Here is a 56,385-nt window from a genome sequence, read left to right on the forward strand (position 1 = left end):
CGTTTGATGTCCTCACCGACAGTTTCGATTGAGGGGCCGACCAGCACGACATCCGAGGGTTTTCTGGCAGCCGCGAAATCCGGTGGCTGCGCACCGTCCTCCTACGGTTCGTCGCCGACCAGCCCGGGCGATGTGGATCCGGCTATTTGGGACAAGATCAAGGATCACCCCTGCTTTTCGGAGGAAGCGCATCACTATTTCGCGCGTATGCATGTGGCGGTCGCGCCGGCTTGCAATGTCCAGTGCAACTACTGCAATCGCAAATACGATTGCGCCAACGAGAGCCGGCCTGGTGTTGTGTCTGAGAAGCTGACGCCCGACCAAGCGCTACGCAAGGTCATCGCGGTTGCCAACGAAGTTCCGCAGCTTTCGGTTCTTGGCATCGCTGGGCCGGGGGATGCCTGTTACGACTGGGAGAAAACGAAGGCAACGTTCGACCGCGTCATCAGGGAAATCCCCGACATAAAGCTGTGCGTCTCCACCAACGGGCTCGTGCTGCCGGACCATGTAGCTGAGCTTGCCGAAATGAATGTTGATCACGTGACGATCACCATCAACATGGTCGACCCGGAAGTCGGCGCAAAGATCTATCCTTGGATTTTTTATGAAAATCGCCGCTACTTCGGCATCGAAGCCGCTCGAATCTTGCACGCGCGGCAGATGCTGGGCCTGGAGATGCTGAGCGCGCGCGGCATCCTCACCAAAATCAACTCGGTGATGATTCCTGGAGTGAACGACCAGCACCTGTTTGAGGTGAACAAAATGGTCAAGGAGCGGGGCGCGTTCCTGCACAACGTGATGCCTCTGATTTCGGACCCGGCGCACGGCACCCACTACGGACTCATCGGGCAGCGCGGCCCAACGGCAATGGAGATGATGGCTCTTCAGGATCGACTTGAAGGTGGCGCCAAGTTGATGCGCCACTGCCGGCAGTGCCGGGCAGATGCTGTCGGCCTGCTCGGTGAAGATCGTGGCCAGGAATTCACGCTGGATGGGATTCCCGACGATGTCACCTACGATGCTGGCAAGCGTCAGGCCTATCGGCAGGTGGTCGCACACGAGCGCCGTGATCATGAGGCGGCGAGGAGCGAGGCCATCGGTATGGTCAAGGCAACAGACTCCGAAAAGTCGCTTCTGGTTGCGGTGGCCACAAAGGGAGGTGGACGCGTCAACGAACACTTCGGCCACGCGAAGGAATTCCAGGTTTATGAAGTCTCGCCTAGAGGGATCAGCTTGGTCGGGCATCGGAAGGTCGAGCGGTATTGCCTCGGAGGCGGGGGCGAAGACGCCACCCTCGAGGGCGTCTTCGCTGCGCTGGAAGGCATACACATAGTGCTATGCGCCAAGATCGGAAATCGCCCGAAGGAACAACTCTCGCGAGCTGGACTGCGCGTAACCGACGCCTATGGCCATGACTACATCGAGACCGCAGTCAGCGCACTTTACGCGGCAGAGTTTGGGATCAGACCACTAGCGGCGACGGCCTGAGCGGTCTCGTCCGATAACCAGGAGTTAGAATGGCTTTCAAGATCATCGCATCCCAATGTACCCAATGCGGGGCCTGCGAGTTCGAATGTCCCTCGGAAGCGATCAAGTTCAAGGGCGACGCCTATGTGATCGATCCAATCAAGTGCACCGAATGCAAGGAGGCCTTCGATAAGCAGCAATGCGTGTCGGTCTGTCCGGTACCGAAAACCTGCGTTCCCGCTTGATTCCTACCGAAACGGTCGGGTTCGCCGCGCGAGGACGCCTGCAACCCGCGACCACACCAAAAGCCTCGAGAAAGGAATGGACAGCATGTGGTCCAGACGCGAACAGGAGGTCGAAATCGGCAGACCGCCACGGTTCATGCAGGGTGAGCGGGTCCGTGCAACACGCCACATAAAAAACGACGGCACCTATCCCGGCAAGGAGATCGGCGAAAACCTCGTGCGGAAGGGCGACGAAGGCTACGTGCGCGACATTGGAACCTTTCTCCAGCAATTCTTCATCTATGCGGTCGAATGGATCGATCGTGGCACGGTCGTCGGCATGCGAGCGCGCGAACTCATTAGCCTCGACAAAGTCGAGGTTCCCTGCGGAGCTGAAGGCATTTCCAACGGAGGAACAGCCGGATGAAAGTAATGATTCGCAGGACCGCTACTGGCTTGTCGGCTTATGTCCCCAAGAAGGATCTCGAAGAGCCGATCACCGAGATTGAGAACGCAGACTTATGGGGCGGGACCGTGACGCTCAGGAACGGTTGGCGGCTCATGCTGCCCGACCTTCCGCGCGATACGCGTTTGCCGATCACCGTCGAGGCGATGAAGATTTCCGACGGGGCCTGATGCCGGTGGGTTCAGTGGCGGAGAGGAAACGCGTATGAACACGATGCTGAGCTGGGACCATCTCGTCGTCGTCCGGGGCAGTTTTGCCAAAAAGCTGATTGACCTGCTGAAGGGCGCTCTCAAGGCCGATCGAGTGATCCCCTATCTCGGTCCTGGTCTTCTGCAGCTTAACACGCCGGAATCACCTGCACCTTGCACCCCTGAAGATGTCGCCGCGGCGCTCAACAAGCGGGCGCCTGCCCCTTCCAGGATTCGCACCAATATGTGGTCGGTCGCGCAGTTTATCGAGCAGCGCCGACATCGTCGGACTCTTCAAGCGTGGATGGCGGAGATATTCGCAGCCCCCGCCGAGCCGACCGTTCTTCACGCCTGGCTCGCAACCCTTCAACTGTCTGTCATCATCGACAGCTGGTACGATGGCGCCATGCGGGCAGCCCTTGCAGAGGCCGGCCAAACAGACGTTGTCGAGATACAAGGAACCACGCGAGCGACCGGAATTGGTAACATCTGGACGAGAACTTACGATTTGTCAGGAACAGAACTCGACGCCGAACAAGTGGCAAGGACGGTGCTCTATGCGCCGCACGGCAGCGTCAGGCCGGCCGCAAACTTCCTCGTGGCTGATTCCGATTACGTCGAAGTCCTAACCGAAATTGATATCCAGACGCCGATCCCGGACGTGGTGAAGCAACGGCGCGTCAACCGGGGCTTTTTCTTCGTTGGCTGTCGCTTCAACGATCAGATGCTGCGCACATATGCCAGACAGATGATGAAGCGCTCCACTGGCCCACATTTTGCGGTGATCGATTCGGCTACGCTGACCAGAAACGAACGTCGTTTCCTTGCCGAAGGCGCAATCACGGTCATCGACATGCCGATCGGCAACGCCGCGGCTCGCCTCGTCGGGGTCGATGCTAGCCAGGATTAATGGCCGGCGATTGCTGGTGAGTCGCTTGCCTCCAAGGGCGAAAACTCAGTTGGGAATACATCTGAGCAGTAATGCTACTGGCAGCACAACGGAGGCTCTGAATTCGTTGGGCCATGTGAAAGGGCCCGCTGCTGCGGGACGTGAGCACGTTGCGGCGGCATTACGCACATGATTTTGTGACACCCGTGGCAAAAGAACTGAAGCGCCCGAGCCGAACCGCGACAAGATATGCAGCGCTCAATGGCTTCGGCAGAAATTTGGCACAGTTTCGACAGTTCGCATGCACCTCCAGGGTCAAGGAGGTTGATTATGCCTGTTTATGTGGGTTGGCGACGCGAGCAGGAATTCCCACTACCTTTGCCCCGGCGGGAACATCGCGTGTGACCACGCTGCCAGCGCCTACGACCGCATTATCGCCAATCGTGACGCCAGGCAGAATGATTGCTCCACCGCCGATCCAGACACGGCTGCCAATGCGAACAGGACGCCCGACCTGCAGGCCGGCCTGTCGCTGCTCGGCATCATGTGGATGATCGGCGGTATAAATCTGCACGGCAGGCCCAATTGCCGTTCCTTGCCCGATTTTGACCTCTACCACGTCAAGAATAACGCAGTTGAAGTTGATGTAGGCATTGGCGCCAATGCGGATATTGAATCCGTAGTCGCAAAAAAAGGGCGGACGGATGACCGTTCCGCGCCCAACCTCTCCCAGCCGCTCGGACAAAAGCTCATGCCAATGCTCCGTGGTCTGCCCCAGCGTATCATTGTACCGCTTGAGCCAAGCCCCGGTGGCCAACAGGTCAGCTTGGATCTCCGGATCCGCCGCATTGTAAAACTCGCCTGCGAGCATCTTTTCTTTCTGGCTACGCATCATAGTCTCCCGTCAGGTCGTGTCCCGTGCAGTGATGCAGGAACGCACATCAAACTGCCTCGGCAACTTTGTAACTCGGTCTGCCGGGCGCGTGGTCAAGCCGGGGCGACAGTTTCGTCTCGACCAACTTCTGCGAATTTTGGAAATATCGCAGATCAACCGGTCGCAGGGCCAATACCTGACGAAGTCGGCAACTGTCCAGCGGTCGAACTCACTTTCATGCCCATCTCAACGGGTGCCATGAGCGCGGCGCAACGCGCTCGAACGCCGAAATACTTAATTCCCAAACACCCTCTAAGATTGAGAAAGTGCATCGTTTTGTACGAAACTAACAATCCCATTAGCTGAAGAGTTTGCAACACATCCGTGTCAGATCCCCATCAGCTTGAACGCCGCCTGGCTGACTTCAGTGTCGGGGTCTTTCAGATGCTCGGGTTCCTGGAAGTGGTTGGCGTTGAAGGCTATCGTTCGACTGGCCAATCTCCCCATGCCGCGCAGCGCTTCACCGAACACATCGGACTGGCGCTTGAACTCCGGACTGTCCTGGTCGGCTGACACGACGGCAATCGGGCAGGTGATCCGGTCGAGATGGCGCATCGGGCTGAATTCCGCCTCTTCCCCCCTCCGTCAGATGCAGGTAGCTGCTGCGCGAGGAAAGCATCACCGGATAGAGATCATACATGCCGCTCATCAGCAAGCCGCCCTTGAGGGCATCCGCCGGTAGGCTGCGCTCCGTCCAGTCGGTGATGAGGACGCAGGCCGCCAGATGCGCGCCGGAAGAATGACCCGCCACATACACCCGGTTCGGGTCGCCGCCGAAACTGGCGGCATTCTTCATCGTCCACTCCACCGCCCGCCTGCAATTCTCGACCATCTGTCGCAGCGTCAGCGTTTTCACACTGCCGAAGTCAGGCGCGGCATAGGCCGCCCCGCGCGAAACGAAGGTCGGGGCCGGATAGGATGCATCCTCGCGAGTGTTTCGGGTCCAGGCACCGCCATGGATGAAGACCAGGACCGGGGCGGCCTTGGCATCCCAGGCGCGAACACATCGATGAGATCTCTGGCATCTGGACCGTATTTTGCCGGACGCGGCGGCATCGCGCGCCGGACCTCGGCGCTGGCGATGCCATCGCCTTCCTCCAGTTCCGCCATCCGCGGCGCCCAGAATGACTGGTCATACGCCGTATCCAGTTGCTCCTGTGTGTAGTCGAGGAATACCGACGCGGCTAAGGACTTGCCGACCGCTACGGCAGACAGGGACACGCCCGCCATGAGAAACGTTCTGCGCATCATTACTCTTCTCTCCCTCAGGACAGCCGCGATGATTGTAAAGGTGGGCGCGATCAATGCGGGGACAAAGTACGACGTAATCCCGGATGAGACCCTCCTCAAGGTCAGTGTACGGACGTTCGACGAGAATGTTCGTGCAAAGGTGAAGAAGGCGATCGAGCGGATCGCTGCCGCGGAGTCGGAAGCGTCGGGCGCCACTCGCCCGCCCGAGATCACTCAGGCCGAGACCGCGCGCTTCTCGCGCGTGGGGATTATCTGACCAAAATGTCGAAAAGCCGTAGTGGAACAAAGGAAAGTGACAACCGAGATCATCAGCCAGCCAGCCCCCAATCTAAGCCCCGAGCAGCACCTTCAACCTGTCCAGCGCCGCCGTCAAACCCTTCAATGAAACCGACAAGGGCACATCCTTCTGGTCGAGACTCTTAACCGTGACCTTGAGCGTTGTGCCCGTGCGCAGCGACGCGGCTGCTTTCGCGTCGAAGCTGAGGGGCACGAAGCAGCCGGCGGGCAGGCAGGTCGAGAAGGGCAGCGGCTTGCCCGCTTGCCCATCGTCGACCTGAAGCGTCGCGCCGACGGCGAGTTGCAGGCCGAAGGGCAGGACGAGATTGCCCGCAATGCCGTCCTCCTGCCCCTTGCCCAATTCGACCGCAAGCAGGCGCCGTCCGTTCTGCTGCGACTGCTGATAGGTAGCCGCGCATACCAGCGTCGGCGTGGCCTGGCAGGAGAGATCCCAGTCCTCATAGGTCTCCTTCAGCGAGGAAGCACCGCCCGGCAGCCCGGCTTCCTGAGCTGCCAACGACGCGGAAAGCGCCATGAGGGTGGCCGCGGCCACCGCACAAATCCTGGACGAATCCGACATCAGCAAAGCTCCGTTGCCCCCTTGTCGTGGAGCGCCGCGCGTGCCTTCGAGGCGAGAATGGCGCTCTATCCGATTGAAACGACGCGTCGGCCCGAAAATCGATGCCGATCTTCGGGCCGACGTATCTGCAACAATTACCCGACCGCGATGCCGCAGGCAAGCGTTCCGCTCCGGCGTGTCGTAAGCACATGATTTGTCCGGATTAGGTAGCACAGGAGTTGTCCGGTTTCATCGCCAGCGAATGGAAGCTGGGGATGAAGCGGGCAGCGTGGCTCCAGGACGGAGAATACAGAAGTTTCGGGACGTATTGAGCCGTTGGACTGGCGGCGATCTCTCGATGATGGAGGCAGGCGAGTTGCTGGGCATGTCGGAGCGGCAATTTCGGCGTTATCGCGACCGTTACGAAGAGGCCGGGGAGGCTGGGTTGCTGGACCGGCGTTTGGGCAAGCTTTCGACGCGCCGGGTGCCAGTGGAGGCGATCGAGGAGATGCTGGAGCTTTATCGCCATCGCTACCTTGGCTGGAACGTGAAGCATTTCCACGAGCACCTGCTGCGCGATCACGATTTCAGCTGGGGCTACACCTTCATCAAGACGCAGCTTCACGCGGCGGGCCTGGTGGAACGGGCCAAGCGGCGCGGTGCTCACCGGCGCAAGCGGGAAAGGAAGCCGTGCGAAGGGATGATGCTACACCAGGACGGCAGCCGTCATCAGTGGCTGGCGAGTGGGCCGATGCTGGATCTGATCGTGACTATGGACGATGCGACGAGCACGATCTATTCGGCCTTTCTGATCGAGGAGGAAGGCACGGCGTCGAGCTTCCAGGGACTTCTGGAGACCTTTGTCGCCAAGGGATTGCCGTCAAGCCTCTACAGCGATCGTGGCAGACACTATTTCGTGACGCTCAAGGCGGGCGGGGCTGTCGACAAGATTCGCATGACCCAGGTCGGTCGGGCGCTCGAGCGGCTCGGCATCGAACATATTCCAGCCTATTCGCCTGGAGCCAGGGGCCGCTCCGAGCGGATGTTCTCAACCTTGCAGGACCGACTGCCGAGGGAACTGGCACTGGCCGGCATGGCTGATATCGAGGCCGCCAACCGCTTCGTCGCACAGACCTATCTGCCGGCTCACAATGCCCGCTTCGCCAGGCCCGCCGCGGTTGAAGACAGTGCCTTTGTCGCCGCCGACCCGCAGCAATTGGCCCAGATCCTGTGCATCGAGGAGGAGCGCGTCGTTGCTCGTGACAACACGGTCGCCTTCGCGCGGCTGCGATTGCAGCTCCCGCACAGTCCGATCCGGGATGATGATCGTTGTGGAGCTGCCGTGCACGACGATTTCGAACCATAGTTGGCGATGTAGAATTCTATTTTAATCGTATAGAACAATTGAGAAACGTCGCCAATCTGAACACCTCGCCTCGGATCATGGCGTTCGGACGATGACTGCCGTAAGATTCCACCCGTGTGGGGCAAGGCTGCTACCGGCCTGCGACGGAGGGGAACATGGCAATTGATACTCTTGATAAGGTGCCGCTGCTCTATCACTTCACCGACCGGAGGAACCTGCCGGTGATTAAAGAAATGGGAGGACTCTATCCACTCGCGCAGCTTGACCAGAAGAAGGTCAAGGTTCCGGCACCGGGCGGCAATGAATGGAGTCGTGACGCCGACGCGTTGAAGGGAATGGGCAACTACGTCCACCTTTGCTTTCGTAGCACCCATCCGATGGAGTACGTTGCCCGGCAGGATGGGAGGATTACGGACACGATCTTTCTGCAAATACACCCCTCGGTAATGCAGTTCACGGGTGTTCGTTTTACCAACGATGTCGCGAACAAAGCTGGCGTCGAATCGATTCCTATCGGAGAGGCTGAACCGCTAATCGATTTTGAGATACTTTACACCCGAACGGACTGGAAGGATTCGGCGATTAAGGCGCGTCTCACTCAGGCGGAGAAATACGAGGTGTTGGTTCCCCATGTCATTCTGCTGGGCTTAATAAGGAACATTTAGAATGGCTGAGAGACCAGTCTTTATCCCTGCAACCGAGGACGAAGGTTACGTCAGGCGATTGGATTTCGAAATTCCGTGGGCCGGTGGCTTCGCTGAGGTTCAGAAGAAGAAGAATATACGGTCGCTGCATGAGGCCGCCAAGAAAGCCGGATATGCGCCGCTGCTAGAAGTGTCTAGCAAGTCTGATGAAGTCGCCGGCCAGCATCTTAGCGCGTTTCACCTGCGCGTGAGGACCAGCATCGGCGAGATACCGCTGGAGAACGCCTTTCAGGGAAGTAAGGTATTCGAGCGTGGCGGGCCGTACACCGATCTGTACGAGGTTGAACCGCGCGATGCGAAGCGCGAGCCACGACTCCGCGAATCCGGCGCACTGGTGGGCTTCAAATTCGACGGCTTCGAGTTCCCGCTAGAACCCACGACCGTGTTCTACGATTGGCTTTATCTCAATGCCATCTTTCCTCACCGTGTATGGCTCAAAAATCGAGTGGACGGCGAAATGCGGTATGCCGGTTTCACTGACATAGAGTTCAACCCTACCAAGTCGGTCAATTGTCAGGCGAAAACGTGCGCTCTGTTCGTAGTGCTCATGAGGGAGAACAAGCTGGAGCGCTACCTAAAAACGCCCGAGGTTTTCATTGCCGCGATGGCTGCTCATTCGCTTCGGCCGACCGAGCATCAACCTCATTTGAAGCAGGCCAGACTTAGGGTCGGCTAGCAGGCAGTAGCGCAATTTATTCGCTAGAGCAGCAAGGTCACTGCCGAGACCGCACGCCGGGTAACCGGTATCAGTACACCTGTCTTCGGCGTGTCATGGTCGGACCCCAGCCCCTCAGAGACAGAAATCGTACGCCGCTTCCTCGTTTCTCGAAGATCGACGCGTCCTTTACAATCCCTTCGATAGCGGCGGAAGCCCATGAGTTGCCTGTCAGGATTGAGTGTAGCCGCGGGCTCTCATGCAATCCTTGACGAGATTGCCTTGTTCCATACCCTTGACGATACGATCCCCGACACCGTCCCCGATTGCATCTGTCATCGTTTTCGGGCGGCTATTCGTTCCGATCGTCGCCGTCGCCATTTCCGACTGATACTTGCATTCAGTGTAGTCCTGCTGGGCAGCACTGCGCGGCGTCTCGTCCTTCACCCAGTTGCCGCCGTCGGACGTACTGCACCCGGCAGCGAAAGAAAGGCACCCTGCCAAATCGCAATTAGAATTACTTTGTTCACGAAACACTCCTTCCGGAAAGCAAAAGCAGCAATGGCCGAAGGATGGTCGGCCATTGCAAGGCGATAAGATCTTTCAATAGAGATGGCTGTCAGTTCGCTGCTGGAATCGGGCATGACATATCGCCCTCCCTTGCGGCGATTAAAACCGAACACTGAGTTTGGCGTTGAAGCCATGCTCCTGCGCGTCCGAGGCAAGCTGACCTTTATAGGTAAGCCCGATGGTTGCCTTGTCGGTAAGGTTGACATCGATACCAGCTTCGAAGACGGCAGCGTTCTTTGCGATTGGCGTTCCCTCCACGGCGAAGGATGAGCCGCCTGTGAAGGCAAGCGCCGTTTCAGGCACCACATCGCCGAACGCATGACGCCAGCCGATACCGCCACGGGCGGTTGTATTGACGGAACCAAGCGGGAAAGCGGTCGAGGCGCGCAGCCCTATCGTGGTGAATGTCGTGTCGCTCGACCGGTCTTTTCCGGAAAGCGCAGCGGCACCGCCATGCTCTGTGAAGCCATCCGCGTTGAAGTTCACATAGGCTAGGTTCGCATAGGGCTCGAAAGATACGGAAGCTGTATCCAGTCGAGAGCCGAGTTCGCCGAAAGCCTGGAACGTGCCGGCATGGTAATCGGCCGAAAGGCTGTCGGAGAAGCCCGGAAACGCCACCGACCTGCCGGTCTCGATGCGGTTCCACGTATAGGCAAGGCCGGAACGGAAGCTGTGAGGGCCACGCTGCGTGCCAGCGTAGATCCCGAGGTGATAATTGTTGCCTGAGCCGGAGGAGGCGCGATCATCCACATGGATGGACGTATGGCTATAACCGGCAAGAAGCCCGAGCCGCCAGCTTTCGCCGATGGCCGCATCGCCGCCTGCAATAAAGCCTCCCGTCGAGCGGTCGAGGCGAGCAGCGTTGCCGTCTCCGTCCAAATGTCCCCAGGCGCCGAAACCGCTGCCCCAGACGGCGAAGTTTTCGCTGGTCGCGGGAGCCAGTTCCGGGCCTTCCGGTCCATATGCCATGACCGGCACGGTTGATGCGCCCACGCCTGCGAACGCTGCGCGAATGCGATCGCCGGCGGCGTCACGGACGAAATGGCTGTCTTCGACAAAGGCGCTGTGAACGGAAGCATGGATCTCGCCCGAAAGCTGATCGAATGCGTTGCGGGATCCCTGTCCCGTCAGGAAGAGGATGTTGTCGTGGATCGTGTTGCCGGAACCAAGGGCTTCCGCAGCCGCGCCCACGGATCGCTGATTGAAGGTATTGCCGACATCGGCAAAGGTGACAGAATTGCGATCGACGTCGAGATAGACGTTGGTCGGGTCATAAGCGAGTTCGAAATCGACGAAGGGCGAGTCTGTAAAGAGGCCTCCTGTCAGCCCGCCGTAGGTCCCGATCACGCCGCCAGCGGCGGTCAGAAGCGTGTAGCGGGTATCGACTGAGAAATGCCCGGCACCTTCACGCACCAGGTTGACGCTCGCTCCCTTGTTGATGGCGGCACTGCCGGCAACGTCGATGAGATCTGAAGCCTTGCTCGGTGCGATACCCGCCAAATAGGTCGACCCGGCCTGCTGCACGAAGTCACCGTTGACGGTGAGCACTGCAACCCCCTTGCTTGGATCGAGCACGCTGCCAGGAGCGACGGTGCCGCCTGCGCCAACCGTAAGAGAGCCGACTGCACCGATACCCGTAAGGGTACCAGTAGCCGAGACGCCTACCTTCGAAACAATGCGGCCATCGACGGCGAGTATGCCTCCAAGCACCTTGGTCGGCCCGCTGTAGCTGTTTTCGCCGGACAGGATCAGCGCTCCTTCGCCGCGCTTCGTCAGGTCTCCGGCGCCCGAGATTGAATTCGACCAGATCGAGGAGTAGCCTTTGGTGTCGACGTCGAAGACGCCGGCGTAGCGGAACTCGCCCGGACCCTCGATCGCAACGCCGAGATTGAGCAGACCCTGGCCGAAGACTTGTTCATCCTCGAACCCTTTGGTGGTCGTCGTTGTCAGGAGGGTTTCAATGGTCTGGCGGGCGTTCATGTAAGGGAATGCCGACCGGATCACTGCCGCCGCGCCAGCAACATGCGGCGTTGCCATGGAAGTACCTTCCTCGTACTTATACGGGTTGTTCTTGTTCGCCCGATCCCCTTGTGGCCAGGTAGAATAAATGCCGTTCTCATCAATCGGATTATCGGGATCGGCATTAATATCGCCACCCGGAGCCGCGAGGCACCACTCTGCTGTGGCTCCGCATCTATTGCTATAGCTGGCAATCTTGCCATCCTTGCCGACAGCAACGACTGTTATCAGCGAGCCTGCCAGATCCGAGAAGTCGAGCTTCGAGACATCAGACCCGCTCACTATCTTGTATGTATTTGGGTTATTGAAATCGAAACCTTTGTTTGTTTGATCGTTTGTGTCGATGAACTTATAAAGATTTCCATCTTTGGTATTTTCTGGCGTTATTAACGGCAACGTGCCGATGCCGCTGGGAATCGCCGAAGCAGCGCCGGGTTGGTCGTCGGTACTGGCATCATTACCGGCGGCGAAGACGAGCACGATGTCCGCCTTAGCCGCCTTCTTCAACGTATTGTAGGTATCGACGAGATTGCTCGGATCATCATAGATGGCCTGATAGTCGAGAATCTCATAGTTTTTATTATCGATGGCATATCCCTTGCCATCGAGTTTCAGTTGGCCGTTCTCGTCCTTGAGATACCGCCCCAGCAACAGGCCTGGCCCGTAGCTCCCATTGAGCACGCCAGCTCCCGCACCAATCGCGTATTCGATCGCTTCATTGGTCGGGTCCATCTCGGGATCATCTGGGTCGCCGATATCCACTGCTCGAAGGGGCAATACTGTCGATTCATAGGCCACGCCCTGCATGCCCGTGCCGTCGCGCGCGGCGCCGATTATCCCCGCCACATGGGTCCCGTGTCCGTCAGGCACACCGTCTTTGTCGACAGAATGGCTGACGTCAGCCAAGCGTTTATCCGTCCCGAAGTTGTGCAGCGCCTTCGAAATGCGCGCCACGAATTCGGGATGGTTGATATCCAGTCCTGTATCCACAATCGCAACGACGACGCCCTTGCCCGTATAGCCTTTAAGGTAGGCGGGCAGGGCGTTGATCATACTCAGGCCCCAATTTCTGGAATATTCGGCATCTGCCACCGGCGCAGGCGACGCGACTGATTCCTGGGCCAAGGACAGATTTGGTGCGAAGAGCGCCGTTGTTGCTAAAAACAATTTGATCGTTCTGAAGCGCGTTGGCATGCTTAATCCCTATTCCCAAAACTACTTATTTCTTTCAGATCAGATTGGCGCGATATCGAGCGGCAAGCGATCAGCTTATGTATCGACCAGGTCCCGCCAGCGGAGATCTGCGCGTCGCCTCTACGCATGCTGGCGTGTCACCAATGATACATCGATTATTTCTGGATTTCAGGCACGTCGGATTGGATTTGCCCTTGCGGTGTAGAGCGAAGTTACTAGCCATAGGATTCCTCCTTCTTAGTTTTGTCAGCCGCAGAGCCCCAGTACGACTGGTGGTAGAAAGCACACGGCCGGAATCTTGGCAGCGCTGTTCACACCCACGTTCGTAAGGTGGCCGATGGGCTCGGCGCCAGAGCACCAATGCTTGACCTGCTCCAGCTCTTGCTCGGCGGGTTGTTTCAGAGACGCTTGATCTCGATGCCGTGTTTTCTCAGCACGTAGCCGATCTGGCGCGGGGTCAAACCGAGCAGGCGCGCCGCCTTTGCCTGCACCCAGCCACACTTTTCCATGGCGGCAATGACCGTATCGGCATCGGGCACCCTACCACGAGTCGTGGCAGGGCCTATCGGCGCTTGCCCGTCGCCGACGGGCGGGGCGGCACGGGCGGCGGAAGGCTCGATCGTAGTCGAGTTCTCTGACGTCGGCGGTCCGTTCTTCCACAGCGCCGCGGCCAAGCACTCACCCACGCAACAGGCAAAGTCAGTTCTGAGGATTGATGGACCCGTCGCCAGAACTGCCGTCCGTTGAACGCAGTTTTCGAGCTCTCGGATGTTGCCTGGAAATTCGCAATTCATTAGCACCTCAATCGCTTCGGGAGCGAAGGTCAGCGTGTGATCATTCTCAGTATTGAAATTCTTGAGAAACTGAGCGGCCAAGAGCGGAATATCACCTCGCCTTTCGCGCAATGCCGGCACGCGTAAAGTGACGACGCTGATGCGGTAATAGAGGTCTTGCCGGAACTCCTTGCGTTGAACTGCCTTTTCCAAGTCCCTGTTGGTTGCGGCAATCACGCGAACATCGACTTTAATGGTGTGGTTGCTGCCGACACGCTCAAACTCCTGCTCCTGCAGGACACGCAGCAGCTTAGCCTGGAACGAGCCCGATATTTCGCCAATCTCGTCCAGAAACAATGTGCCTTTGTCGGCAGCCTCAAAGCGCCCCTTGCGCAAATTGATCGCGTCGGTGAAGGAACCCTTCTCATGACCGAACAAGTCAGATTCCAGAAGCGTCTCGGTGAGCGCCGCGCAATTGACCTTGATGAAGGGCTGCTTGGCGCGAGGCGAGAGTTCGTGAATGGCTTTGGCAACCAGCTCCTTGCCGGTTCCGGATTCACCTCGCAACATGACCGTAGTCTTCGCCTTGGCCACCTTGACAAGGTGCTCACGCAGCTTGCGCAGCGCCAGACTATCGCCAAGCATCTCCTTGCTGATCTTTTTACGCTCCATTTGGCAGCCCATCCCACTCCGCCACCCGCCGGTGGAACTGCACTTGACGGTGAGCTGTGTTGTTTTTCGTCATTATCATTCTCGATCTCACCTTTGTGCCTCGAAATTTCCGGCGCGCGGACGCCCTCGGCAAATGGCAATGGCGCCTGAGCATCGTTGTCTTTCACCAGGACGAGCGTCTTCTCCTCCGTGCGGGCGCCCGCAATATGCGCGCTTGTTTGCGCAGGCCTTTACTCGACCGGTCGCCGTTCTGTCCGGCTTCTGCCGCACCGCAGCCTGCAAACCCATCCTTGACAAGAAAGGAGGGGAGTCAATCGAGCTCTCCTTGCATTCGTGCAAGGAAAATTGTCAGTTTGATAGAATTCTATCAAAACGGCAGAAACGCTCCGCCCCCAATTTGGCTGTACCTGCGGCGTTCAGCGTACGTGACGACATGTGCGGACTTGTCCCAATTGCCATCCGAGTTGTGCGGGAAACAGTAGCCGCTGCGCTGTTCGCTTCAACCGCGTGATGCCGCTGACAGTAGAGGCGGCGGCTCGTCGAGCGAGGCTTCATTGTTCGGCTACTAAAGCGGCTGTGCTTTGGTGGGAGTTGGTTTCGCCCAAGTTCTGGGCCTGAGGGCGTCGGCCCGTTTCGCCGCACAGGCTCCTTCCACATCGTCGAGCCGAGAAAGAGGGGCCACACAGCTCCCCCTGTTTCACAATGCCCCGCCCCTCAGCAGCTAGATACGACAGGTGACCTCAAATGATGCGTCTTGCATGGCTTCTACACCTGCCTGAATGCCAGAACTGCGTTCGTACCGCCCATGGCGAAGGCGTTGCTCATGGCGACGCGCACCTTGCGCTCGCGCGGCACATTGGGCGTGATGTCGAGGTCGCAAGCGGGATCTGGCTCGCGATAGTTGGCGGTCGGCGGCACGACGTCCTCTTGGATTGCCATCACGCAGGCGATCATTTCAAGCGCGCTCGCTGCGCCGAGGCAATGCGCGTGCGTGGACTTGGTGGAAGAGATGGACATCGAATAAGCGTGGTTTCCAAACACACGCTTGATCGCCGCCGTTTCAGTCTGATCATTGCTCTTGGTACCGGTGCCGTGCGCGTTGAGGTAGTCGACGTCCTCGGCATTCAGCCCGGCATCGGCAAGGCAGGCGCGCATCGCCGACGCTGGCCCCTCGACAGATGGCGCGGCGATGTGGAAGGCATCGGCGGAAAGGCCGACGCCGGCGATCTCGGCAAGAATTGTGGCACCACGCCTCGTGGCATGCTCGTAGCTTTCCAGCACGGCCATGCCCGCACCCTCGCCCAGCACCAGGCCCTTCCTATCGGCGGAGAAGGGCCGGCATGTATCGGGTGAAAGCACGCGCATTGCTTCCCATGCTTTCAGCACGCCCCATGCGAACGGCGCGTCGCTGCCGCCGGAAACCATTACGTCGGCCCGGCCCAGCTTGATCTGATCCACCGCCGAGGCGATCGCATGGTTGGCCGAGGCACATGCGGAGTTCACCCCGAACACCGGCCCGCGCAAGCCGAGGCGCAAGCTCACCTGGCCGGCGGCGGCGCTTGGCATCGTTTTGGGTACAGCGAGGATGCCAACTCGCCTCGCGCCGTCCAAAAGGAGGGCCCGGTAAGTTTCCTCCATTACATCCCAGCCCAAGCCGCCGACGCCCACTGTAGCGCCGAAGCGATGGGCATTCCCTTCGTCGCAGGAAAGTCCGGCCTGCCGCATGGCTTCGCGCGCTGCAAGCACGGCGAGCAAGCTGAAGCGGGCCATGGAGACGAGCTGCTTGCGATCGATGTCGTGCTCGGGCAGCGCCTTGATCTCAGCGCCGGTCATGCCCTCCAGGTCATGAAGCTCGGAATTGGCGAGCGGGCCGATGGCGGAGCGGCCTTCGCGGATCTCTTTCCACATAGAGGCGGCGTCGGTGCCCAGTCCGCACAGGCCGCCCACTCCGGTGATGACGACGCGCCTGTCCATTCAAGCCTCCTTCGCAAGCAAGCCGCGGACGGCTTCCACGACGTCGCCGACATTCTTGAGATTGGACCAGGCATCGGCCGTGTTCATATCGATCTTGATGCCGTAGGCCTGTTCCACATCCCAGAGGACGTCCGCCAAACCCAGCGAATCGAACCCGAGCGCGTCCAGTTCCGTGGCGATTGTTATCTCGCCGACGAATGACGCAGGCATTCCCTCACCGCTCTCCGACTCGGCGCGTTTCTTGATCAGGGCAATGACGTCCGTTGCGAATTGATCGGCCATTCTGTTTCCTGTCTTTCTTTCCCGCGTTTCGACCCGGACCCGCGACTCAGTTCCTGAGGCGCGCCGCGTCGCGAAAGCCATCACGCTTGGGCAACTGACAAAGCCCAATGCTCATAAAGCCGGATCAGGTCCGGCCGGTGTGTGGCGTAGGTGCAGTATGACGATGTGAGCCGCTACACCGTGCGCGTCTCCCAGTCTGTCCATAGGCTCGGAAGAAGTCGGACAGTTGACATGGCCGGTCAGTTGCAACTCCCTTTCCCAGCACTCCACTGCCCGGTAGAGCGCATGAAAGTTCTCCTTTCGGGCAGTTCTTAAGACGCTCGCCACGCCATGAGGCAGTGGGGCATCGGTGTGCGTCAGGTGCTTCTGCCCATGCAGGATTCCACAACATTGATGAAATCGTTTGTTTCGATGAAAGGCATCCACACTTTGGATAGTTGACCACGCGTTTCAAAGATCGTGAACTACATCTCGTCGTTGTGCTCGACGCACTTCCGACAAGTAACCTCATGGGCGTGGCATGCAAGATTTAACCGAGCCCAGCCGGTCATGAGTGCGGCCGGCGCTCGGCTGCTCGATTATTTGCGCGATGAGCTCGCGACCATGTCCGCGGAGGTATTCAAACTTAACGCTGCGTCCGGGAGCTCTTGCCCTCCAGTTCGCGACGCTCTCCTGCCCATCCAGTGCTCGTTTATTTCGTCGGATAGTTTGACCCGGCTCTACCGAATCGCCGCTTCAGGATCATTCTTTCCGATTTCGTCACGCTCGTATTTCTGCCGCGTCCTACACCGATTGGGCGCGAACAAACTGAGCGCCTTGGAACCCGAACCCGTGCGTCGTGACCGGGAGCATCCGGGGCGAACTCGTGCGCTCGGGGGCATCGCATCACCGGACGGCGACAGGCACGGTCGACCGGCATCTCGGCATCGGCTGGGAATTCGTCCATGGTCTGCATTGACGACGCTTCCTGAGGCCACGTAGCCCTTATGCCAAGCTGGGCGCCCGGGTCGAGCGCGTGATGACGACAATTGCTTCGCTACAGGTCAAACGCTTTCCGGGCCACCTGCAAAGTCTTCACCCGGCCGTACAGCGCCCAAGACCACTGATGTGATCGACAAGAGCCTTTTTGATAAATCTGCGCTATTCTCCTGTCGCGCACGGACGACCGCGTGGCGAAGAGCAGGGTCCGAGATGAGAGCCCTGCCGCGCAGCTTCTATCGTCGCGCCTCGTTTGCGGCATCCGTGCCTACCCTCTTCGGACCTCGTGGGTTCCAACCGGCGGCGAGGCGTGCATAGGCGCCCTCGGCCTGCTCCACCCAGCGGCGCTCTTGTTCCCGGTGGCTCTTTATGTTGTAGGCGTGCGCGGCTCGCTTTTGGCCGCGCACAGCCTTGCTCCCGGCCTTGAGTTCCACATCGCGCAAGCTTCTTGGCATGCAGGGAGGGTCGAGCCCACGCGTAACTCTCGCCCTTCATCAACAGATGCCAGATCACGACAGAGAGTTTGCGTGCGGTTGCCACGGCCGCGACATGCTGTCCGCGCCGGGCTCGCACGCCGCAGGGAGAAGGCTCGCAACGGTCCGGGAGCACGAGCGGCCGCCCAGACCGCCTCGACGAGCATGCCGCGCGCATGACCACGGCCCTGCTTGGTGATCCGCCCATGGTAGGCCGGACCTGGCCGGACTGTCGGACGCTTGGGTTCAACCCGAGATAGGTCGAGCTTCTGCGGATCGTCGAAGCGCGACACGTCGCCGATCGCCGCCTTCATCGCCAGCGCGACGGTGATGTCGACGCCGGGAATGGTCATCAGCCGCTTCACGCCTTCATCCTCGAGAGCCGAGCGGGCAAGATCGCGTTCGATGACCTGGAGGTCTTCGCCCAATCGGTCGAACTCGCGCAGATGCCGATCGATCGCGAGGCGCTCGTCCTGCGGTACGACCTGCGCGATTAACCAGGTCCGACCCTTGGCGCCGCACAGGTCGGCATGCGGGCAGGACGGGATCAGGTGGCTATGAAGGATCGACTGGATGACGGTCTTCAATCGAGATCTCTGTCGGACAATCTGATTGCGCCGTGTCACCTGTCGACGCAGAGCCTGCGTCGGCTCGTCCGCAATCCAGACTTCTGGCCGCTGGCATAGAGCTGCGCAAGAACGTCGGCGTCGATCGTCGTTTTGATCTTGGCATAGGCAATGACACGCACCTGTTTCGGGTTGCCGATCCCCACCTTCTTCACATGCGGCGCAACCACAGCTGTAGCGGACGTCGCGTTGCCGGTGGCCTCGATCACCCCGACATCGTTCGGCGACAGCTTCGCGGCGAACGCCGCCAGCAGATCGCGCCGCATGTCGACGCGGCCGAGTCGCCTGAGCCTGCCATCCTCCCATGCCACTGCTTCGGCGAAGGCGCGGTGAATATCCAGTCCGATGATGCGCATGCCCGTTCCTCCTTCTTGGCTCGGTCAAAGACGGGAGCTGGCGGGTAACACGACATCTACTGATCCGCGCTCGCAGCGCCTCCGGGAAAGTCGCGAGGGGCGGCCATGTAACGAGCTCGGGCTCTCAGCCCACGGTCTATTGACGGCCTGCCTGCACCTTCGTGCTCCCGGTGCCCCACGTCCCGGATGGGCTCACCATAAGGGCGTTCCAAAACAAGAACGGCAGGACGAAAAGGCACTACAGATCACCACCGGATAACAGCAAGGCCAAGCGCTTCGTTCAGACAGGCTTGCGCCAATGGGCTTAGGCCGAGCCTACAACAGCTCTCAAAAACGCTGCCGAACTGCTGCATTGGCTTCGCCGATACAACACAGGCCTCACGGCAGCTTAGGATCAAACCGCCCATCAGTCGCCTCGGACTGGAAGGGTGCACCCTATTGTTCCACGCCTAGCTAGGTCGGGGCCGCCGAAGACGCTGGTTGATAGCCCGGCGCCATCGGCCCGGCATTTCAAACCGCCAATCTCTGACCTGCACAGTACGTACGATTGCTCGCTTCGGCAGATCACGCGGCTCATATGTCGGACCTTAACGTCATCCATCGTAAACTTTTTGCGACAAAAGATTGCAAGAATGCTAAATTGTTAAAGTCGTTTGTTTCGGTTAAAGGCATCCATCCCATGGATGGCTGATGACATGCGTTTCAAAGGACTTGATCTAAATCTCCTCGTTGTGCTCGACGCACTCCTGACGGAGCGTAATCTCTCGGCGGCGGCACGCAGGATCAACCTGAGTCAGCCCGCCATGAGTGCGGCCGTCGCCCGACTGCGCGATTATTTCCGCGATGAACTGTTTACGATAAGAGGTCGCGAACGATTTCTAACCCCGCGTGCGGCAGCATTTGCCCCCGCAGTTCGCGACGCTCTCCAGCACATCCAGTGCTCGATTATTTCTTCGGATCCGTTTGACCCAGCTCGAGCCGATCGCCTCTTCAGGATCATTCTTTCCGATTTCGTCACGCTCGTGTTTTTCGAAAAGCTTGTGGAGCGTATTGCACGGGAAGCCCCCGCCGTCAGCTTCGAACTGCTGCCTGTCGACGATAGCCCCGATGAGCTTCTCCGGCGCGGTGACGTCGATTTTCTAATTCTACCGGATATGTTCACGTCGAGTGTGCATTCAAGCGTTCCGCTGTTTGACGAGAAGCTCGTGTGCGTAGGCTGTCCCACAAACAAGCAGCTGCCACAGCAGCTTACATTCGAGAGATACATGTCGATGAGGCACGTCGCGGTCAGGTTCGGGCGTACGATGAAGCCGTCTATCGAGGAATGGTTTTTGCTTGAGCATGGCCTTAAGAGACGTGTCGAGGTCGCGGTGCAGGGCTTCAGCATGATTCCACCTATGGTGTCCGGCACAGCTCGTATAGCGACCATGCCCTTGCGGCTGGTCAGGCATTTCGAAAACACGTTCCCCCTGCGGGTTATCGAACTTCCGCTGCCATTTCCCACATTCACCGAGACCCTCCAATGGCCGGCCCTCCACAATAGCGATCCGGCAAGCATCTGGATGCGGGAGATAATGATGCAAGAGGCATCTCGGATGGCTGTCCCGCTGTGAACCCACGGAAAATTCAGGCGCACCTATAGTCACTACTCCTGTCACCATCTACTCTGACGACAATAGCCCTCGCCGGATAAAGTCGATGCTGGCGGCAAGTGCGCCTGCGAGATCGTCCAGAGAATGGACTTCCTCGACCAGCTCGAACGAGAAAGGTCCCGCGTAGCCGCCATCCAGCAGCGCCTGAATCTGGCTGCCATTGTCGGAACCTGCAAGAAAGCGATCGGGGTAAATCCAGAAGGTCGGGTCGTTTACGCTTGAAATGTGCACCAGGCCGGTAAGCTCGCAGAACAGGCATGTCTCCCCGGCCAGGGTGTGGTGGAACGTGTCGTGCACGAGGCGAAAGACGGACTGGCCATCAACCGCGGCAACGGCCTCGGCCGCTTCCTTCTTTGATCGAAGCGAGCAGGTTCGGAAACCCAGCGGCTCGATAAGACCGATCAGACCCCGCGACTGGAGGATTGGCTTGATCTCGTTTAGAGCGAAACGAAGATTGTCCTGGCGCTCGCTATTGGTGGGCCACGAGCTGCGGTTGGCCGGCACCAACACGAGCGTCTCCGCCCCGCACGCCGTCGCATAATCGGCGAGGTTGCTTGCCTCGGCCTGACGCGTTGGAGTCCAGTCGTTGAACCGCTGCAAGGCGTTGACAGAGATGATCGTGACGCCCGCTTCGGTAGCGGCAAACCGGACGTCCGCAGCCGGAATGCCGCGTGCGACAGGATTGCTGAAATGAGGGTAACGGATTTGGACGTCGGTCAGGCCTTGGTCACGGGCAAGCGCGAAAAGCGCACTGACGTCAAGGCGGGGCGCCGCCATGTGATCGAGTGCAAAGCGGGGCGATACCTGGCGCATTGCTTGACTTTCCTTCCATGAAGCGCGGCTGCCATTTCGGCATCCGGCTTCTTTCAAGACGGAACCACGCCGGTTCACAGATCGGACAGAGACGGCCGAGTCAATCGAGCTTTCCTTTCATTGGTGAAAGGAAAATGGGCGCTCATGATAGAAATCCATCAGCTCAAATATTTTCCGGAAGATAAATGTCGAACGGCAGAAATGTCTGCCCCGGGCTCTCCGCGACGCCGGCTTTGATGGCCCGCTCCATTGCCATTATCAGCTCCTGGCAAAGTCGGCGCATTGGCGTGCCGACCGCCATCGTCAAGATGTCATCCGCAAGCGCCCCACGTGACTGCGGCGTCATTTCACTCACGATCGCGACGAGATCCTGACCGCTCCCCTCTTCTCGGAGCGCGGAAATTGCCCCCTCTATCCCCCCGCCGGCCATATAGAAGCCGACGAGCTCTGGTTCCCGCTGCATAAGATCCAGCAATTTTTCGTAAGTGAGCTGCCGTTCATCAAGGTTCACGAGCGCATCAAGCACCTCGAATTTTGGCGCGTTCTCACGAAAATACGCACGAAAGGCCGTTTCCCGCGTCGCATGCGCCTGGAAGCGATGGCTTCCGACAAACACCGCCACCTTGCCGGGCCGTTTTGCGGTCTTGGAAAACACCCAAGCGGCAGTCCGTCCGACCTTGCTGTTGTTGAGGCCGATGTAGCCCTCGCGCACGCCATCGGCGAAGTCGGATAGCAGCGAAAATACCGGGATACCTTTCGCCTTGAGCTCCTCGACTGATGCTGTGATTTTCGGGTGATCGGCCGCCACCATGGCGATCGCCTGGCAGCGGCTCCCAAGGTCCTTAAGAAGCGGGAGCAGGTCACGCGGCAAATGTGACTGCGCGAACTCGATGATCGGAAGGCCGTGGAAGGATTTAGCCATACTGACCGACTCTTCGATCTTGCGAGCGAAATCTTGGTAGAAATCGTGGGTAGGTTTTCTCAAGATGAAGCCCAGCTTGTAGTGCGGCAGGTGCTGCTGCAAGCGCTGTTTGATGAGACCGGCAGCATGATAGCCGATCGCGTGCGCGGCCGCATGGACCCGCTGGGCGGTCTCCTCTCGCACCGGAAGGCGGACGTTCAGAACCCGATCGACTGTTGCTACGCTGACTCCGGCTTCGCGGGCGAGATCGGCAATTGTGACGCGCTTTCCCCTAGCGATTCTGATCGGCCGGTCCTCCATCATCCGGTGCGCTCCCGCGACGGCTTGGGGCGGCAAGCTGAAATAGTTCCCACACCCGGCGGTTGATAGCGCATTCGACGAACAGCGCTCCATGCGCACCCAGATGAGTTTCCGTGAACCGTTCGTTTGCTTAGGGGCTTCATGGTGTTGTATTACTCACTGCGTTAGTACTCTATTTCCAGCGCTCTTTGGAGGCTGGCAATTCGACTGTTGTGGCAAGGCCGCGACTTACACGTCGCGCTGTTGCGATTTTGCTTGCGGGGAGCCAGTTTGATGTAACCCTAACCGCGGAAAGCGGCTTCCATCCGTGACTGGTCCAATTCGCCTTCCCAGCGAGCGACAACGAGCGATGCCACCGCATTACCGACTAAATTCGTCAGCGCGCGGCATTCCGACATGAAGCGGTCCACGCCAAGAATTAGAGCCATTCCGGCAACGGGAACACTCGGCACGACAGAGAGAGTAGCGGCCAATGTGATGAAGCCGGCGCCGGTGACGCCTGCCGCACCCTTCGAGGAAAGCATCGCAATTAGCAGCAGGAGGATCTGATCGGCAATTGACAAATCTGTGTTCGTCGCCTGCGCGATGAAGAGGGCGGCGATCGTCATGTAGATATTGGTACCGTCCAGATTGAATGAGTATCCAGTAGGGATGACGAGACTTACGACCGAACGCGCGGCGCCGGCCTTCTCCATCTTCTCCATGAGCGAGGGCAGCGCGGCCTCCGAGGAGGACGTTGCCAGGACAAGCAGCAGTTCGTCCTTGATGTAGCGGACAAGAGAAAAGATCGAGAAGCCGTTGTAGCGGCAGACCGCGCCGAGAACCCCGAACACGAAGAGGAAGGCGGTAAGATAGAACGTCGCGACCAGTATCGCGAGGTTGGCCACCGAACCGATTCCGTATTTGCCGATCGTAAAGGCCATTGCGCCGAAGGCGCCGATGGGTGCAGCCTTCATCAGAATGCCGACGAGCTTAAAAATGGGGGCGGTAAGCGCCTGGAGAAAGGTAACGACCGGCCTGCTCGTCTCTCCGGTCATCGCCAAAGCAATGCCGAACAGGACCGAGAAGAACAAAACTTGCAGGATGTCGCCTTCCGCGAAGGCACTGGCAATCGTTGACGGGATGATGTTCATCAGGAAGCTGGTCACGGACTGCTCGTGAGCCGTGGCCACATAGCCCTTAACGGCTTGGACATCGAGCGAGGCCGGATCGATGTTGAGGCCGGCGCCAGGCTGAACGATATTCGCGACAATCAGTCCGACAACGAGTGCAAGCGTCGAGAAGGTGAGGAAATAAACCATCGCCTTGGCGGCAACTCGGCCGACCTTCTGCAGATCGCTCATGCCGGCAATGCCGGTCGCAATTGTCAGGAAGATGACAGGTGCGATAATCATCTTGACGACTTTGATGAAGGCATCGCCGAGCGGCTTCAGGCTCTGGCCGGTTTCCGGATAGAGATAGCCAATTGCGGCACCCAGGACTATGGCGGCAAGCACCTGCACGTAGGTCCGGGCAAAATGGCGCTTGCGGGGCGCTGCGATCGCGCGGGGGACTTTTGGAACCAACACCGTTTCTCTCTCCCTGACCGGATCGGGGTGGGGGCTCCTCTTTCTCCCATGCTGCGCTCCGGTCGAGCGCTGCTGTCATCTTGGAGCAAGCGCCGTGCCAACTGGAGGCCTGTCCCGTCCAGCGAGATTGGTGCGGGTTGCGCACTGGAACCCTCCACCTTTGCCGGAATTTGCACTCAAGGCTCGCCAAAGATCGCGTGAAGAAGTGCTTCGCCAGAGAGGGAATTGACCAGGTCGCCTTGCGGCCGTGCCTTTGATGTTCGCCGCAGATCGAATGCCGGCCGATATCTGTCGTCTTGGTGACTTTGGTTGGTCAGTTTTGCGACGGAATGCGCGCAAACTGTGGATATCCTACACGCCCATCAGAGCACGCGGGACAAGCGATTAAGCGTAGGAGCGCATCGAATCTCCGAGGTCAAAAAATCTTGAATAAGGTCCGCGTGCGAAGTGAATCCGCAACTCGTCAAAGTTCTCCACCGTTTGATCCAGCGGTCGCGTTTCCTGGCGCTGCAGGAGGGCGTTATCTGATGGCTCAAGCGCTGGAACGCCCAGGAAATCCCAAACCGCTCCCAAGCATTGGGCAGGTTCATGAAGAAGGCTCTCGTATTCCATTACAAGCAGGTTGGTCGACGTGAAGGAGTCCATAACGCGAGCGTGAAAATCGTCGGCGGCTTTGAAATAAGCCTCACAGTCAGCGATTGACAACCTGACGCTCGGTGGCCGAGCGGTATCGTTGTCCGAGCTGAACTTCAGCCACTGACCGCTTTCCCTGGCCTGCACAAAGGAACGGAGCGATTCCAATACGTTTCGGCGAACAACGAGGATGACCTTGAGTGCTGGCCAACGAGCTAATTCCGCAAAGAATGCTGGACGCTCGCGAAACTGAGGTTCATTGATCTTGCAGCCAAGATGCGTCACATTCTTGTAGTCGCGCATAGGGCAGCGCACATAGGCAAGCTCAAGAAGCTCGCGATCCGTGCCTAGCAGGCGATCCGTGCTGGGCCAATTGGGATCATATTCGTTTAGCAACTCACCGTTACTCAAAACGGTCGGATGCTCGTTTAGCAATTCTTCTAAATAGTGTGTTCCGGTCCTTGGCATAGCAAGGATCACAAAAGGCTCAGGAGTTGGTTCGTTGTGGGTCATTGCATGTGTATCCAACTAAATAATGGCCGCGACGGTCTGGGGACGCGCACAAGAAGCTTGGCTGCTATCGCTTGAACGCTCCGGGTGGGTCCGCGCCTCACCACCCAGCCTGTACTCCGAGGTGTGGTCGCGAAGATGGGCGCGTGCCTGCAGCGGCTGGGTGGCGCCCGGCTTCGGCGTTGTTGTACCACTCGCGATTCCTGGCACACGCATGCCTCCGGGCCGCTGTGGGCAGTTTGCAATCCGGCATTGCGGACCTCCTTCTCGTTGATGGGCGTAGGTAAGCGTCAACGCATTAGTCGTCGATGAAACAGTCCAGCCGACACAAAAAAAGGCAATACAGCGAACATGCAAAGTGCGCCTATATGCAGCCCTACATTGTCGCCCAGGCGGCCGAGCATCACCGGACGGATTAGATCGATAGAATTCGCCAGCGGCGAGAAGGCCGCAATCTGCTGAAACACTCCTGGCAATTGGCCGACTGGAAAAACCGCGCCCGAAAGGAACAGCATAGGTGTGATGACAAGCGTCTGATAGAAAATAAAATAGTGATAACTGGGCGCGAGCGCGATGACGAGCATGGCCAGGCTCGCAAAGGCGAACCCGGTGAGAGCGATGACCGGCAGCACGTAGAGAACCGACGTCCACGCGGCATAACCTAGCGCGGCGGCAACAATCGCAATTGTCGTACCGGCCAGAAAGGCCTTTGTGGCTGCCCAGGTCAATTCACCGAGAACGATGTCGCCGAGGGTAAGTTGTGTGTGCAAGATTGCTTCCCAAGTGCCCTGATCGCGCATTCGACCGAAAACCGCGTAAATTGTTTCGAAGGTCGATGCTGTCATCGCGCTTGTCGCAACCATGCCGGCTGCGAGAAAAGCGATGTAGGATGCACCTTCGATGCGGCCTACCAACAGTCCAAGGCCAGTGCCGAGCCCGAAAAGGTAAATCATCGGATCAGCAAGGGTGCCGAGCATTGAAGCAAATGCCACCTTCTTCCATGCCAAATGATTGCGGCGCCACACCGCGATCCAGTTCCAGGCGTTGGCGGGTAGAGCGGCCGCAAGACGTTCACCCATTGCTCACTTCTCCATCTCACGTCCGGTTAGCCGCAAGAAAACGTCCTCCAGACTGGGTGGACGCTCCAGAATACGCAGACCCGCTCGACCGCGAAGCTGGATGCGCACATCCTCCGGATCAGGCGCATAGCAAAAGAGCGTCTCGCCGCTTACCTCGATACGCTGAACGTACGGCCTGATCAGCGAAATCAGCTCCTGTGGATTGCCGCCGAAGATCTCGATCACGTTGCACCCAATGTACTCGTCGATCAGCGCATGAGGACTGCCCTCGGCGATCTTGCGTCCCCGCTCGAGAACACACAGCCGATCACAAAGCCGCTCAGCCTCTTCCATGAAATGGGTGGTCAAAATGATCGTTTTTCCGCTCGCCAGCAGGAAACGAAGTCGCTCCCAGATCAGATGGCGGGCATGCGGGTCGAGGCCGGTCGTGGGCTCATCCATCACAAGCAACTGGGGGTCGTTGATCAGAGCACGTGCCAGCGTCAGGCGCCGCTTCATCCCGCCGGATAGCAGGCCGACACGTGAATCCGCCTTGCTCTCAAGGCGAGCGAACTCGAGGAGCCGTGGGATGACGGCGTTGATCTCACTTGTTCTCATGCCGAAGTAGCGCCCGAACACCAACAGGTTCTCACGTACCGTAAATTCCAGGTCGAGATTGTCGAACTGCGGGACCACGCCTATGCCCTTGCGGGCCAAGCGGCTGCGTGCCGGCACTGGTAGACCGAGGACTGTTATATCACCCGCGTCAGGCCGGGTCATACCGAGGAGCATACGCGCAATCGTGCTCTTGCCTGCGCCGTTCGGCCCCAGCAGACCGAAGCACTCTCCCGATGCAACGGTGAAGGACAGCCCGTCCACAACGAGCTTGTTTCCGAATAATTTGGTTACGCCGGTAAGGTCGATTGCTACATTGGACATGCGTCTATCTCAAGCGGAATGAGTCCGATTGGCCACCGGCAGCTTACTTACGAATCTGGTTCAGAGCAGGCCACCGCCTTGAGATGGCACCTTTGGAAAGTCGCGGCCGGAGCGACGCGTGTATCGCTTCCGCCAAAGAATTAACGTCAAGATGCCACGTGTCGCTTCCAGATAGTTCCCGTTCTGACCATAGGTAACTCGACAAGCTTCACCACGTGTCGACTGACACAACTTACTCGGTCACCCGGCGCTGCAAGGCCGTCAGACTTCACCAGCTGTGAGCGAAAGATCTGCAGTATGAAGTGACTCCGCAATTCCAGAATTGCCCGCAGCATTTGCTCCGGCAAGCGGCGTCGCGCTTGTGATTTCCTTTGTGCTTCTGTTGGGCAGGGGAACACTTTTACGCGACAGCCAATCGCTATTGCTCAATGTACACAGGGCGTAAGCCTTCAAGGGGATCAACAGGAATATCCTGATTAACGCGTGCATTGAATAGCCGATGAATCGAAGCTGCCGAGTGCGGAAAGATAACACCGTAGATCTGATTATGGTCATGGTGACAATAGCCAGCACCGTCCACCAATTTACTGTATGTGAAAATAGTAGCTCACCGAGCGCCGTTACTACCGCGATGCCGAGCAACAATGGGCCGAGATTCTCTCCCATCACATCCAAAGTTAGATAGCGATCCAGGCCACGCAGTAGACCTCGCGCAAGCATCGTGTCCCGGAAAGTGCTCCGTGCCCAGCGGAGTTGTTGGCGCAAATAAGGTCCCATCTTGTCCGGAACGACTGTCGCCGCGACGGCACCTGGAACGTACTCGGTTCGAAAGCCTGCTTTCAGCATGAGGATCGTAAGATGACGGTCTTCACCGAAGTCGCTTGGTTTCCCCCTGAACAGCTGCGTCTCGTATTGATCCAGCAGAGAAAGGAGACAAGACCGGCGGTACATTGCACATGGGCCGCAGCAGCACATGACCGCACCAAAGCGACCTTGCGCCGCGCGCTCCTCATTGCAAGCCAGCCAGTATTCCATATCGATCAATCGGGTCAACCAAGTGTCGCTGCGGTTGTATGCCGTCAGCTGGCCCATGGCCGCTCCGACCATGGGATCCCGCATTTTTACTGCAAGCTTCGTGATCACGTCGGACGCAAGTGTCGTGTCAGAGTCGACGCTGAGCACGAAATCTCCAGATGAGCGGCGGATGGCGGCGATCTGCGCCTTGCGTTTGCCAACATTCTCGCGGAGCAGAATGAAATTGAATCTCGGGTCGCCCTCGTAGGCGTGATGTACCGGGATGACGGCATTACGATTTCCAGAACCGTCGTCAACCAGATAGACCTGAAATGTTCCGGCGTAATCTTGAATTGCGATGGAAGCTAAACACGCCGCGAGTGTGCGCGGGTCCTCATTGTAGCAGGGGATGATGACATCCACGCTCGGCCAACGGTCGGACCCGAACAAGCTTTCCGACGGCGGCGTAACATTTTCCGGTTGGGAGTAGACCGCTTGCATGCCTCTGTAAACAGTCGAGAGCACCGCATAAGACGAAACGGCAACAGTACTGGCTGTGGTGAGAAGGTCCATAGGATCTCTGTTTGTTCAGGGATGTTGAGGAAGTGATCGGATTACAAATCCGCGGCCGTGCAATTCTGGAATTAGGCGTGACAACGCTGTCACCGTCTGGTCGCGCAGACTGGCTTGATTGCCTGGTTGCAATTCGTCGGGAGCGCACCCGTCGTGCAACAGCACGATTGCGCCCGGCCGGATATCGGCGAGCACTCTGTCGACGATGGCGTCAACGCCGGGGCGAGACCAGTCGCGTGGATCAATGGACCAATGGACGGGCGCCAATGCCGCACCCGCTGATGCAGCGATTACTTCTTCGGTCCAGATGCCATACGGTGCACGAAAGTACCGAACCATGGCCTGCGGGCAAGCCATCCCTATGACTCTGTTTGCCTCAACTATCTGGCGGTCGACTTCGACGGGCCCGCATTTAGCCAGGTCCGGATGAGTCATCGTGTGGTTGGCTATACCGTGCCCGTCTGTAATAATTCGGCGAACGAGTTCCGGCTCGTCGGCCGCGTAGGCCCCAACAACGAAGAAGGTCGCCGGCACCTGATGTTGCGCCAGCACATTGAGTATCTGCGGTGTGAAAAATGAATTGGGACCGTCGTCAAACGTCAGATAGACGCTGCGCTCTGCAATGCCATCGGCATTGTCACTCTGCCCTTCGCATATGTAGTCCAGAGGCTTCATAGTTCCGGACCGTTCCGGTCGATCAGGGTACCGGACGGCCACTCGTCCATCGAGCGTCCGATCGGCGAAACCAACACGAGTACGTCTTCCAGGCGCGTGGGCGGCAGGTCGGGATGCACGTCTGGACGGGTCGACCGTACGCGAACGCCCGACACAATGTTCGCGAGGCCGGCTCTGCAGAATCTTTCGACATGGTTTCGCAGCGCGTGCCGAACCGTGCCGAAAGCGAATGGAACACCCAACTGATGGAGCACTGGGTACGCCACGCGCATCGAAAAACCGATTCCGAGCCCTTCAAGATCCGGACGAACCGCGTACAGGCCCAATTCAGCGACGATCAAGTCGACCTCGCCAACTTTGATGAAGCGCCGCAGCATGCCGATGTGAGCCGCTACCCCATGCGCGTCGTAGCCGATTGCGCGGAATTCCGGCCTCGCGCCGGCCCAACTGCGGCCGCCTTCGAATGGCTCCGCGTTGAAGGCGCCAGTCCGTCCATAGGTCTTTCGAAAAAAGTCGGAGAGTTCGACATGGTCGGACAGTTGCAACTCATTTTCCCAGCACAACTTCCACTCGACATTCGGGCGCATGGAAGACCTCACCTTGTAGCTGTCTGATTGAGATAAATGTCCAAGCATTGGTTAAATAATTGGCGTCGCGCCAACGGGGCGTAACTTGTGGAGACCGCCGAAAGACCAAGCCGCAATGCAGATGCGACTGACTTTGTACGCCCCGCACACCAGATGATGCTCCTCGGATCCAACGCAACCATCGGAACTACCTATCTTTCCAACTTGAAGCGCTTCTATGGGACCTGCAGCAAAAACGGTAAAATCCTTTGTTTAGATGAAAGGTATCCACGCTTTGGATAACTGGGCGAATGCGTTCCATATGGCTGGTCAATTATCGTCGTCACGCTCGAGGCACTTCTGACGAAGCGCAAAGCTCACGCCCGCGGCACGCGCGGCCGTTGCCGGGCCGCGCGATTATCTCCGTAAGAGCCGAGCGGAGCTCAGACACGACGATTGATCAGAATCTGATTCGCGGGTTCAGTATCTTTTTCGTGTATCCAGCTCTGGGCTGTCCTTTGGCGGGAGTTAGGTTCGCCCAGGTTCTGAGCCTGGGGCGTCGGCCCGTTCGCCGCACAGGCTCCTTCGCACATCGTCGAGGCCGAGAAAGAGGTGGCCACACAGCTCCCCCTGTACTTTCCACCACCCGACACCAGAGCTTACCCAGGGCGCCGGCCTTGCTCACCTCAACGGATAGCGCACTCGCGCCGCTTCACGATTAAAAGAATTCTACAAGCAGATGCCTGTTTGATCGTGAGACGTCCGCTGCCAATTCCCGCATCGCAGAGGCAGCCAATAGCGCTCGCTTCACATAGTGGTCCGGCAAGCAGCTAGATACGACAGGTGACCTCAAATGAGGCGTCTTGCATGGCTTCTACACCTGCCTGAATGCCAGAACTGCGTTCGTGCCGCCCATGGCGAAGGCGTTGCTCATGGCGACGCGCACCTTGCGCTCGCGCGGCACATTGGGCGTGATGTCGAGGTCGCAAGCGGGATCTGGCTCGCGATAGTTGGCGGTCGGCGGCACGACGTCCTCTTGGATTGCCATCACGCAGGCGATCATTTCAAGCGCGCTCGCTGCGCCGAGGCAATGCGCGTGCGTGGACTTGGTGGAAGAGATGGACATCGAATAAGCGTGGTTTCCAAACACACGCTTGATCGCCGCCGTTTCAGTCTGATCATTGCTCTTGGTACCGGTGCCGTGCGCGTTGAGGTAGTCGACGTCCTCGGCATTCAGCCCGGCATCGGCAAGGCAGGCGCGCATCGCCGACGCTGGCCCCTCGACAGATGGCGCGGCGATGTGGAAGGCATCGGCGGAAAGGCCGACGCCGGCGATCTCGGCAAGAATTGTGGCACCACGCCTCGTGGCATGCTCGTAGCTTTCCAGCACGGCCATGCCCGCACCCTCGCCCAGCACCAGGCCCTTCCTATCGGCGGAGAAGGGCCGGCAGGTATCGGGTGAAAGCACGCGCATTGCTTCCCATGCTTTCAGCACGCCCCATGCGAAGGGTGCGTCGCTGCCCCCGGAAACCATTACGTCGGCCCGGCCCAGCTTGATCTGATCCACCGCCGAGGCGATCGCATGGTTGGCCGAGGCACATGCGGAGGTCACCCCGAACACCGGCCCGCGCAAGCCGAGGCTCAAGCTAAGATGGACGGAAGCGGCGCTGGGCATCACCTTTACTCCAGTGAAGAGTTCAGCACGGATTGCGCTACCCAAAAGCAGTGAGCGGTAAGTTTGTTCTGTTGCGTATGAACCGGTAAATCCGACGCCCACTGTCGCGCCGAAGCGATGGGCATTCCCTTCGTCGCAGGAAAGTCCGGCCTGCCGCATGGCTTCGCGCGCTGCAAGCACGGCGAGCAAGCTGAAGCGGTCCATGGAGATGAGATGCCCCCGGTTGATGTCGTGCTCGGGCAGCGCCTTGATCTCAGCGCCCGTCATGCCCTCCAGGTCATGAAGCTCGGAATTGGCGAGCGGGCCGATGGCGGAGCGGCCTTCGCGCATCTCTTTCCACATAGAGGCGGCGTCGGTGCCCAGTCCGCACAGGCCGCCCACTCCGGTGATGACGACGCGCCTGTCCATTCAAGCCTCCTTCGCAAGCAAGCCGCGGACGGCTTCCACGACGTCGCCGACATTCTTGAGATTGGACCAGGCATCGGCCGTGTTCATATCGATCTTGATGCCGTAGGCCTGTTCCACATCCCAGAGGACGTCCGCCAAACCCAGCGAATCGAACCCGAGCGCGTCCAGTTCCGTGGCGATTGTTATCTCGCCGACGAATGACGCAGGCATTCCCTCACCGCTCTCCGACTCGGCGCGTTTCTTGATCAGGGCAATGACGTCCGTTGCGAATTGATCGGCCATTCTGTTTCCTGTCTTTCTTTCCCGCGTTTCGACCCGGACCCGCGACTCAGTTCCTGAGGCGCGCCGCGTCGCGAAAGCCATCACGCTTGGGCAACTGACAAAGCCCAATGCTCATAAAGCCGGATCAGGTCCGGCCGGTGTGTGGCGTAGGTGCAGTATGACGATGTGAGCCGCTACACCGTGCGCGTCTCCCAGTCTGTCCATAGGCTCGGAAGAAGTCGGACAGTTGACATGGCCGGTCAGTTGCAACTCCCTTTCCCAGCACTCCACTGCCCGGTAGAGCGCATGAAAGTTCTCCTTTCGGGCAGTTCTTAAGACGCTCGCCACGCCATGAGGCAGTGGGGCATCGGTGTGCGTCAGGTGCTTCTGCCCATGCAGGATTCCACAACATTGATGAAATCGTTTGTTTCGATGAAAGGCATCCACACTTTGGATAGTTGACCACGCGTTTCAAAGATCGTGAACTACATCTCGTCGTTGTGCTCGACGCACTTCCGACAAGTAACCTCACGGGCGCGGCATGCAGGATCCGAGCCCAGCCGGTCATGAGTGCGGCCTTGCCGGGTCGGGCGATAGGCAGTCATGCCCTTCCTGCGGGTGAAGCACTCCGAAAAAACATTTCCCCCATAAATGCTAGATCTTCCGCTGCCTTTTCGCGTCACAGGCCGTCAAACGTCCGGCCGTTCACAACAGTGATCCGGCAAGTGTTTGGCTGCGCGAGACGATGCTGCAGGGAGTCGTCCTGCATGGCACTTCGCTATGATGCTGCGGTGCCGTCTAACGGCGCCTCGTGTTTGAACACACTGAACGGCCACCGCGATCAAAATCGATGGTTCGAGGACCGTTGATCATCACCCCGCCAGCCTCGATCTTGTTTGCCGCCACGAGAGCGACACAGAGACTGCTGGTGAAGATGCCCGCCTGCCCGCTATGTTCCGGATGGTTGACCATCCCGGATGGACCCATCGAGGGTGTCAAGGCGAGCATGAGCACAGGCGCGAACAGTTCACGGGCAGGCGCGACGGTGGCCGCAAAGCAACGTCGCGCCAGCATGCGATCTCAGCAGGATCGGCACCATCCTGTCAGGGAGCAATGCGAGTGGCTGGCTTAGCCGCTGCGACGCTGCCCGGCATCGATGACGAGGACCTGGCGCCGTGCGAGGAGCAAGAGTAGACGGATAGTATGCGCGGGAGTGGCGACCGACCACCTTGTTTCTAAGGCAGACTGAAAGCGGCTCTTACCGGGCGGCTACGCTGTTTCAGAGACTGGGGCGTCGTGCACATCCAGCCGATACTCTTTGTTGCGGATTGCGAACCGATTGCATTGCCGCAGTTACTGGCATCATGTTAACGCGTCGGACGGCGACATTGGCGAGCACGGTTTTGTGGCCGCAGTTGACAAAGCCCATAAGTTCTAGATGCTGCGTGCTAGAATAGATGTTTGAAATCGCAGGGAGTTTCTGATGTCCAACCTTAAGGAAACTGAGGCAACCCAGGCAGCAGGCGAGGTGCCCGTGAAGGAACAGACACCCGATACAAAGGCGCCGAAGACGCGGAAGCGGACCGCGCAGCGCGCAGGTGCTATACGAACCAGAGCCGCCAGCTCGGCTCTTCAGGCGTCTTCATCTAAAGCGATCGCTTCGCCTACAGTCCGGGCAGCGCGGAGAAATTACTCTGAGAACGAGCGTGCCCAGAAGCTCGGCGAGATCGAGAAGCAGATCGGACGGGGAGAGAGTATCAAGGCAGCCGTTCAGAACGCTGGAATATCGGAACAGACGTACTATCACTGGAAAAGGGCTGCTGGGCAGACAACACAGAGCGATGAGCTCAAGGATCTTGTGAAGCTTGAAGAAGAGAACGCCCGTCTGAAGAAGCTCCTCGCTGACCGGCTCCGGAAAGAAAACGCCGAGCTCAGGAAAAAGCTCGGGCTTGCTTGAGCCCTTTGCCGCCATAGGCAAAAAGCCCGAGGGGCGGCTGACCTGAGCTCCAAGGTGACCTTCCTTTCTTCCTGTGACACAGCGAACAGCGTCGCGCCCAGCAGCCGATACTGGCGCAACGAGCTGTTTCGACCTGAGACCGGGCAGCCGGCAACTGAAGACGTTCTTGACGAACGCGCCCAGCCGCTCCCGCCGCCAGTGGTGATCGAGCTGGACGTCGCCGGCAAGGTGCGGCTGCGGATTCCACTGACCACGCCGCCAACACTGGCAGCGGCGATGGTGAAGGCGCGGGGCGTTTCATGATCCCGGTCCCGAGCCAGGTGCGGATCTGGTTGGCGGTGGGCCGGACCGATATGCGTCGCGGAATGCAGCGTCTCGCTCTGCAGGTTCAGGAGACATTGGGCCGGGATCCGCATTTATGCGTCGGGCGAGATTATGTGGCGGAGCCGCCCTGACCCCTTCGGACCGGCCAAACCCAGCTTGCCTCCGCCACATAAACATTCAGATGGAGTTCAGCAGTTGCAGAACGGAGTCATTTGGTCGGAAACGCACGCCGTGATCGCCGGTGACGCCCGCCTTCTCGAGTCCATTGCGCATCATCTCTACATCCGCTGTGGCATAGCGGTGGGTCGTGGCGACCCGTGCATGCCCGAGCCAGGCTTGGATCGTCAAAAGGTCCACGCCGGACTGGAGAAGCTTCATGGCGAGGGAGTGCCGGAAGATGTGCGGCGATATGGGCTTGTCGGCCAAAGCCGGTCTGGTAGGCCCGGCGCTCGTTGCGGGCGCCGAGGAATATCGGTCGCGGCTCGTGATGGGCGATCCCGCGCTCGCTCAACAAGGATGTCAGCGCCCGCAGCCGGGTCCTTAGCAATGGGGACGACGCGGTCTCTACGCCCTTTGCCGCGCAGCAGCACTTGTGGGTGCGGCCGCTCCAACTGAAGGTCGTTTGCGTTGACGCCGGTGGCTTCGGAGGCCCGGGCGCCGGTTCGTGCCAAGAAAGAGCAGAAAGGCTCGGTCGCGCCGACCACGGGGCGTCTTTGGATCTGGCGCCGCGATGAGGGTGTCCACTTCGGCCGTGGTGAGGTGGTACGTCACGTCAATGTGCGTCCGTTTAATGGGAATCGTCAGCACGCGTTGGGCGACGCCGAAGGATGCCGGGTCGGCGGCAGCGACGTGGCGGAAGAAAGATCGGATCGCGGCCAAGCGGGCGTTGCGCGTGGTGACGGAATTGTTCCGCTTCTCCTCGAGTTCGTCGAGAAAAGCGAGAACGAGATCTCGATCAGCTCTTCGAGCGCCAACGCCCCCGGCTTCTTCCGCAATCGGGCGGCGGCAAAGAGGATCAGCATGCGCAAGGCATCGCGATAGCTGGCCACGGTCGCGGGAGTCGCATTGCGCTGCTTCGTCAGGCGCCGGCGGAAATAGGACTCCAGGAGCGGCGCTAGGAGTAGGTGTTAACTCATGCTGCTCCTTGAGCGCGCCGCCATCGAGTGCCACCTCGGCTTGATCAATCAGATCAACGAGGCGTTGACGGTGGTCGAGGCGGATATCGCGGTGGTGCCCACTAGGATCCGACAATCCGTCGCCTGATGACGTTGCCTCCGACGTCACCGTGGGTGCGAACGTTGCCGCGGCAATCGGCAACATTCGGCGCTTCAGCGATCCACAGAGGCTTGTCGCCTACCTTGGCTTCTTCCGAGCGTGCGGCAGTCGGTGAGGGACCGGCCTATCATGGCCGCATCACGAAGCACGTCTCCTGAATCGAAACCTCTATCCGATCGACGAACGCCTCAAGTCTCGCAGGCGAGCAAGGCCGGGCGGGTCCGGGCGGGTCCAGATGTAGTAGGTATCCTAATCATCGCCGAGCGTGTTTAGCTTGGGTCGCGCAGAAAGGTGGATGGCGTGAGCGCGCTGAGATGGATCGCCATTTGGACTAAACGACGGGACGGCTGACTGGTATGCGCGTTCAATTGATCTGGCGCCTTAAATGCAGGAAGGCTTCGCGGCCGGTACGAGGCGCATCCCTCCTCCGAAGCAGCACGCCCAAGTATCATCACAAGCCCCGAGCGCTCGCGTTCGGCGATGTCCAATTTCCGACAATGTCGGAATACAGTCAGATCTGCTGGATTGACTTTAAATGGTTTTCTCATTTGGCACAGCGCATGCTGGTTATCCGCAAACACGTGACCGACCAACAAGAAGTCGCATGATCACCTCACCAAAACATACAGCCGCGGAACAATCACTTGGCCCGAACTTGCTTATCGCCCTCCCCGTCACCACAACCGGAGCCATCCATGTCTGACGGGCTGCCCAGGATACCTACTGCGACCGCGCTTGCCCGGTGACGACCGCTCCGGCTCCGCCCGTTACCGACGAGGCAAAGTGACGGATTTCCTGCTTTTCAACGACATGGAGGTGGTTGTCATTCCCGCTGGGGGACAGACTCGGCCTGTTCAAGGCATTGCGCGAAGGCGGCAAGATGACGGCCACCCGTGCGCGAACTCAAGGAGCGCAGCCTGTATCGTGTATCAGGCAAATAGGCCGTCGGTCAGTGACCTTGACACAGGGGACATGCGCAAGGTCCTGAAGTTTGATGTAGCGATAGAAGGGTGCCAATGACAACAATAGCTTACAGGAACGGAACCATGGCTGGCGACGGCCGAGCCTTGGGTTTTGACTCAGTATCCGTCGGTGAGAAAACGAAGGTGTTTCGCTTATGCGACGGCACACTCATCGGCGTTTCCTCTTCGTCCTTGGGTATTCCAAAGGCCGTTCGAGACTGGGTTGAGAAGGGCATGGATGTTTCTGATATTCCTGTGCCGCGCAACGACGACAATTTTGAATTTGAGGCGCTGATAGTGCGCAAAAATGGGGAAGCCGTATTGTTGGACGGCAATTGGCTGCCAAGTGATCCCGTGAAAGGTGAATATTATGCCATCGGGAGCGGCAAGCAGTATGCTTTGGCCGCGCTGGTTTTGGGCAAGTCAGCTAAGGAAAGCGTCGAAGTTGCCGCGAAACTCGACGTTTGGACTGGTGGCACAGTCACTGCCATAACTCACTAAACCCGCCTTTCGGCGGGAGTGTGACAGTGCGAGCGTGGAAGTAGGGCGCCACCCCGGGGCACGTCGAGCCCTGTCATCTGCTTGCGTTGTTGGACATGTGAGCTGGTCCATAAGCGCGCGAAAGCGTCCAGTTGTGGCCAAAAGCACGATTTGCGACAGAACCGGCCCGCTTCTATGAGTATGGGCCGCTTTTTGCGGCCAGCGTGCTTGCCATCCTGCCGCCAGTGGCCGTCGCCTTCTTCTTCCAAGGTTACCTCGTCATGAAGTAGAGCACCACGATCTTGTCGGAGAAATCGGAAAGGCGGACGGCCCTTCCGTCCGCGTCGGCCAGTTCGAAAGGCGGCGCGGCCTGCTCGTCGATCGCCTGGAAGAACCTCTCCGCGCTGTCCCTCATCTTGTCGAGATCGGCGCCCGGATGGTGGGCCAGCGCGGAGGTCGCGAGGATCAGCGCCAGAAATTGAATCGCAAGCGACGGTTTCGCTTTCATGGACAATGCATTCCGGTTGGGGGCGTTCGAGGGCTCCGCGGCTAGGATTGGTCTCACTGTGTCTGCTCCCGCTCCCGGCGGCTCATCTGCCTGATAGGCGCGTTCCCGCTCGGGCCATGTGCTTTTGATGAAGGCCAGAACGGCCCGGATCTCCTCGTCGGTGAGGACATTCCCGAAGCCCGGCATGTCGCTCTGGTAGCCGCCGCCGACGACCGCGGCCGGTCCCGGCGCCGGCATGCGTCCCGAAGGCAGCGGGCTTTCCAATCGCGCTGACCTTCGCCTGGCTAAAACCGTCTTGCCTAGCGCTATCGCCGCGGCCGGGGCGCCGCCACCGGCCATCCGGTTGGCGAGCCAAGGCAATGTCCAGACCAATCCGAGGCCTGCCGCGGCCACGCATCGATAAGAGGACCGACGCCCTTCTCCTTTGCCGCCGCTGGAGAACAGGTACTTGATCAGCGCGGCCGTCCCGAGGACGAGCACGACGACGACAAGCAGCCACACCAGGCCCATGCCGAACATCATCATGCCGCTCATGCATTCCATCATCGAAGCCTCCTATTCCGTGGCGTAGACGCCGCCGGTCCCGTCAGACTTCCGGATTTCGAGAATCTCGAAGGGCGCTTCCTTCGTGCCACTCATGCCGGGGGAGCCCATCGGCATGCCGGGCAGCGTCATGCCCTTTGATGTCGGGCCGCTCGGTCAAGAGCTTGTTGACCGTGCCGACCGGCACATGGCCGCTCACCACATAGCCGTCGATGAACGAGAGAAGGCAGCCATCGGCTTCCGGCGGAATGCCCTCTTCGCGGCTCATGGCGAAAAGGTCGTGCGTCGGCCTTGACGGTGACAGCGAAGCCGTTTCCTGCAAATAGCCGGCATAACCTTCGCAGCAGCCGCATTGCGGGTTCTTGTAGAGCGTGACGTCCTTTCGCCGGCGAACGCCGGAGCGGCGCCTGACAGGATCGAGGCGAGGACAAGAGCTATCAGGGTATTGGACATTTTTGCTTCTCCTTCGGCTTGTGGACTGGTCAGGCGACCGGCCGCCTGGTGTTCGAGAACGTGGCAGTGGAACATCCAATTGCCGGGATTGTCGGCGACGAAGGCGATCTCGACCTTCTCGCGCGGCGAAACCAGCGCCGTGTCCTGCCATTCGCGACGTGGGGTGGGCTGGCCGTTGCGGGAAATCACCCGGAAGGAATGGCCGTGCAGATGGATCGGATCATGCCACGCGGTTGCGTTGGTCGTGGCGATGACGTGGCTGTTATTCCGCAAGAGCGTCAGCCCCGGCTTCATGTCGTGATTGGCCTCGTCGGCGGCGACGCCGTTGATGAACCAGGCGGTGCCGGAATTCATCGTCCTGCATCATGCGCCCGGACCCATGCTTTCACCCATGTCCTGCGCCACCATCTCGCCCATCATGCCGCCGGTGAAGACGACTTCGTTGCGGGACGCTGTATCGAGGTCCGGCTCCGGCAGCGGAATGGTCGGCAGGGTCAGCGGCCAATCAGGCACACGTGCCCTAAGCGGAGTGTCGGAATAAACAAGATCGACGAGCTCATATTCCAGCCCCTCGTAGAACTGGTCGAAGATCGAAAGCCGGCTGCCCGGCTTGCCCGTCATGTCGAGGATCAGATCGGTGCGCATTGCGGGACCCAGCACCACCCGCCTCCGGCGCGTGTGGCGTCACCGGCTGGCCGTCGAGCGCGATGACGGCCGGCCTGAAAACCCGTGAAGTCGGGACTGAAGATGCGTGCATTGGCGGCGTTGATCAGCCGCAGCCGGATGCGCTCGCCCTTTCTGACCGCAAAGGTATCCGGCACGCGGCCATTGATGGTAACCGTGTTGCCGACGCGGCCATTGTGGTGAATGTCGTGCCGGTTGCCGAAATCCTCGCTGATTGCGCCAGATTTCGTCAGCCCTCAGTCACCGAGCATCCAGGTCACCTCGCGATCGGCCCGCACCGCCTTCGGTTCCTCGATGATCAGCGGACCATAAAGTCCGCGCCCGACCTGTTCGAAGCTCCGCTGGTGCGGGTGATACCAGCAGATGCCGACGTCGACGGCGTCGAACTCGTAGACGAAGCGCTCGCCCGCTCCAATCGGCTTCTGCGTGAGGTGAGGCACGCCATCCATGGCATGTGGCACACGCACGCGATGCCAGTGCACGGTCGTTTTCTCGGCAAGGCCGTTCTCTACCTCGACCCGCACGCGCTCGCCCTGACGGACCCGGATTTCCGGGCCTGGAACGGGCCTTCGGCGCGCAATCGAGCCCGGTTCACCCGGCCCAATGGCGTCCACTTTGGGGGCGCATGCACTGCAGACCCGCTGGACCTGATCCGGGAGAGAATGGGCGCGGCGATTGGAATAGCTATGAAAGCGCATCGGACCGTGGAAACTGCGCGCGCAGACTTTCGGAGGAAGGCTCGCTTTTAAGCGTTATCGTGCAACTCTGACCGTTCTTCGCCTTGGCGGGTGCCGCGGAAGAATCCCGGGTTCTGCGAGCGCTCCGAGAACACCTGCGGTCGATCCTGTACCACAATTTCGCGAAGCTCGATGCTCTCTACAAACGATGTCTTGGATTCTCACGCCCTTATTTCAGCACTTCGCTCGCTTGCCCGACTCGGCCGCGGTCAGCCTTCACCGCCAATTTTATTGGCGCAGCGACGTTCCTATCGGGTCAGGCGAAGCTTCTTGAACCTGCCGCTCTCTCGTTGCCCTGGCACGATTAATCGTCCTCTCAGTCTCGTCATTGGCGGAGTCGCTCCTGAGGCGCGCGCCGGCGAGTTCGAGGAGCGCGTGGCTATCTCCTCGGTCCAGCCGGATTCCGCTGCGCGCTCAGCCAATTCCTGGAAGGCCGATTCCAAGGCGAGCTGGCATTGAAGGCCGCGGTCCGGATGGTCGACTGGGCAGCTTGGTTCCACGATCGCAATGCTTGATCGCTTCATTGCAGGCCATGGGCTCTCGCCCTCTCCTTTTGCCACACGAGGCGCCAGCTCACGTGTTGTTGTTGGCGTGCGCCCCGGCAACCGCTTTCACCAGCCGCTCCGGCGATCCCGCGCGCTCCAGCTCCGCAAAGAATGATGCGGCGTGACGCTACCCAGCCGGTGCTTCTCGGCCAATTTGCACACATAGGGATAGTCGACCATGAAATCGGATCGAGGCGAGGCGTTGGACGTTTCAGTCTTGGTCTGAATGCCGCCGCCCACGAGCCGATCGGCCTTCTCGATGATTTGGCGCACCCTCGTTGTCGACAAGCCATGTTCCTGAGCCAGGTCGGCGAAACTCTTGCCCTTCAGAAAGCCGTCGACCAGGGCTATGTTCCTATCGACGGTCGGCTAAATCCCAGCAGGCGCGCAGTTTTCCAGCATCATTCCGTTTGTTCATCCGCTTGTCCGCGCCCCCTGCAAATCCTACCGGGCCAAATCGGTGCTTGGAAGACCCACTCATGTCATGGCCTCGGGAAAGTACCAGGCCGACGGTCATGTGAATACGAAAGATGCTGGCGATCACCATGATCGTTGGTGACCGCTGACCTCCCGAATGTCGGCTTCGACGGCACACCGGGAGCTCTCGGCAATGTTGAATAATTCCGTTTGAAGATGGTTGACTTCGTCGTCGAGGCTCGATCCATCAGGATCGGTATCGACGATTCTATATTTGAGGAACCCAAATTCGTTTGACTCGCGCAATTCGCTGTACGGCGTATCATCGCAAGCGCGGGATTGCGACATCCTTCGAAGTGCCCGCGTTGCTGGAATCGATTTTGCGGAAGTAAAAAGGCCCCGGCGCTGGGTCGGCGCGCAGGGCCTTCAGGCATGTACGAGCTACCAGCATGTCCAGTTATGATCGTGCGCTATCATAATGAACAAACGGTGAATGATCGCTATCCGAGGTGCAGGGCGGGCGAGATGGTGGGGCGGTGGGGGACCTGTACCGCTGCAGCGGGGCCACGAGCAGCGACTCGAGCCATGCGCCACGCTGCAGGACCTCGATTTCGGGCCAAGCCTCGAGCCCGCAACTCGCCTTGCTTCTCGGAAATCATAAGGCTTTGTGGGGCGGTTAAGCAGCGCGATATGGCCGCGGCGATACGAAGTTTTCATCTTTACCCTGTTCAGACGGTCAGGCTGCCTTCGCCGCCGGCTTGGCTGCCTTGACACGGGTTATACTGCGGCGACCGTCGACGCCGATCGGAACGTCACCGTCAACCGTAGCGCGACGCACAACCCGGTGCTGGTCGCCATAGTCGTTGACCGCATAATGCTGGGTAGCACGGTTGTCCCAGATAGCGACGTCGCTTACTTGCCAGCGCCACCGCACGGTATTTTCCGGGGCAGTGACGTAGGACTGGAACACCTCGTAGAGTTTGGCGGAATCGCTCTTGGAAAGGCCGACGAGGCGCTGCACGAAATTGCCGAGCAGCAGCGACTTCTCCCCGGTTTCGGGATGGACGCGCACGACCGGATGCTCGGTCTCGTAGATCGTCGATGTGAAGACTTCCTCGAAGTGCCTCTTCTCTTCGGCTGTGGCGCGCGGGCGCACGGCTGCGTAGTCGTAGGCATTGCTATGAATAGCCCACAGATTGTCCGCCAATATTTTGAGCGGCGCCGGCAGATTCTCGTACGCGGCGTGCGTGTTAGACCAGATCGTGTCGCCCCCCGCCGCCGGAATGACGACGCCACGTAGGACCGAGAATTTCGGATAGGCATCGACGAAAGTCACATCGGTATGCCAATGGTCTGCCCTGCCACCGCCACGGCCGGAATCGAGATTGAGGATTGAGGCCGTGCCGGCTGCCGGCCCCTGCGTGGGATGAGGTACAAGGTTACCCAGACGCCGCGCGAACAATTCCTGCTCCGCATCGTCGAGGTGCTCCTGGCCGCGGAAGAAGATCACCTTGTGTTTTAGAAGAAGCTGGTTGATGGCTGCTATCGCTGCGTCCGAAAGGTCTCCGCCAAGGCGAACGCCTCTGATTTCAGCTCCGACACGGCTGGTCAGCGGTACAACGTCGGAGTCAAGAATGGTCCGGTTGACAAGGACTGGATTGCTCATGGGTTCTCCTGTTTGATCTTGAAAGGGATAGCAAGTCACATCCGGCCAGCGGATGTCCGCGCTGCGTTGAAAAGTCTCATCGCTAGTCGACAGAGCTATCGAACAGGATAATTGACGTAAACTATAGAAAGAATGTTCTAATTTAAACTGGCTCGACGAAAGAGCAGTCTCCGTTGCTCCGGTCTCGGTGTTGAGTTCTCTAAGGCTGCGCCACACCTTGGTCCCCACGCCGGCATATGATCTCATTGTGCAGCCCCGTGCTCGCACGCCCCGTACTGGCGAAACTAATTGCAAGCTGCTGCAACACGCCCCCCTGGCGGCCTGCACCGAAACGACGACAGGGGTGCATCTGATTAGCCGTGAACCCAGGTCTCAAAAACCATCCGGCGTGACGAGCGGACGCACCGCACGTGTGACACCCGCCTTGTGGGGCAGGGTTGCCTTTCTCAATCCCGGCGTTGGTCGACGTCCCAATGAGCAGCAAGCTATTATCGGCCGCCGAATCTTAGTGGCTTCGTCGAGAGCCTCAATCAACCAAGCGGCGAAAGCCTCGCTAGAGTCTCGCCCGCCTGTCGCTATGAAGCAGTTGCAGGCAGCGCTGCTTCAGGCGCATGAACTCGCCCGATGCAATGATTTCCGTTGCCCTGGGTCTTTCGAAGGGCACTGTTTCGATTCCCTTCTTCTTCGGCGCGCTGCTTGATGCCGACATACGGTTTCTTGACCTGCCGCCTGAACGGCTGCCGAAGCGGGTCCCCCGCCAGCGACCCCGACAATCCACTGTTCCGCAACTGCTGAAGAGCCGACTGCGCTCGCATCCCGATGCTGCGCAACGGCACTATGCCGACATTCTGGAGACCGCAGCCGCATGAGCCTCGAGATGTTCCGCCGACCGTCGACAAAGGCGTCCTCTCGCCTGCGTCCGCCATTTGCGTCAGTGCTCGATCTGATTGGGGAGACGCCGGTCGTCGAACTGAAGAGCTTCGATACCGGCAGGTGTCGTCTCTTCGTCAAGCTCGAAAGCCAGAATCCCGGCGGATCGATCAAGGATCGCATTGCGTTGTCGATGATCGTTAATGCCGAACAGCGTGGCCAGCTCGCGCGGGGCGGTACAATCATCGAAGCGACCGCTGGCAACACAGGGCTCGGCCTGACCTTCTGGCGGCACGAAGCGCGTGATCGCGTGTCCAAAAGCTGACAGCGTCAGACAAATGTCAGGTTCATTACAACCAACATCTGGGCACTGTCGAGGTTTTTCGAAGCAATGGGCGCTAACTGCGCGCTGAGCGCGTTGGCATGGTTTTTGAGACTGAGTGACTGTGACTGCACTCAATGGGGCAAGACGAGCGATCCGCTCCTCCCTGAACCCGTGTGCCGTCTCTGAGAGGAAACCAGCTCGTGCAGAAACCTTTGGAAATAGCTTTGGACCGCAACGTGGTATTGCAGATGGAGTCCCCGGCTCCTTCGATTAAAGTCGAGAACTGGCTGCGTGGCGAGCCCCTCACCAGCTTTGAGCCCGGCAAAGTGTGCATAGTCGAATTTTGGGCAACTTGGTGCGGCCCATGTGTGGACGGGATGCCCCATCTGATCCAGCTGCAGGAGAAATACAAGGACAACGGCGTTGAGATCGTCGGAGTTGCGGCTTCTGAAGACGCTCCAACGGCCGACGAGGCCCGAAGCACGTTGGACGCTTGGTTGACCGAAAAATTCCCGAATCTGAACTATCGGATCGCATTCGACTCCACAGGCGAAATGGACAAGCTTTGGATGGAGCCCAGCTTTTCTTACGGGGTCCCGACCTCGTTCGTGGTCGACCGAGACGGCCACATCGCCTTTATCGGTCATCCGACGCAACTCGATGAGGTTTTGCCGAAGGTGCTTAACGGCAGCTGGCGCATCAGCGATCAGGCAAAATCCGCCGATACGGAGCGGATTGCGGAAGGCGAAACCATAGCGCGCGAACAAGCGCTGACCAAGCCCATATACGACAAACTTCGGCCGGCAATGGAGGCCGAGGATTGGAAGACGGCGCTCTCGGCGATTGAAGAAGGCCTCGCATTGATACCGGACAAACTCAACTTCCGCGTGAGTCATGTCAATCTGTTGCTTCACAGAATGCGCGACATGCAGGCCGGCTTGCCCGTAATGCGCCAATTCGTTCGCGACGCGATCGACAGAAAGTCCGAGGGATGGATGTATTGGGCGCTATACCAACTCTTCGCGCCGGGCTTTGATTATTCCGGCTTTCCGTCTGCTGAGCGCTTCGCGATGGGCGAAGAGCTGTCCAAACACATCGTGGCACTGCCGCAAGGCGGCGGCTCTAAGTTCCTGTCTTATCCGGTGGTCGCTCAGTACTATCATGAGAGCGGCAACAAAGATCGCGCCATCGAGTTGGTCGAGCAGACACTGAAAGCGCTGGAGGGTCCGGAGCCTATCTCGGACGACCTGAAACAGCACCTTCTACCCGAGTTGCTGCAGGCTCTGGCCAACTACAAGGGTGAGAAGGTTTGTTACGGCGCTCTCTGTGTGGCTCCGCAAGAGGATTCTCCCAAAAGGTGAAAGGGGCGGCCAAGGAGGAAACCAAAGAGGGGCGAATGGCTTACTGGCCAATTCGTCCATTTCCCTGACGTGGATGTACAAATAGGTCGGCCCAGGCGTCCAGCCCAGCCTCGCCGTTATCCGCAAACACGTGACCGAGCAAGGAGAAGACGTGCCTGATCAACTCACCAAAACATACTGCCGCTAAGGGTCTCCCGGACCCGTCAAAGATGGCACTGGAGTAAGGCTGGCAACATGAAGAAGGTTACTCAGCCAGCTCGGCGCTGCCCACCGATCCACCTGCGCCCACAGGCGGGGAAGACGGGGGACGCAGCCGACCGCCTGTCTCTGCGCCAGGCAAGAACGGAGGACAGGACGATGACGGAAGTGACGCCATCTGCGACGAACGGCCCGGCCGCGCAGACGAAAGCGCCAGCCGTCAAAAATCCGTCCATCGCCACTGGCCTGACCAGGATCGGGCGGACCCCTACCGGGTTCGCCGCCCACGGCCTCTACGATCCGCGCAACGAGCACGATGCCTGCGGCGTCGGCTTCATCGTCAATATGAAGGGCGTCAAGTCGCATCAGATCGTCACGGACGGCCTGGCGGTGCTCGAAAATCTGACGCATCGCGGCGCCGTCGGCGCCGACCCGCTGATGGGCGACGGCGCGGGCGTGCTGGTGCAGCTTCCCGACCGCTTCTTCCGCGAGGAGATGGCCAGCCAGGGGGTCGAACTGCCAAAACCCGGCCATTACGCCGTCGGCCATGTGTTCATGCCGCGCGATCCTGAGCTTCAGGCGCATATCGAAGGCATCATCGCCGAGGTCGCGCAGCTCGAAGGCCAGCCGCTGCTCGGCTTTCGCGACGTGCCGGTCGACAATTCATCGCTGTCAAAGGCGCCTGATATCGCTGCTTCCGAACCGGTCCAGAGGCAGGTGTTCCTCGGCCGTGGCGCCGAGATCGAGAGCGACGACGATTACGAACGGCGGCTCTACATCCTGCGCAAGGTCATTTCCGGTCGTATCCATGAAGAGACCAAGGGCGTCGACAATGGTTTTTACGTCGTGTCGATGTCATCGCGTACCATCGTCTACAAGGGCATGTTCCTGGCCTATCAGGTCGGCGCCTATTACAAGGATCTGACCGATCCGCGTTTCGAGACGGCGCTGATCCTCGTCCACCAGCGTTTCTCGACCAACACCTTCCCGTCGTGGAAGCTGGCGCATCCCTATCGCATGGTCGCCCACAATGGCGAGATCAACACGCTGCGCGGCAACGTCAACTGGATGGCGGCGCGGCAGGCTTCGGTCGATTCCGAACTGTTCGGCAACGACATCTCCAAGCTGTGGCCGATCTCCTATGAGGGGCAGTCGGACACCGCCTGTTTCGACAATGCGCTCGAATTCCTGACGCAGGGCGGCTACTCGCTCGCCCACGCGATGATGATGCTGATCCCCGAGGCCTGGGCCGGCAACAAGCTGATGGATCAAGATCGCAAGGCCTTTTACGAATACCACGCCGCCCTGATGGAGCCGTGGGACGGGCCGGCGGCGGTGGCCTTCACCGACGGCCGCCAGATCGGCGCCACGCTCGACCGCAATGGGCTGCGCCCGGCGCGCTACATCGTCACCGACGACGATCGCGTCATCATGGCCTCGGAAGCCGGCGTGCTGCCGGTGCCGGAGGAAAGGATCGTCAAGAAATGGCGGCTGCAGCCCGGCCGCATGCTTTTGATCGACCTGGAGAAGGGTCGCATCGTTTCCGACGAGGAGATCAAGTCGGAGATCGCGACCAGGCATCCCTACAAGAGCTGGCTCGCCAACACCCAGCTCATCCTCGAAGACCTGAAGCCGGTCGAGCCGCGGGCGCTGCGCAGGGACGTCAGCCTGCTCGACCGTCAGCAGGCGTTCGGCTTTACCCAGGAAGACACCAAGCTGCTGATGTCGCCGATGGCGACCACCGGCCAGGAAGCGGTCGGCTCGATGGGCACCGACACGCCGATTTCGGCGATGTCGGACAGATCGAAGCTGCTCTACACCTATTTCAAGCAGAACTTCGCCCAGGTCACCAACCCGCCGATCGACCCAATTCGCGAGGAACTGGTGATGAGTCTGGTGTCGTTCATCGGGCCGAGGCCGAACATCTTCGACCTCGTCGGCAATTCGCGTCGCAAGCGGCTCGAGGTGCGCCAGCCGATCCTGACCAATGGCGATCTTGAGAAGATCCGCTCCATCGGTCACACCGAGGACCGTTTCGACACCAAGACGATCGACATCACCTATGCTTCGAACGAAGGCGCGGCCGGCATGCAGGGCGCCATCGACCGGCTGTGCGAGCGCGCCGAGGCGGCGGTCGCCGGCGGCTACAACATCATCATCCTGTCCGACCGTCAGCTCGGGCCGGACCGCATCGCCATCCCGGCATTGCTGGCGACGGCGGCGGTCCACCATCATCTGATCCGCAAGGGATTGCGCACGTCGGTGGGGCTGGTGGTCGAGTCCGGCGAACCGCGCGAGGTGCATCATTTCTGCTGCCTTGCGGGCTATGGCGCCGAGGCGATCAATCCCTATCTCGCCTTCGACACGCTGCTCGACATGCACAAGCGCGGCGAGCTGCCGGCCGAAGTCGACGCCAATGAGGTCGTCTCCCGCTACATCAAGTCGATCGGCAAGGGCGTTCTCAAGGTGATGTCGAAGATGGGCATCTCGACCTACCAGTCCTATTGCGGCGCGCAGATCTTCGACGCCATCGGGCTGAAGACCGATTTCGTGCAAAAATATTTCACCGGCACCGCGACGCTGATCGAAGGCGTCGGGCTGGAAGAGATCGCGGCCGAGACGGTCAGCCGCCACGCCGACGGCTTCGGCAACGACCCGGTGCTGCGCAACAGCCTCGAGGTCGGCGGCGAATACATGTTCCGCATGCGTGGCGAAGCGCATATCTGGTCGCCCGATGCGGTGGCCACCCTGCAGCACGCCGTGCGCCAGGGATCGTGGCAGACGTTCAAGGACTATTCCGCTCAGATCGACAGCGAGACGGCGCGGGCGCAGAGCATTCGCGGCCTGTTCAAGATCAGGCTGGCCGAAGAAACCGGGCGCAAGAAGGTCGCGCTCGACGAGGTCATGTCGGCGGCCGATATCGTCAAACGGTTCTCGACCGGAGCGATGTCCTTTGGCTCGATCTCCAGGGAAGCGCACACCACGCTGGCCCGCGCCATGAACGCCATCGGCGGCAAGTCGAACACCGGCGAGGGCGGCGAAGAGGCCGACCGTTACCTGCCGCTGCCGGACGGCGGCAAGAACCCCGAGCGTTCGGCGATCAAGCAGGTCGCTTCCGGGCGTTTCGGCGTGACGGCGGAATATCTGGTGAATTCCGATGTGATGCAGATCAAGGTGGCGCAAGGCGCGAAGCCTGGCGAGGGCGGTCAGCTGCCCGGTCACAAGGTCGATGCCACCATTGCCAAAGTCAGGCATTCGACGCCCGGCGTCGGCCTGATCTCGCCGCCGCCGCATCACGACATCTATTCGATCGAGGATCTGGCGCAGCTCATCTACGACCTCAAGAACGTCAACCCGGCGGCCGATGTCTCGGTCAAGCTGGTCTCCGAAGTCGGTGTCGGCACGGTTGCGGCCGGCGTCGCCAAGGCGCGCGCCGATCACATCACCATTTCCGGCTATGACGGCGGCACCGGCGCATCGCCGCTGACCTCGCTTAAGCACGCCGGCAGCCCGTGGGAAATGGGCCTTGCCGAGACGCACCAGACGCTGGTGCTCAACGGCCTCAGGTCGCGCGTCGCGCTGCAGGTCGATGGCGGCCTGCGCACCGGCCGCGACGTCGTCATCGGCGCGCTGCTTGGCGCCGACGAATTCGGCTTCTCGACCGCGCCGCTGATCGCGGCCGGCTGCATCATGATGCGCAAGTGCCATCTCAACACCTGCCCGGTCGGCGTCGCGACGCAGGATCCGGTGTTGCGCAAGCGCTTCAAGGGCACGCCGGAACACGTCATCAACTTCTTCTTCTATGTGGCGGAGGAGGTCCGGGCGCTGCTCGCCGAGATGGGCTATACCCATCTCGACCAGATCATCGGCGACACCGAACTCCTGGAGAAGCGGGCGCTGATCCAGCACTGGAAGGCGCGCGGGCTCGATTTCAGCAGGATGTTCTTCAAGCCGGATGCCCCGCATGAGGCGGTGCACTGGACCGAGCGGCAGAAGCATCCGATCGACGACGTGCTCGACCGCAAGCTGATCGAACTCGCCAAGCCGGCGCTGGAAGCCAGGCAGCCGGTCAGCATCGAGCTGCCGATCCGCAATGTCGATCGTTCGACCGGCGCCATGCTGTCGGGCGAAGTGGCAAAGCGCTTCAAGCACAAGGGCCTGCGCGAGGACACGATCTCGGTGAAGCTCACCGGCACCGCCGGCCAGTCCTTCGGCGCCTTCCTGGCGCGTGGGGTTTCGTTCGAGCTGGTCGGTGCCGCCAACGACTACGTCGGCAAGGGCCTGTCGGGCGGACGCATCGTCATCCGCCCGCCTGAGAACACGAAGATCGTCGCAGCCGAGTCGATCATCGTCGGCAACACGGTGCTCTACGGCGCGACCGAGGGCGAGGCCTATTTCTGCGGCGTCGCCGGCGAGCGTTTTGCGGTTCGCAATTCGGGCGTCGCTGCCGTCGTCGAAGGTGTTGGCGACCATGGCTGCGAGTACATGACCGGCGGCATTGTCGTCGTCATCGGGCAGACCGGCCGCAACTTTGCCGCTGGCATGTCGGGCGGCGTCGCCTATGTGCTCGACGAGGTGGGTGATTTCGCCGAGCGCTGCAACATGGCGATGGTCGAACTGGAACCCGTTCCCGAAGAAGACGACCTGATGGAGAAACTGCTCCATCATGGCGGCGACCTCGATCACAAAGGCCGCGTCGACGTGTCCGGCGACATGACCAGCCATGATGAGGAGCGGCTCTATCAGCTGATCTCGAACCACGTTCATTACACGGGTTCGGTGCGCGGCCGCGAGATCCTCGACAACTGGGCGACTTTCCGGCCGAAATTCCGGAAGATCATGCCGGTCGAATACCGCCGCGCGCTGATCGAAATGGAACGCATGCGCATGGGCGTTGCGGCGGAATAGGTATTGGGATTGCCGGGAAGCAAAGCTTCCCGGTCGATGCCTTCATCAACAATCCTGGCCTCGGACTGAAGGTTGCCATGGCTGCCTTATGAGGTTAACGGGTGCGACGTCGAGCGCGCCATCTGGACAGCAGGGACTGGACTATGGGCAAGGTAACAGGGTTTCTCGAGATCGACCGGCAGGTGCACAAGTACCAGCCGGCTTCCGACCGCATCCGACATTTTCGCGAGTTCACGCTGCCGATGTCGGACAAGGAGGTCGAGAAACAGGCCGCGCGCTGCATGGATTGCGGCATTCCGTACTGTCACGGGCCGACCGGCTGCCCCGTCCACAACCAGATCCCGGACTGGAACGACCTCGTCTACAATGGCGACTGGGACAATGCGATCCGCAACCTGCATTCGACCAATAATTTCCCGGAATTCACCGGCCGCATCTGTCCGGCACCTTGCGAGGAAGCCTGCACGCTGAACCTCGAGGATATTCCGGTCGCCATCAAGACGATCGAGCAGGCGATCGCCGACAAGGCCTATGAAACCGGTCATATCCGGCCCTATCCGCCGGAAAAGAAAACCGGCAGGCGCGTCGCCGTCATTGGCTCGGGGCCGGCCGGCATGGCGGCCGCCCAGCAGCTTGGCCGCGCCGGCCACGACGTTCACGTCTATGAGCGCGAGAGCCGGCCGGGCGGGCTGATGCGCTACGGCATTCCCGACTTCAAGATCGAGAAGCACTATATCGACCGGCGTATCGAGCAGATGCAAGGCGAGGGCGTGAGCTTCCATTGCGGGATCAATGTCGGCGTCGACAAGCCGGTGGCGGAGTTGCTCGCCGAATATGATGCGGTGCTCTATTGCGGCGGTTCGGAAACGCCGCGCCCGGCCAACATTCCCGGCGACGATCTCGACGGCGTGCATGACGCGATGCCTTACCTGGTGCAGCAGAACAAGCGCATCGGCGGCGAGTCGATCCAATCGGTGGCGTGGCCGTCGCCGCCGATCGTCGCCGGCGGCCAGCATGTCGTCGTCGTCGGCGGCGGCGACACCGCGTCCGACTGCGTCGGCACCGCCTTCCGCCAGGGCGCCGTTCGTGTCACCCAGCTCGACATCCGGCCGCAGCCGCCGGAAAAGGAGGACAAGCTTTCGGTCTGGCCCTACTGGGCGACGAAGATGCGCACCTCGTCCTCGCAGGCGGAAGGCGCCGAGCGCGAGTTCCAGGTGGCGACGCTCGAATTCATCGGCGAGGACGGCGCGTTGACCGGCGTCAAATGCTGCGAGGTCGATGAAAAGCGCAAGCCGATCGCCGGCACGGAATTCGTCATCCGCGCGGATCTGGCCTTCATCGCTATCGGCTTTGCCGGGCCGGCCGCGGTCGGGCCGGTGTCGGAACTGACTGGCCAGATGAAGATCGCCATCGACAGCCGCCGCTCGAACAACGTCGAGGCCAATGATCGCGACTACAAGACCAGCGTCGAAAAACTCTATGCGGCGGGCGATGTGCGCCGCGGTCAATCGCTGGTCGTCTGGGCGATCCGCGAGGGCCGTCAGGCAGCGCGTTCGATCGACGAGGCGCTGATGGGATCGAGCGTGCTACCGCGCTGAGTCTGTCTCGAGACCCTAATTGCGCGGCCATCTGAAGGCGCTTTCCGGCCTTCCGCTGCCCCGGGCAGGTTACGGACTGATCGCCGTGGTCGTTTCGGTTATGGCCGCCGCCACGGGCTGCCGCCTTGGCGGCCAAGAAAAATCGTCGGCGCGGCCGGGCGAAGCAGCGGGCGCCTTGCCCTCGACGACGAATTTTTCACCGGGCCCGTCCGGCTTGGCCGGCGCTGCGGCACCGAGAAGTTCCGAACCGCCGTCGAGTGCCGGTGATTGCGAGTCGGCGTCGGTAGCCGGGGCGGCGGCCTCAGTCTTTTCGTTCGAGGGTGGACTACGCTACTGGCCCAGTACCGGCAAGCATCGAAGGACCTTTACAATCATAAAGGTACGTCACTGGTCTCGCGGCTCACCTATGACGATCTAGACGCGCATTCGAGTGAAGTCTTCTTCAACGCGATCCACAATCCGACTGGCATTTTCGTAAAGGCCTCCTCGGTGCGGGCGGCATCAGGGAGGGTTTTCTCATGACGAGGACTTCTTACGGAAATGGGGGGCTACTCAAACACGTTCAGTGATCAGCGCGGGCGTACTTAGTCCAGGTGTCGTCCTGCCAGGTCGACGTGCGCGGCGGATTGACGAGCTGGCCGGCAAGGGCACCCTTGAGCGCCACCTGCTTGGAGGTGGTCCACGGGATGAACAGCCAGGCCGTGCCCTTCTTTTCGGAAGCCGCGTTCATGGCGAGAGCCCAGATCCAGATGTCAGAATCCAAGCTCGTGGCGATCGGTGCGTGCAGCGGCGGCGAAGGCGATCTTGCCGGATGCCGGCTTCCCCGCAACATCGTTCCAGAAGCCGAACATATTTGAGTCGATCGTCATCGCGGTGCGGCCGGACGAGATGCCGTCCACGACCTGGTACCAGTTATCATTGGCGAAGGAAGGAGCCGCGCACTTCTTGATCATGTCCACGTAATGTAGTCGTATCCAGCATCGGTAAGCTTCGGATCGCTCAGGTATTTGTCCAGCGGCTCCAGGGCGCCACTCGGGGCGAGGTCCCACGCGGGCTGAATGCCAGTGCCGAACACATCCCATGCTGGCGACTTCGTCGTCAGTTGGATCGTCATCTTGTTCCAGTAAGAATCGTCTGGGTAGAGTTCCGGCGTGACCTTGATGCCGGGTCAGCTTCTCGAACTCCGGAAGTTGCGCAGCGAGAGCATCCGCATAGGGGTGGATGTCGTAGGCCCAAGTTATGCTGGTCCCTTCGAATTGACGCCAGTTCACGGTATCGGCAGCGGCCGAATTAGTGAGCGATGCCGAGACGGCAAAAAACGCCAAGTCAAAAGCAAGCTGTTTGCGTAGCGACGCGCACCTGTAACGAGTACGGGGAATGAGCGACCCATGTAATCCTCCCTGGGGCATTTTGCTAATTTTTGGGTCCACTCCTCCATCCCGAGTTCGCCCATAGCCACAATAAGCGGTTTCCAACCACCTCGCTCTGAATGCACCAGGCCAACTGGGTAAAAACGGGTAACCGGCACTTAAAGGCGTTGTAGTATCGCCACCAGAAATACTGCTCCGTGGTGCTGGCCTTTGCCTGGGGGCGCAACACGGCAACTACCCGCTCAAAACGGTTGGTCCTCTACCTCTTATTCACCGTCGCTTTCCTCGCGGCCTAACCCGGCCGGAATATCCGTTGCCAGAAAAAGGCCTCGCGGCCGGTTCGAGGCGCATCCCTCCTCCGAAGCAGCACGCTCAAGTATCGTCACAAGCCCCGAGCGCTTCGCGTTCGGCGATGTCCAAATTCCGACAATGTCGGATACAGTCAGATCTACTGGATTGCGTTTGAATGGTTTTCTCATTTGGCACAGTACATGCGGGTCATCCGCAAACACGTGACCGACCAACAAGAATTCGCATGATCACCTTACCACAACATACAGCCGCCGCGGAACAATCACTTGGCCCCTGATCGCCCGCCCCGGCACCACAACCGGAGTCATCGATGTTTTGACGGGCTGCCCTAGGATACCTGCTGCGACAGGCTTGCCCTGGTGACGACCACTCCGGCTCCGCCGGTTACCGACGAGGGCAAAGTGACGGATTTCCTGCTTTTCAAGGGCATGGAGGTGGCTGTCATTCCCGACCACCGCGCCGGTCGTCACTCATATGGTCTGGTGCAGGATCGGCAGCGCGGATGAGCCGCCGGGGAAATCCGGCATCGCATGTCTTCGAGCATCTGATGCTCAAAGGCGCCTCATGACGAGCACGGCTCCGTCGCCTGGAGAGATTGAACCCAAAGGGAGATTCCGATGTCTGAACCGAATCAGGAAAAGTTGGACGCATTCTTGGGGAAAATGGTCGGCGATCTCGGTGCGATCGCAACGGGCGCGGGAGTCCTGCTGGGGGACAGACTCGGCCTGTTCAAGGCATTGCGCGAAGGCGGCAAGATGACGGCCGTCGAACTTTCGACACGCACCGGCACCCAGGAACGCCTCGTAAGGGAATGGCTTTCCGGGCAGGCGGCGGCGGGCTACGTCGACTACGATGAAGCGAGCGACAAATTCTATCTCAACGCCGAGCAAGAGCTGGTGTTCGCCGATGAAAACAGCCCGGCCTTCATGGCAGGCGCATTCGAGTTCCTGTCCGCACTGTGGCTCGATGAAGAAAAGGTGAGGCAGGCATTCCAGTCCGGCAAGGGCGTCGGGTGGCACGATCATAGCGCGTGTCTGTTTCGCGGTACGGAACGGTTCTTCCGTCCAGGCTACAATGCCAATCTGATCGACTCCTGGCTGCCGGCCTTGGAGGGCGTCGTCGAGAAGCTCGAACGCGGCGTGGACGTCGCGGATGTTGGATGCGGTCATGGTGCATCGACCGTGCTCATGGCACAGGCCTTCCCCAATTCGCGCTTCGTCGGCTTCGACTATCATGCCCCTTCGATTGAGCGCGCCCGCAAGGCGGCCGAGGTAGCCGGCGTCGGCGTCAACACGCGGTTCGACGTCGCGGCCGCCAAGAGCTATCCCGGAACCTATGACCTCGTCACATTCTTCGATTGCCTTCACGACATGGGCGACCCGACGGGCGCCGCCACCCATGTCCACGGATCGCTCAAGCCGGATGGCACGTGGATGATCTTCGAGCCGTTCGCGCATGATCATCTGGCGGCGAACCTCAATCCCGTCGGACGCGTTTACTATGCCGCTTCCACGTTCGTGTGCACGCCCGCGTCCGTGTCGCAGGAAGTCGGGCTCGCGCTTGGAGCCCAGCCCGGTGAGGCGAGGCTGCGCAAGGTGGTGACCGGTGGCGGCTTCAAGCGATTGCGTCGCGCCGCGGAGACACCGTTCAACATGGTGCTGGAGGCCCGCCCTTAGCGTGGCCGTCGCCAGAAATTGCAGCTCATCGCATTTTATGAAGATCACCGCCAAAAATCCGGACGCATCGGGCTTTTCAAGGCGTCTGGGTTCACGCAGAGGTCGCTGCCGAGCCGCCTTCTCTAAACCACTGAAGTCGATGTCCGGCGGCAGATTCTTTCCCTCTCTGCCGCCACAAGGCGAGCAGCCTCGCTGTAGGCGTCTTCCCGCCCAGTGCTTTCTCGACCCGCCGCGGTGGGCTGATCGTCTCGGATCGTCATCAAAGCGGTGGACGCCGGTGCGAAGTCTGGGCATGGAGATCGGCACCTCCGAGGTCGAGCGGATCTGCTAAAAGCGCCAGGAGCGGCACGCGACCAGTGGCCTATTTAAGACACGAATGGGCTTCCACCTTCGCAATACGCTCGGTGAGTGTCATCTGGATAGCCTCATCGTGTTTGCAGCTTCACGACGCCTTACGACGCAACGCCGTTTGGTATCCAAGCCATTGGTGGATTTCAGCGGCTATACGCTCGGCATGCGCGGTGACTTCGGGAATTCCCATCAATTCGCCAACGCTGCCGCGCGCCAGCGGCCCGCTGACGAAAATGCTGTCGGTCGGTCGGCCGGAAGTGCTGACCGCACGGCCTTGGCTGTCGGTCGCCAGGCCAAGGCCAATCGGGTCTAGCCGGACCAGTCCCATTCGCCCGAGATCGGCAATTGCTGTGTTGGTCCGGAAAATATCGGCATGCGCCGGCCCGGTCGTGACGACCACCC

The 56,385-nt window shown here is 59.8% G+C and carries 55 protein-coding genes and 4 pseudogenes (1 of these 59 running past the window's edge); 23 read left to right on the forward strand and 36 right to left on the reverse strand.

Annotated features, from left to right (window positions below):
- Positions 1-6: 6 nt before the first annotated feature.
- The 5 genes from nifB (at position 7) to EJ078_RS10215 (ending at position 3,255) form a co-directional block, all read left to right on the forward strand.
- Positions 7-1,488: a nitrogenase cofactor biosynthesis protein NifB gene (nifB, locus tag EJ078_RS10195; protein WP_091599529.1), complete on the forward strand. Its 1,482-nt coding sequence runs from the start codon at positions 7-9 to the stop codon at positions 1,486-1,488.
- 29 nt (positions 1,489-1,517) lie between these two features.
- The gene (locus EJ078_RS10200) at positions 1,518-1,712 is read left to right on the forward strand and encodes a 4Fe-4S dicluster domain-containing protein (protein ID WP_091599532.1); all 195 of its coding nucleotides are present in this window, start codon (positions 1,518-1,520) and stop codon (positions 1,710-1,712) included.
- Positions 1,713-1,797: 85 nt separating this feature from the next.
- A complete protein-coding gene (locus tag EJ078_RS10205) occupies positions 1,798-2,118 on the forward strand; it encodes a nitrogen fixation protein NifZ (protein WP_029356589.1) in 321 nt (106 codons plus the stop codon).
- Complete coding sequence (gene nifT / locus EJ078_RS10210) at positions 2,115-2,327, forward strand: putative nitrogen fixation protein NifT (RefSeq protein WP_024505230.1); 213 nt, start codon at positions 2,115-2,117, stop codon at positions 2,325-2,327. The genes EJ078_RS10205 and nifT overlap by 4 nt, the downstream gene beginning before the upstream one ends.
- Before the next feature lie 34 nt (positions 2,328-2,361).
- Positions 2,362-3,255 carry an SIR2 family protein gene (locus EJ078_RS10215; RefSeq protein ID WP_091599535.1) on the forward strand — a complete coding sequence of 298 codons (894 nt, stop codon included), beginning with the start codon at positions 2,362-2,364 and terminating at the stop codon, positions 3,253-3,255.
- A gap of 307 nt (positions 3,256-3,562) precedes the next feature.
- Here the strand turns inward: EJ078_RS10215 and EJ078_RS10220 are convergent, their stop codons facing one another.
- Both EJ078_RS10220 and EJ078_RS10225 read right to left on the reverse strand, forming a co-directional pair.
- A complete protein-coding gene (locus EJ078_RS10220) occupies positions 3,563-4,129 on the reverse strand; it encodes a sugar O-acetyltransferase (RefSeq protein WP_091599538.1) in 567 nt (188 codons plus the stop codon).
- A 366-nt stretch (positions 4,130-4,495) separates the two neighbouring features.
- The gene (locus EJ078_RS10225) at positions 4,496-4,723 is read right to left on the reverse strand and encodes a hypothetical protein (protein ID WP_126057642.1); all 228 of its coding nucleotides are present in this window, start codon (positions 4,721-4,723) and stop codon (positions 4,496-4,498) included.
- 673 nt (positions 4,724-5,396) lie between these two features.
- On the opposite strand from EJ078_RS10225, the gene EJ078_RS10235 reads away from it, so the two are divergent.
- The gene (locus EJ078_RS10235; protein WP_091599544.1) at positions 5,397-5,675 is read left to right on the forward strand and encodes a peptidase dimerization domain-containing protein; all 279 of its coding nucleotides are present in this window, start codon (positions 5,397-5,399) and stop codon (positions 5,673-5,675) included.
- Between the two features lie 72 nt (positions 5,676-5,747).
- Here EJ078_RS10235 and EJ078_RS10240 read toward each other — a convergent pair whose 3' ends face one another.
- A complete protein-coding gene (locus EJ078_RS10240) occupies positions 5,748-6,248 on the reverse strand; it encodes an invasion associated locus B family protein (protein ID WP_236473430.1) in 501 nt (166 codons plus the stop codon).
- A 268-nt stretch (positions 6,249-6,516) separates the two neighbouring features.
- Here EJ078_RS10240 and EJ078_RS10245 point away from each other — a divergent pair, with 268 nt between their 5' ends.
- The 3 genes from EJ078_RS10245 to EJ078_RS10255 all read left to right on the forward strand — a co-directional run bounded on the left by EJ078_RS10245 (position 6,517) and on the right by EJ078_RS10255 (position 9,000).
- Positions 6,517-7,620 (forward strand): ISNCY family transposase, encoded by a 1,104-nt coding sequence (locus tag EJ078_RS10245; RefSeq protein ID WP_126057641.1) that lies wholly within the window; start codon positions 6,517-6,519, stop codon positions 7,618-7,620.
- A gap of 155 nt (positions 7,621-7,775) precedes the next feature.
- On the forward strand, positions 7,776-8,285 hold the full coding sequence (locus EJ078_RS10250; RefSeq protein ID WP_126057640.1) for a DarT ssDNA thymidine ADP-ribosyltransferase family protein: 510 nt from the start codon (positions 7,776-7,778) through the stop codon (positions 8,283-8,285).
- 1 nt (position 8,286) lies between these two features.
- On the forward strand, positions 8,287-9,000 hold the full coding sequence (locus tag EJ078_RS10255) for a hypothetical protein (protein WP_091599555.1): 714 nt from the start codon (positions 8,287-8,289) through the stop codon (positions 8,998-9,000).
- Positions 9,001-9,210: 210 nt separating this feature from the next.
- Here the strand turns inward: EJ078_RS10255 and EJ078_RS10260 are convergent, their stop codons facing one another.
- The 8 genes and pseudogenes from EJ078_RS10260 to EJ078_RS10295 all read right to left on the reverse strand — a co-directional run bounded on the left by EJ078_RS10260 (position 9,211) and on the right by EJ078_RS10295 (position 18,896).
- A complete protein-coding gene (locus EJ078_RS10260; RefSeq protein WP_126057639.1) occupies positions 9,211-9,426 on the reverse strand; it encodes a hypothetical protein in 216 nt (71 codons plus the stop codon).
- On the reverse strand, positions 9,423-9,623 hold the full coding sequence (locus EJ078_RS10265) for a hypothetical protein (RefSeq protein WP_126057638.1): 201 nt from the start codon (positions 9,621-9,623) through the stop codon (positions 9,423-9,425). The genes EJ078_RS10260 and EJ078_RS10265 overlap by 4 nt, the downstream gene beginning before the upstream one ends.
- Before the next feature lie 25 nt (positions 9,624-9,648).
- On the reverse strand, positions 9,649-12,762 hold the full coding sequence (locus EJ078_RS10270) for an autotransporter serine protease (protein ID WP_091599561.1): 3,114 nt from the start codon (positions 12,760-12,762) through the stop codon (positions 9,649-9,651).
- A 398-nt stretch (positions 12,763-13,160) separates the two neighbouring features.
- Positions 13,161-14,204 (reverse strand): annotated as a pseudogene (gene nifA, locus EJ078_RS10275) (nif-specific transcriptional activator NifA); the annotation flags it as partial.
- A 768-nt stretch (positions 14,205-14,972) separates the two neighbouring features.
- Positions 14,973-16,181: a beta-ketoacyl-[acyl-carrier-protein] synthase family protein gene (locus EJ078_RS10280; protein WP_208721407.1), complete on the reverse strand. Its 1,209-nt coding sequence runs from the start codon at positions 16,179-16,181 to the stop codon at positions 14,973-14,975.
- The gene (locus EJ078_RS10285; protein ID WP_029356603.1) at positions 16,182-16,463 is read right to left on the reverse strand and encodes an acyl carrier protein; all 282 of its coding nucleotides are present in this window, start codon (positions 16,461-16,463) and stop codon (positions 16,182-16,184) included.
- Positions 16,464-17,808: 1,345 nt separating this feature from the next.
- A complete protein-coding gene (locus tag EJ078_RS10290) occupies positions 17,809-18,501 on the reverse strand; it encodes a transposase (RefSeq protein ID WP_164763875.1) in 693 nt (230 codons plus the stop codon).
- 35 nt (positions 18,502-18,536) lie between these two features.
- Positions 18,537-18,896 (reverse strand): hypothetical protein, encoded by a 360-nt coding sequence (locus tag EJ078_RS10295; RefSeq protein WP_164763876.1) that lies wholly within the window; start codon positions 18,894-18,896, stop codon positions 18,537-18,539.
- A gap of 695 nt (positions 18,897-19,591) precedes the next feature.
- Between EJ078_RS10295 and EJ078_RS10300 the strand changes: the two genes are divergently transcribed.
- The gene (locus EJ078_RS10300; RefSeq protein WP_091600624.1) at positions 19,592-20,509 is read left to right on the forward strand and encodes a LysR family transcriptional regulator; all 918 of its coding nucleotides are present in this window, start codon (positions 19,592-19,594) and stop codon (positions 20,507-20,509) included.
- Between the two features lie 48 nt (positions 20,510-20,557).
- Here the strand turns inward: EJ078_RS10300 and EJ078_RS10305 are convergent, their stop codons facing one another.
- From EJ078_RS10305 to EJ078_RS10360, 12 genes are all read right to left on the reverse strand, one after another.
- Positions 20,558-21,361, reverse strand: a complete 804-nt coding sequence (locus tag EJ078_RS10305) for a TIM barrel protein (protein ID WP_029356612.1) — start codon at positions 21,359-21,361, stop codon at positions 20,558-20,560.
- Positions 21,362-21,524: 163 nt separating this feature from the next.
- Positions 21,525-22,586, reverse strand: coding sequence for a LacI family DNA-binding transcriptional regulator (locus EJ078_RS10310; protein ID WP_091600622.1), 1,062 nt, complete (start codon positions 22,584-22,586; stop codon positions 21,525-21,527).
- Between the two features lie 278 nt (positions 22,587-22,864).
- On the reverse strand, positions 22,865-24,148 hold the full coding sequence (locus EJ078_RS10315; protein ID WP_268929390.1) for a dicarboxylate/amino acid:cation symporter: 1,284 nt from the start codon (positions 24,146-24,148) through the stop codon (positions 22,865-22,867).
- 387 nt (positions 24,149-24,535) lie between these two features.
- Entirely contained in the window at positions 24,536-25,297 is a 762-nt protein-coding gene (locus EJ078_RS10320; protein WP_127248740.1) for a sulfotransferase, read from the reverse strand.
- Between the two features lie 287 nt (positions 25,298-25,584).
- Positions 25,585-26,373, reverse strand: a complete 789-nt coding sequence (locus EJ078_RS10325) for an ABC transporter permease (RefSeq protein WP_091600620.1) — start codon at positions 26,371-26,373, stop codon at positions 25,585-25,587.
- A gap of 3 nt (positions 26,374-26,376) precedes the next feature.
- A complete protein-coding gene (nodI, locus tag EJ078_RS10330; protein ID WP_128165791.1) occupies positions 26,377-27,291 on the reverse strand; it encodes a nodulation factor ABC transporter ATP-binding protein NodI in 915 nt (304 codons plus the stop codon).
- Between the two features lie 261 nt (positions 27,292-27,552).
- Positions 27,553-28,878, reverse strand: coding sequence for a chitooligosaccharide synthase NodC (gene nodC / locus EJ078_RS10335; RefSeq protein WP_091600618.1), 1,326 nt, complete (start codon positions 28,876-28,878; stop codon positions 27,553-27,555).
- 15 nt (positions 28,879-28,893) lie between these two features.
- Complete coding sequence (gene nodB / locus EJ078_RS10340) at positions 28,894-29,553, reverse strand: chitooligosaccharide deacetylase NodB (protein ID WP_091600617.1); 660 nt, start codon at positions 29,551-29,553, stop codon at positions 28,894-28,896.
- Positions 29,550-30,140, reverse strand: a complete 591-nt coding sequence (locus tag EJ078_RS10345) for a NodA family N-acyltransferase (protein WP_128165790.1) — start codon at positions 30,138-30,140, stop codon at positions 29,550-29,552. Before EJ078_RS10345 ends, nodB begins: the two co-directional genes overlap by 4 nt.
- A gap of 853 nt (positions 30,141-30,993) precedes the next feature.
- On the reverse strand, positions 30,994-32,202 hold the full coding sequence (locus tag EJ078_RS10350; RefSeq protein WP_128234969.1) for a beta-ketoacyl-[acyl-carrier-protein] synthase family protein: 1,209 nt from the start codon (positions 32,200-32,202) through the stop codon (positions 30,994-30,996).
- A complete protein-coding gene (locus EJ078_RS10355) occupies positions 32,203-32,484 on the reverse strand; it encodes an acyl carrier protein (RefSeq protein WP_029356603.1) in 282 nt (93 codons plus the stop codon). It abuts the gene before it with no gap.
- Between the two features lie 777 nt (positions 32,485-33,261).
- The gene (locus tag EJ078_RS10360) at positions 33,262-33,537 is read right to left on the reverse strand and encodes a hypothetical protein (RefSeq protein WP_091600633.1); all 276 of its coding nucleotides are present in this window, start codon (positions 33,535-33,537) and stop codon (positions 33,262-33,264) included.
- Positions 33,538-33,946: 409 nt separating this feature from the next.
- On the opposite strand from EJ078_RS10360, the gene EJ078_RS10365 reads away from it, so the two are divergent.
- The 3 genes from EJ078_RS10365 to tnpB are packed head-to-tail and all read left to right on the forward strand — an operon-like array spanning position 33,947 to position 34,875.
- Positions 33,947-34,420, forward strand: coding sequence for a transposase (locus EJ078_RS10365; protein ID WP_091600632.1), 474 nt, complete (start codon positions 33,947-33,949; stop codon positions 34,418-34,420).
- Positions 34,421-34,474: 54 nt separating this feature from the next.
- On the forward strand, positions 34,475-34,723 hold the full coding sequence (locus EJ078_RS30340; protein WP_236473611.1) for a transposase: 249 nt from the start codon (positions 34,475-34,477) through the stop codon (positions 34,721-34,723).
- A complete protein-coding gene (tnpB, locus tag EJ078_RS30695; RefSeq protein WP_084831567.1) occupies positions 34,720-34,875 on the forward strand; it encodes an IS66 family insertion sequence element accessory protein TnpB in 156 nt (51 codons plus the stop codon). The genes EJ078_RS30340 and tnpB overlap by 4 nt, the downstream gene beginning before the upstream one ends.
- A gap of 46 nt (positions 34,876-34,921) precedes the next feature.
- Here the strand turns inward: tnpB and EJ078_RS30350 are convergent, their stop codons facing one another.
- Positions 34,922-35,170 (reverse strand): tyrosine-type recombinase/integrase, encoded by a 249-nt coding sequence (locus EJ078_RS30350; RefSeq protein ID WP_236372574.1) that lies wholly within the window; start codon positions 35,168-35,170, stop codon positions 34,922-34,924.
- Between the two features lie 201 nt (positions 35,171-35,371).
- Here EJ078_RS30350 and EJ078_RS30355 point away from each other — a divergent pair, with 201 nt between their 5' ends.
- The 3 genes from EJ078_RS30355 to EJ078_RS10385 all read left to right on the forward strand — a co-directional run bounded on the left by EJ078_RS30355 (position 35,372) and on the right by EJ078_RS10385 (position 37,482).
- A complete protein-coding gene (locus EJ078_RS30355; protein WP_236372576.1) occupies positions 35,372-35,785 on the forward strand; it encodes a hypothetical protein in 414 nt (137 codons plus the stop codon).
- A gap of 93 nt (positions 35,786-35,878) precedes the next feature.
- On the forward strand, positions 35,879-36,007 hold the full coding sequence (locus tag EJ078_RS30700) for a hypothetical protein (protein WP_259980032.1): 129 nt from the start codon (positions 35,879-35,881) through the stop codon (positions 36,005-36,007).
- A gap of 1,058 nt (positions 36,008-37,065) precedes the next feature.
- On the forward strand, positions 37,066-37,482 hold the full coding sequence (locus tag EJ078_RS10385; protein ID WP_063169404.1) for a hypothetical protein: 417 nt from the start codon (positions 37,066-37,068) through the stop codon (positions 37,480-37,482).
- A 250-nt stretch (positions 37,483-37,732) separates the two neighbouring features.
- On the opposite strand, the gene EJ078_RS30845 is transcribed toward EJ078_RS10385, so the two are convergent.
- The 7 genes from EJ078_RS30845 to EJ078_RS10415 all read right to left on the reverse strand — a co-directional run bounded on the left by EJ078_RS30845 (position 37,733) and on the right by EJ078_RS10415 (position 43,014).
- Positions 37,733-38,515: a redoxin domain-containing protein gene (locus EJ078_RS30845; RefSeq protein WP_244529185.1), complete on the reverse strand. Its 783-nt coding sequence runs from the start codon at positions 38,513-38,515 to the stop codon at positions 37,733-37,735.
- 40 nt (positions 38,516-38,555) lie between these two features.
- On the reverse strand, positions 38,556-38,780 hold the full coding sequence (locus EJ078_RS30365; protein WP_236372580.1) for a DUF411 domain-containing protein: 225 nt from the start codon (positions 38,778-38,780) through the stop codon (positions 38,556-38,558).
- Positions 38,777-39,259 (reverse strand): multicopper oxidase domain-containing protein, encoded by a 483-nt coding sequence (locus EJ078_RS30370; RefSeq protein ID WP_245459180.1) that lies wholly within the window; start codon positions 39,257-39,259, stop codon positions 38,777-38,779. Before EJ078_RS30370 ends, EJ078_RS30365 begins: the two co-directional genes overlap by 4 nt.
- A 69-nt stretch (positions 39,260-39,328) precedes the next feature.
- On the reverse strand, positions 39,329-39,625 hold the full coding sequence (locus tag EJ078_RS30375; protein ID WP_236473614.1) for a hypothetical protein: 297 nt from the start codon (positions 39,623-39,625) through the stop codon (positions 39,329-39,331).
- Between the two features lie 260 nt (positions 39,626-39,885).
- Positions 39,886-40,347, reverse strand: a complete 462-nt coding sequence (locus tag EJ078_RS30380) for a multicopper oxidase domain-containing protein (RefSeq protein WP_245459184.1) — start codon at positions 40,345-40,347, stop codon at positions 39,886-39,888.
- 650 nt (positions 40,348-40,997) lie between these two features.
- On the reverse strand, positions 40,998-41,204 hold the full coding sequence (locus tag EJ078_RS10410) for a hypothetical protein (RefSeq protein ID WP_091600627.1): 207 nt from the start codon (positions 41,202-41,204) through the stop codon (positions 40,998-41,000).
- A gap of 880 nt (positions 41,205-42,084) precedes the next feature.
- Positions 42,085-43,014, reverse strand: a complete 930-nt coding sequence (locus tag EJ078_RS10415) for a TauD/TfdA family dioxygenase (protein WP_128164789.1) — start codon at positions 43,012-43,014, stop codon at positions 42,085-42,087.
- A gap of 611 nt (positions 43,015-43,625) precedes the next feature.
- On the opposite strand from EJ078_RS10415, the gene EJ078_RS10420 reads away from it, so the two are divergent.
- The 5 genes and pseudogenes from EJ078_RS10420 to EJ078_RS10440 all read left to right on the forward strand — a co-directional run bounded on the left by EJ078_RS10420 (position 43,626) and on the right by EJ078_RS10440 (position 52,274).
- Positions 43,626-43,883: a hypothetical protein gene (locus tag EJ078_RS10420; RefSeq protein ID WP_127240680.1), complete on the forward strand. Its 258-nt coding sequence runs from the start codon at positions 43,626-43,628 to the stop codon at positions 43,881-43,883.
- Between the two features lie 8 nt (positions 43,884-43,891).
- Positions 43,892-44,164: pseudogene (locus EJ078_RS10425) on the forward strand (pyridoxal-phosphate dependent enzyme); the annotation flags it as partial.
- Between the two features lie 293 nt (positions 44,165-44,457).
- Positions 44,458-45,570, forward strand: coding sequence for a TlpA disulfide reductase family protein (locus EJ078_RS10430; RefSeq protein WP_126095612.1), 1,113 nt, complete (start codon positions 44,458-44,460; stop codon positions 45,568-45,570).
- A 357-nt stretch (positions 45,571-45,927) separates the two neighbouring features.
- Positions 45,928-50,676, forward strand: a complete 4,749-nt coding sequence (gene gltB, locus EJ078_RS10435; protein WP_128164792.1) for a glutamate synthase large subunit — start codon at positions 45,928-45,930, stop codon at positions 50,674-50,676.
- A 143-nt stretch (positions 50,677-50,819) separates the two neighbouring features.
- A complete protein-coding gene (locus tag EJ078_RS10440; protein WP_128164794.1) occupies positions 50,820-52,274 on the forward strand; it encodes a glutamate synthase subunit beta in 1,455 nt (484 codons plus the stop codon).
- Between the two features lie 69 nt (positions 52,275-52,343).
- Here the strand turns inward: EJ078_RS10440 and EJ078_RS30385 are convergent.
- The 4 genes and pseudogenes from EJ078_RS30385 to EJ078_RS30400 form a co-directional block, all read right to left on the reverse strand.
- Positions 52,344-52,538: pseudogene (locus tag EJ078_RS30385) on the reverse strand (DUF459 domain-containing protein); the annotation flags it as partial.
- 298 nt (positions 52,539-52,836) lie between these two features.
- Positions 52,837-53,004: a hypothetical protein gene (locus tag EJ078_RS30390; protein ID WP_245459186.1), complete on the reverse strand. Its 168-nt coding sequence runs from the start codon at positions 53,002-53,004 to the stop codon at positions 52,837-52,839.
- Positions 53,005-53,026: 22 nt separating this feature from the next.
- Positions 53,027-53,233, reverse strand: coding sequence for a hypothetical protein (locus tag EJ078_RS30395; protein ID WP_245459188.1), 207 nt, complete (start codon positions 53,231-53,233; stop codon positions 53,027-53,029).
- Entirely contained in the window at positions 53,224-53,388 is a 165-nt protein-coding gene (locus tag EJ078_RS30400) for a hypothetical protein (protein WP_245459191.1), read from the reverse strand. Before EJ078_RS30400 ends, EJ078_RS30395 begins: the two co-directional genes overlap by 10 nt.
- A 924-nt stretch (positions 53,389-54,312) precedes the next feature.
- Here EJ078_RS30400 and EJ078_RS10450 point away from each other — a divergent pair.
- Both EJ078_RS10450 and EJ078_RS10455 read left to right on the forward strand, forming a co-directional pair.
- Positions 54,313-54,512: pseudogene (locus tag EJ078_RS10450) on the forward strand (insulinase family protein); the annotation flags it as partial.
- A gap of 61 nt (positions 54,513-54,573) precedes the next feature.
- Positions 54,574-55,632, forward strand: coding sequence for a class I SAM-dependent methyltransferase (locus EJ078_RS10455; protein WP_208721409.1), 1,059 nt, complete (start codon positions 54,574-54,576; stop codon positions 55,630-55,632).
- A gap of 442 nt (positions 55,633-56,074) precedes the next feature.
- On the opposite strand, the gene EJ078_RS10460 is transcribed toward EJ078_RS10455, so the two are convergent.
- Positions 56,075-56,385, reverse strand: the final stretch of a protein-coding gene (locus tag EJ078_RS10460) for an FAD/NAD(P)-binding protein (protein WP_091600474.1). Its footprint extends 1,120 nt past the window's final position; the window shows 311 of its 1,431 coding nt (coding positions 1,121-1,431); its start codon lies beyond the right edge, outside the window; it ends in the stop codon at positions 56,075-56,077.

The organism is Mesorhizobium sp. M1A.F.Ca.IN.022.06.1.1, from assembly GCF_003952605.1.
Lineage (GTDB): Bacteria > Pseudomonadota > Alphaproteobacteria > Rhizobiales > Rhizobiaceae > Mesorhizobium.

Bases quoted from the DNA above. Each gene is read 5' to 3' on its own strand.
- EJ078_RS10295 (WP_164763876.1), bottom strand. From the start codon at position 18,896: ATGCGCATCATCGGACTGGATATTCACCGCGCCTTCGCCGAAGCAGTG.
- EJ078_RS10235 (WP_091599544.1), top strand. From the start codon at position 5,397: ATGAGAAACGTTCTGCGCATCATTACTCTTCTCTCCCTCAGGACAGCC.
- EJ078_RS10430 (WP_126095612.1), top strand. From the start codon at position 44,458: ATGGAGTCCCCGGCTCCTTCGATTAAAGTCGAGAACTGGCTGCGTGGC.
- EJ078_RS10365 (WP_091600632.1), top strand. From the start codon at position 33,947: ATGTCCAACCTTAAGGAAACTGAGGCAACCCAGGCAGCAGGCGAGGTG.
- EJ078_RS10225 (WP_126057642.1), bottom strand. From the start codon at position 4,723: ATGCGCCATCTCGACCGGATCACCTGCCCGATTGCCGTCGTGTCAGCC.
- EJ078_RS10220 (WP_091599538.1), bottom strand. From the start codon at position 4,129: ATGATGCGTAGCCAGAAAGAAAAGATGCTCGCAGGCGAGTTTTACAAT.
- EJ078_RS10455 (WP_208721409.1), top strand. From the start codon at position 54,574: ATGTCTGAACCGAATCAGGAAAAGTTGGACGCATTCTTGGGGAAAATG.
- EJ078_RS30700 (WP_259980032.1), top strand. From the start codon at position 35,879: ATGCTGCTCCTTGAGCGCGCCGCCATCGAGTGCCACCTCGGCTTGATC.
- EJ078_RS10385 (WP_063169404.1), top strand. From the start codon at position 37,066: ATGGCTGGCGACGGCCGAGCCTTGGGTTTTGACTCAGTATCCGTCGGT.
- EJ078_RS10280 (WP_208721407.1), bottom strand. From the start codon at position 16,181: ATGGACAGGCGCGTCGTCATCACCGGAGTGGGCGGCCTGTGCGGACTG.
- EJ078_RS10285 (WP_029356603.1), bottom strand. From the start codon at position 16,463: ATGGCCGATCAATTCGCAACGGACGTCATTGCCCTGATCAAGAAACGC.
- nifT (WP_024505230.1), top strand. From the start codon at position 2,115: ATGAAAGTAATGATTCGCAGGACCGCTACTGGCTTGTCGGCTTATGTC.
- EJ078_RS10345 (WP_128165790.1), bottom strand. From the start codon at position 30,140: ATGCGCCCGAATGTCGAGTGGAAGTTGTGCTGGGAAAATGAGTTGCAA.
- EJ078_RS10415 (WP_128164789.1), bottom strand. From the start codon at position 43,014: ATGAGCAATCCAGTCCTTGTCAACCGGACCATTCTTGACTCCGACGTT.
- EJ078_RS10205 (WP_029356589.1), top strand. From the start codon at position 1,798: ATGTGGTCCAGACGCGAACAGGAGGTCGAAATCGGCAGACCGCCACGG.
- tnpB (WP_084831567.1), top strand. From the start codon at position 34,720: ATGATCCCGGTCCCGAGCCAGGTGCGGATCTGGTTGGCGGTGGGCCGG.
- EJ078_RS10355 (WP_029356603.1), bottom strand. From the start codon at position 32,484: ATGGCCGATCAATTCGCAACGGACGTCATTGCCCTGATCAAGAAACGC.
- gltB (WP_128164792.1), top strand. From the start codon at position 45,928: ATGACGGAAGTGACGCCATCTGCGACGAACGGCCCGGCCGCGCAGACG.
- EJ078_RS10440 (WP_128164794.1), top strand. From the start codon at position 50,820: ATGGGCAAGGTAACAGGGTTTCTCGAGATCGACCGGCAGGTGCACAAG.
- EJ078_RS10305 (WP_029356612.1), bottom strand. From the start codon at position 21,361: ATGCGCCAGGTATCGCCCCGCTTTGCACTCGATCACATGGCGGCGCCC.
- EJ078_RS30390 (WP_245459186.1), bottom strand. From the start codon at position 53,004: ATGAACGCGGCTTCCGAAAAGAAGGGCACGGCCTGGCTGTTCATCCCG.
- EJ078_RS10250 (WP_126057640.1), top strand. From the start codon at position 7,776: ATGGCAATTGATACTCTTGATAAGGTGCCGCTGCTCTATCACTTCACC.
- nodB (WP_091600617.1), bottom strand. From the start codon at position 29,553: ATGAAGCCTCTGGACTACATATGCGAAGGGCAGAGTGACAATGCCGAT.
- EJ078_RS30370 (WP_245459180.1), bottom strand. From the start codon at position 39,259: ATGAAGCCGGGGCTGACGCTCTTGCGGAATAACAGCCACGTCATCGCC.
- nodI (WP_128165791.1), bottom strand. From the start codon at position 27,291: ATGTCCAATGTAGCAATCGACCTTACCGGCGTAACCAAATTATTCGGA.
- EJ078_RS10350 (WP_128234969.1), bottom strand. From the start codon at position 32,202: ATGGACAGGCGCGTCGTCATCACCGGAGTGGGCGGCCTGTGCGGACTG.
- EJ078_RS10255 (WP_091599555.1), top strand. From the start codon at position 8,287: ATGGCTGAGAGACCAGTCTTTATCCCTGCAACCGAGGACGAAGGTTAC.
- EJ078_RS30380 (WP_245459184.1), bottom strand. From the start codon at position 40,347: ATGCGCTTTCATAGCTATTCCAATCGCCGCGCCCATTCTCTCCCGGAT.
- nifB (WP_091599529.1), top strand. From the start codon at position 7: ATGTCCTCACCGACAGTTTCGATTGAGGGGCCGACCAGCACGACATCC.
- EJ078_RS30365 (WP_236372580.1), bottom strand. From the start codon at position 38,780: ATGAGCCGCGAAGAGGGCATTCCGCCGGAAGCCGATGGCTGCCTTCTC.
- EJ078_RS30400 (WP_245459191.1), bottom strand. From the start codon at position 53,388: ATGACGATCCAACTGACGACGAAGTCGCCAGCATGGGATGTGTTCGGC.
- EJ078_RS10310 (WP_091600622.1), bottom strand. From the start codon at position 22,586: ATGATGGAGGACCGGCCGATCAGAATCGCTAGGGGAAAGCGCGTCACA.
- EJ078_RS10420 (WP_127240680.1), top strand. From the start codon at position 43,626: ATGAACTCGCCCGATGCAATGATTTCCGTTGCCCTGGGTCTTTCGAAG.
- nodC (WP_091600618.1), bottom strand. From the start codon at position 28,878: ATGGACCTTCTCACCACAGCCAGTACTGTTGCCGTTTCGTCTTATGCG.
- EJ078_RS10300 (WP_091600624.1), top strand. From the start codon at position 19,592: ATGCGTTTCAAAGGACTTGATCTAAATCTCCTCGTTGTGCTCGACGCA.
- EJ078_RS10270 (WP_091599561.1), bottom strand. From the start codon at position 12,762: ATGCCAACGCGCTTCAGAACGATCAAATTGTTTTTAGCAACAACGGCG.
- EJ078_RS10325 (WP_091600620.1), bottom strand. From the start codon at position 26,373: ATGGGTGAACGTCTTGCGGCCGCTCTACCCGCCAACGCCTGGAACTGG.
- EJ078_RS30845 (WP_244529185.1), bottom strand. From the start codon at position 38,515: ATGATGGAATGCATGAGCGGCATGATGATGTTCGGCATGGGCCTGGTG.
- EJ078_RS10360 (WP_091600633.1), bottom strand. From the start codon at position 33,537: ATGCTGGCGCGACGTTGCTTTGCGGCCACCGTCGCGCCTGCCCGTGAA.
- EJ078_RS10215 (WP_091599535.1), top strand. From the start codon at position 2,362: ATGAACACGATGCTGAGCTGGGACCATCTCGTCGTCGTCCGGGGCAGT.
- EJ078_RS10200 (WP_091599532.1), top strand. From the start codon at position 1,518: ATGGCTTTCAAGATCATCGCATCCCAATGTACCCAATGCGGGGCCTGC.
- EJ078_RS10265 (WP_126057638.1), bottom strand. From the start codon at position 9,623: ATGCCCGATTCCAGCAGCGAACTGACAGCCATCTCTATTGAAAGATCT.
- EJ078_RS10320 (WP_127248740.1), bottom strand. From the start codon at position 25,297: ATGACCCACAACGAACCAACTCCTGAGCCTTTTGTGATCCTTGCTATG.
- EJ078_RS10245 (WP_126057641.1), top strand. From the start codon at position 6,517: ATGGAAGCTGGGGATGAAGCGGGCAGCGTGGCTCCAGGACGGAGAATA.